Source organism: Streptomyces sp. x-19 (genome assembly GCF_046549115.1).
GTDB lineage: Bacteria > Actinomycetota > Actinomycetes > Streptomycetales > Streptomycetaceae > Streptomyces > Streptomyces albulus_C.
The window spans coordinates 281,594-335,633 of the sequence record NZ_JAJPWK010000001.1 but is presented as its reverse complement, the minus strand read 5'-3'; the positions used below and the strand labels follow the sequence as shown (position 1 = coordinate 335,633).

At 67.9% G+C, this 54,040-nt stretch carries 68 protein-coding genes, 5 other RNA genes and 1 pseudogene (2 of these 74 cut by a window edge); 24 read left to right on the top strand and 50 right to left on the bottom strand.

Translation table 11 applies throughout. The annotated features are described in order from the left end of the window. The 4 genes from ACLJT4_RS01655 to ACLJT4_RS01640 all read right to left on the bottom strand — a co-directional run. Positions 1 to 284, bottom strand: the start of a protein-coding gene (locus tag ACLJT4_RS01655; protein WP_411120644.1) for a malonic semialdehyde reductase. It extends 310 nt beyond the left edge of the window; 284 of the gene's 594 nt are visible here — the first part of the coding sequence; the start codon lies at positions 282 to 284; its stop codon lies off the left edge, out of view. A 189-nt stretch (positions 285 to 473) separates the two neighbouring features. Further along, a complete protein-coding gene (locus tag ACLJT4_RS01650; protein WP_411120643.1) occupies positions 474 to 743 on the bottom strand; it encodes an exodeoxyribonuclease VII small subunit in 270 nt (89 codons plus the stop codon). A gap of 10 nt (positions 744 to 753) precedes the next feature. Continuing rightward, on the bottom strand, positions 754 to 2,010 hold the full coding sequence (gene xseA / locus ACLJT4_RS01645; protein ID WP_045788104.1) for an exodeoxyribonuclease VII large subunit: 1,257 nt from the start codon (positions 2,008 to 2,010) through the stop codon (positions 754 to 756). Positions 2,011 to 2,127: 117 nt separating this feature from the next. Next, positions 2,128 to 3,513 (bottom strand): APC family permease, encoded by a 1,386-nt coding sequence (locus tag ACLJT4_RS01640; RefSeq protein WP_411120642.1) that lies wholly within the window; start codon positions 3,511 to 3,513, stop codon positions 2,128 to 2,130. A gap of 75 nt (positions 3,514 to 3,588) precedes the next feature. Between ACLJT4_RS01640 and ACLJT4_RS01635 the strand changes: the two genes are divergently transcribed. Then, positions 3,589 to 4,590 carry a 4-hydroxy-3-methylbut-2-enyl diphosphate reductase gene (locus ACLJT4_RS01635; protein ID WP_411120641.1) on the top strand — a complete coding sequence of 334 codons (1,002 nt, stop codon included), beginning with the start codon at positions 3,589 to 3,591 and terminating at the stop codon, positions 4,588 to 4,590. Between the two features lie 71 nt (positions 4,591 to 4,661). Beyond that, positions 4,662 to 5,582, top strand: a complete 921-nt coding sequence (gene ppgK, locus ACLJT4_RS01630; RefSeq protein ID WP_411120640.1) for a polyphosphate--glucose phosphotransferase — start codon at positions 4,662 to 4,664, stop codon at positions 5,580 to 5,582. A gap of 58 nt (positions 5,583 to 5,640) precedes the next feature. Here ppgK and ACLJT4_RS01625 read toward each other — a convergent pair. Continuing rightward, positions 5,641 to 5,934 (bottom strand): annotated as a pseudogene (locus ACLJT4_RS01625) (DUF6542 domain-containing protein); the annotation flags it as partial. A 658-nt stretch (positions 5,935 to 6,592) separates the two neighbouring features. On the opposite strand from ACLJT4_RS01625, the gene ychF reads away from it, so the two are divergent. Beyond that, positions 6,593 to 7,681, top strand: coding sequence for a redox-regulated ATPase YchF (ychF, locus tag ACLJT4_RS01620; RefSeq protein WP_020929592.1), 1,089 nt, complete (start codon positions 6,593 to 6,595; stop codon positions 7,679 to 7,681). 371 nt (positions 7,682 to 8,052) lie between these two features. Beyond that, a complete protein-coding gene (locus ACLJT4_RS01615; protein ID WP_411120639.1) occupies positions 8,053 to 9,306 on the top strand; it encodes a hypothetical protein in 1,254 nt (417 codons plus the stop codon). Between the two features lie 65 nt (positions 9,307 to 9,371). Here the strand turns inward: ACLJT4_RS01615 and ACLJT4_RS01610 are convergent, their stop codons facing one another. The 25 genes from ACLJT4_RS01610 to ACLJT4_RS01490 form a co-directional block, all read right to left on the bottom strand. Continuing rightward, positions 9,372 to 9,758 carry a glutamate ligase domain-containing protein gene (locus ACLJT4_RS01610; protein WP_411120638.1) on the bottom strand — a complete coding sequence of 129 codons (387 nt, stop codon included), beginning with the start codon at positions 9,756 to 9,758 and terminating at the stop codon, positions 9,372 to 9,374. Further along, a complete protein-coding gene (locus ACLJT4_RS01605) occupies positions 9,755 to 10,279 on the bottom strand; it encodes a C39 family peptidase (protein ID WP_411120637.1) in 525 nt (174 codons plus the stop codon). Before ACLJT4_RS01605 ends, ACLJT4_RS01610 begins: the two co-directional genes overlap by 4 nt. A 37-nt stretch (positions 10,280 to 10,316) precedes the next feature. Then, a complete protein-coding gene (locus ACLJT4_RS01600) occupies positions 10,317 to 11,408 on the bottom strand; it encodes an ATP-grasp domain-containing protein (protein WP_411120636.1) in 1,092 nt (363 codons plus the stop codon). Further along, entirely contained in the window at positions 11,405 to 12,202 is a 798-nt protein-coding gene (gene dapF / locus ACLJT4_RS01595) for a diaminopimelate epimerase (protein ID WP_411120635.1), read from the bottom strand. Before dapF ends, ACLJT4_RS01600 begins: the two co-directional genes overlap by 4 nt. 387 nt (positions 12,203 to 12,589) lie before the next feature. Beyond that, positions 12,590 to 13,132, bottom strand: a complete 543-nt coding sequence (locus tag ACLJT4_RS01590; RefSeq protein WP_411120634.1) for an NUDIX domain-containing protein — start codon at positions 13,130 to 13,132, stop codon at positions 12,590 to 12,592. Beyond that, entirely contained in the window at positions 13,129 to 13,512 is a 384-nt protein-coding gene (locus ACLJT4_RS01585) for a hypothetical protein (RefSeq protein ID WP_411120633.1), read from the bottom strand. Before ACLJT4_RS01585 ends, ACLJT4_RS01590 begins: the two co-directional genes overlap by 4 nt. A 92-nt stretch (positions 13,513 to 13,604) precedes the next feature. Continuing rightward, positions 13,605 to 14,447: a helix-turn-helix domain-containing protein gene (locus ACLJT4_RS01580; protein ID WP_411120632.1), complete on the bottom strand. Its 843-nt coding sequence runs from the start codon at positions 14,445 to 14,447 to the stop codon at positions 13,605 to 13,607. Between the two features lie 24 nt (positions 14,448 to 14,471). Continuing rightward, positions 14,472 to 14,981 (bottom strand): DUF6879 family protein, encoded by a 510-nt coding sequence (locus ACLJT4_RS01575; protein ID WP_411120631.1) that lies wholly within the window; start codon positions 14,979 to 14,981, stop codon positions 14,472 to 14,474. Next, positions 14,959 to 15,222 (bottom strand): hypothetical protein, encoded by a 264-nt coding sequence (locus ACLJT4_RS01570; protein ID WP_411120630.1) that lies wholly within the window; start codon positions 15,220 to 15,222, stop codon positions 14,959 to 14,961. Before ACLJT4_RS01570 ends, ACLJT4_RS01575 begins: the two co-directional genes overlap by 23 nt. A gap of 115 nt (positions 15,223 to 15,337) precedes the next feature. Beyond that, a complete protein-coding gene (locus ACLJT4_RS01565; RefSeq protein WP_411120629.1) occupies positions 15,338 to 15,700 on the bottom strand; it encodes a hypothetical protein in 363 nt (120 codons plus the stop codon). After that, positions 15,697 to 16,077 (bottom strand): hypothetical protein, encoded by a 381-nt coding sequence (locus ACLJT4_RS01560; protein ID WP_411120628.1) that lies wholly within the window; start codon positions 16,075 to 16,077, stop codon positions 15,697 to 15,699. Before ACLJT4_RS01560 ends, ACLJT4_RS01565 begins: the two co-directional genes overlap by 4 nt. Next, on the bottom strand, positions 16,074 to 16,421 hold the full coding sequence (locus ACLJT4_RS01555; RefSeq protein WP_411120627.1) for a hypothetical protein: 348 nt from the start codon (positions 16,419 to 16,421) through the stop codon (positions 16,074 to 16,076). Before ACLJT4_RS01555 ends, ACLJT4_RS01560 begins: the two co-directional genes overlap by 4 nt. Continuing rightward, entirely contained in the window at positions 16,418 to 17,614 is a 1,197-nt protein-coding gene (locus ACLJT4_RS01550; RefSeq protein WP_411120626.1) for a hypothetical protein, read from the bottom strand. Before ACLJT4_RS01550 ends, ACLJT4_RS01555 begins: the two co-directional genes overlap by 4 nt. Continuing rightward, positions 17,611 to 17,829: a hypothetical protein gene (locus ACLJT4_RS01545; protein ID WP_411120625.1), complete on the bottom strand. Its 219-nt coding sequence runs from the start codon at positions 17,827 to 17,829 to the stop codon at positions 17,611 to 17,613. Before ACLJT4_RS01545 ends, ACLJT4_RS01550 begins: the two co-directional genes overlap by 4 nt. Next, complete coding sequence (locus ACLJT4_RS01540) at positions 17,826 to 18,116, bottom strand: hypothetical protein (RefSeq protein ID WP_411120624.1); 291 nt, start codon at positions 18,114 to 18,116, stop codon at positions 17,826 to 17,828. The genes ACLJT4_RS01545 and ACLJT4_RS01540 overlap by 4 nt, the downstream gene beginning before the upstream one ends. A 71-nt stretch (positions 18,117 to 18,187) precedes the next feature. Next, positions 18,188 to 18,640, bottom strand: a complete 453-nt coding sequence (locus ACLJT4_RS01535) for a hypothetical protein (RefSeq protein WP_411120623.1) — start codon at positions 18,638 to 18,640, stop codon at positions 18,188 to 18,190. A 31-nt stretch (positions 18,641 to 18,671) separates the two neighbouring features. After that, on the bottom strand, positions 18,672 to 19,112 hold the full coding sequence (locus ACLJT4_RS01530; RefSeq protein WP_411120622.1) for a CHC2 zinc finger domain-containing protein: 441 nt from the start codon (positions 19,110 to 19,112) through the stop codon (positions 18,672 to 18,674). 130 nt (positions 19,113 to 19,242) lie between these two features. Beyond that, positions 19,243 to 19,389 (bottom strand): hypothetical protein, encoded by a 147-nt coding sequence (locus tag ACLJT4_RS01525; protein WP_411120621.1) that lies wholly within the window; start codon positions 19,387 to 19,389, stop codon positions 19,243 to 19,245. Then, positions 19,386 to 19,757 carry a hypothetical protein gene (locus ACLJT4_RS01520; RefSeq protein ID WP_411121057.1) on the bottom strand — a complete coding sequence of 124 codons (372 nt, stop codon included), beginning with the start codon at positions 19,755 to 19,757 and terminating at the stop codon, positions 19,386 to 19,388. Before ACLJT4_RS01520 ends, ACLJT4_RS01525 begins: the two co-directional genes overlap by 4 nt. 21 nt (positions 19,758 to 19,778) lie before the next feature. Beyond that, positions 19,779 to 20,648, bottom strand: coding sequence for an AAA family ATPase (locus ACLJT4_RS01515; RefSeq protein WP_411120620.1), 870 nt, complete (start codon positions 20,646 to 20,648; stop codon positions 19,779 to 19,781). A 70-nt stretch (positions 20,649 to 20,718) separates the two neighbouring features. Then, positions 20,719 to 21,141, bottom strand: coding sequence for a hypothetical protein (locus ACLJT4_RS01510; protein WP_411120619.1), 423 nt, complete (start codon positions 21,139 to 21,141; stop codon positions 20,719 to 20,721). A 133-nt stretch (positions 21,142 to 21,274) separates the two neighbouring features. Then, complete coding sequence (locus ACLJT4_RS01505) at positions 21,275 to 21,724, bottom strand: hypothetical protein (RefSeq protein WP_411120618.1); 450 nt, start codon at positions 21,722 to 21,724, stop codon at positions 21,275 to 21,277. A gap of 83 nt (positions 21,725 to 21,807) precedes the next feature. After that, entirely contained in the window at positions 21,808 to 22,722 is a 915-nt protein-coding gene (locus ACLJT4_RS01500) for a hypothetical protein (RefSeq protein ID WP_411120617.1), read from the bottom strand. Positions 22,723 to 22,739: 17 nt separating this feature from the next. After that, complete coding sequence (locus ACLJT4_RS01495) at positions 22,740 to 23,006, bottom strand: hypothetical protein (protein ID WP_411120616.1); 267 nt, start codon at positions 23,004 to 23,006, stop codon at positions 22,740 to 22,742. A 249-nt stretch (positions 23,007 to 23,255) separates the two neighbouring features. Next, entirely contained in the window at positions 23,256 to 23,726 is a 471-nt protein-coding gene (locus ACLJT4_RS01490; protein ID WP_411120615.1) for a hypothetical protein, read from the bottom strand. A 123-nt stretch (positions 23,727 to 23,849) separates the two neighbouring features. Between ACLJT4_RS01490 and ACLJT4_RS01485 the strand changes: the two genes are divergently transcribed. Beyond that, entirely contained in the window at positions 23,850 to 24,224 is a 375-nt protein-coding gene (locus tag ACLJT4_RS01485) for a hypothetical protein (RefSeq protein WP_411120614.1), read from the top strand. A gap of 46 nt (positions 24,225 to 24,270) precedes the next feature. Here the strand turns inward: ACLJT4_RS01485 and ACLJT4_RS01480 are convergent, their stop codons facing one another. The 20 genes from ACLJT4_RS01480 to ACLJT4_RS01385 form a co-directional block, all read right to left on the bottom strand. Then, a complete protein-coding gene (locus ACLJT4_RS01480; protein ID WP_411120613.1) occupies positions 24,271 to 24,489 on the bottom strand; it encodes a hypothetical protein in 219 nt (72 codons plus the stop codon). Continuing rightward, positions 24,486 to 25,292 (bottom strand): peptidoglycan-binding protein, encoded by an 807-nt coding sequence (locus tag ACLJT4_RS01475; protein ID WP_411120612.1) that lies wholly within the window; start codon positions 25,290 to 25,292, stop codon positions 24,486 to 24,488. Before ACLJT4_RS01475 ends, ACLJT4_RS01480 begins: the two co-directional genes overlap by 4 nt. A gap of 72 nt (positions 25,293 to 25,364) precedes the next feature. Continuing rightward, positions 25,365 to 25,700: a DUF2746 domain-containing protein gene (locus tag ACLJT4_RS01470; protein ID WP_411120611.1), complete on the bottom strand. Its 336-nt coding sequence runs from the start codon at positions 25,698 to 25,700 to the stop codon at positions 25,365 to 25,367. Next, complete coding sequence (locus ACLJT4_RS01465) at positions 25,697 to 26,959, bottom strand: tail fiber domain-containing protein (protein WP_411120610.1); 1,263 nt, start codon at positions 26,957 to 26,959, stop codon at positions 25,697 to 25,699. Before ACLJT4_RS01465 ends, ACLJT4_RS01470 begins: the two co-directional genes overlap by 4 nt. An 18-nt stretch (positions 26,960 to 26,977) precedes the next feature. Next, entirely contained in the window at positions 26,978 to 28,867 is a 1,890-nt protein-coding gene (locus ACLJT4_RS01460; RefSeq protein ID WP_411120609.1) for a siphovirus ReqiPepy6 Gp37-like family protein, read from the bottom strand. A 27-nt stretch (positions 28,868 to 28,894) separates the two neighbouring features. Beyond that, on the bottom strand, positions 28,895 to 29,740 hold the full coding sequence (locus tag ACLJT4_RS01455; RefSeq protein ID WP_411120608.1) for a phage distal tail protein: 846 nt from the start codon (positions 29,738 to 29,740) through the stop codon (positions 28,895 to 28,897). After that, on the bottom strand, positions 29,741 to 33,835 hold the full coding sequence (locus ACLJT4_RS01450; protein ID WP_411120607.1) for a hypothetical protein: 4,095 nt from the start codon (positions 33,833 to 33,835) through the stop codon (positions 29,741 to 29,743). 3 nt (positions 33,836 to 33,838) lie between these two features. Next, positions 33,839 to 34,021, bottom strand: a complete 183-nt coding sequence (locus ACLJT4_RS01445) for a hypothetical protein (protein WP_411120606.1) — start codon at positions 34,019 to 34,021, stop codon at positions 33,839 to 33,841. A gap of 194 nt (positions 34,022 to 34,215) precedes the next feature. Continuing rightward, positions 34,216 to 34,554 carry a phage tail assembly protein gene (locus ACLJT4_RS01440; RefSeq protein WP_411120605.1) on the bottom strand — a complete coding sequence of 113 codons (339 nt, stop codon included), beginning with the start codon at positions 34,552 to 34,554 and terminating at the stop codon, positions 34,216 to 34,218. A gap of 105 nt (positions 34,555 to 34,659) precedes the next feature. Then, positions 34,660 to 35,400 carry a hypothetical protein gene (locus ACLJT4_RS01435; RefSeq protein ID WP_411120604.1) on the bottom strand — a complete coding sequence of 247 codons (741 nt, stop codon included), beginning with the start codon at positions 35,398 to 35,400 and terminating at the stop codon, positions 34,660 to 34,662. 76 nt (positions 35,401 to 35,476) lie between these two features. After that, positions 35,477 to 35,974: a hypothetical protein gene (locus tag ACLJT4_RS01430; RefSeq protein WP_411120603.1), complete on the bottom strand. Its 498-nt coding sequence runs from the start codon at positions 35,972 to 35,974 to the stop codon at positions 35,477 to 35,479. After that, positions 35,975 to 36,358 (bottom strand): DUF5403 family protein, encoded by a 384-nt coding sequence (locus ACLJT4_RS01425; RefSeq protein WP_411120602.1) that lies wholly within the window; start codon positions 36,356 to 36,358, stop codon positions 35,975 to 35,977. Then, positions 36,358 to 36,696 (bottom strand): phage head-tail adapter protein, encoded by a 339-nt coding sequence (locus ACLJT4_RS01420; RefSeq protein WP_411120601.1) that lies wholly within the window; start codon positions 36,694 to 36,696, stop codon positions 36,358 to 36,360. Before ACLJT4_RS01420 ends, ACLJT4_RS01425 begins: the two co-directional genes overlap by 1 nt. Then, the gene (locus ACLJT4_RS01415; protein ID WP_411120600.1) at positions 36,690 to 37,142 is read right to left on the bottom strand and encodes a hypothetical protein; all 453 of its coding nucleotides are present in this window, start codon (positions 37,140 to 37,142) and stop codon (positions 36,690 to 36,692) included. The genes ACLJT4_RS01420 and ACLJT4_RS01415 overlap by 7 nt, the downstream gene beginning before the upstream one ends. Positions 37,143 to 37,210: 68 nt before the next feature. Then, a complete protein-coding gene (locus tag ACLJT4_RS01410; protein WP_411120599.1) occupies positions 37,211 to 38,230 on the bottom strand; it encodes a hypothetical protein in 1,020 nt (339 codons plus the stop codon). 119 nt (positions 38,231 to 38,349) lie between these two features. Continuing rightward, a complete protein-coding gene (locus ACLJT4_RS01405; protein ID WP_411120598.1) occupies positions 38,350 to 38,706 on the bottom strand; it encodes a hypothetical protein in 357 nt (118 codons plus the stop codon). A gap of 147 nt (positions 38,707 to 38,853) precedes the next feature. Then, on the bottom strand, positions 38,854 to 39,963 hold the full coding sequence (locus tag ACLJT4_RS01400) for a hypothetical protein (protein WP_411120597.1): 1,110 nt from the start codon (positions 39,961 to 39,963) through the stop codon (positions 38,854 to 38,856). Then, entirely contained in the window at positions 39,960 to 41,393 is a 1,434-nt protein-coding gene (locus ACLJT4_RS01395; RefSeq protein ID WP_411120596.1) for a phage portal protein, read from the bottom strand. The genes ACLJT4_RS01400 and ACLJT4_RS01395 overlap by 4 nt, the downstream gene beginning before the upstream one ends. Positions 41,394 to 41,428: 35 nt before the next feature. Next, positions 41,429 to 43,090 (bottom strand): terminase, encoded by a 1,662-nt coding sequence (locus tag ACLJT4_RS01390; RefSeq protein WP_411120595.1) that lies wholly within the window; start codon positions 43,088 to 43,090, stop codon positions 41,429 to 41,431. Between the two features lie 16 nt (positions 43,091 to 43,106). Continuing rightward, a complete protein-coding gene (locus tag ACLJT4_RS01385) occupies positions 43,107 to 43,535 on the bottom strand; it encodes a hypothetical protein (protein WP_411120594.1) in 429 nt (142 codons plus the stop codon). 737 nt (positions 43,536 to 44,272) lie between these two features. On the opposite strand from ACLJT4_RS01385, the gene ACLJT4_RS01380 reads away from it, so the two are divergent. The 19 genes from ACLJT4_RS01380 to ACLJT4_RS01290 form a co-directional block, all read left to right on the top strand. Continuing rightward, a complete protein-coding gene (locus ACLJT4_RS01380; RefSeq protein ID WP_411120593.1) occupies positions 44,273 to 45,253 on the top strand; it encodes a hypothetical protein in 981 nt (326 codons plus the stop codon). A gap of 35 nt (positions 45,254 to 45,288) precedes the next feature. Then, complete coding sequence (locus ACLJT4_RS01375) at positions 45,289 to 46,101, top strand: hypothetical protein (protein ID WP_411120592.1); 813 nt, start codon at positions 45,289 to 45,291, stop codon at positions 46,099 to 46,101. Positions 46,102 to 46,177: 76 nt separating this feature from the next. Next, positions 46,178 to 46,882, top strand: coding sequence for a hypothetical protein (locus ACLJT4_RS01370; protein WP_411120591.1), 705 nt, complete (start codon positions 46,178 to 46,180; stop codon positions 46,880 to 46,882). Positions 46,883 to 48,251: 1,369 nt separating this feature from the next. Beyond that, positions 48,252 to 48,518, top strand: coding sequence for a hypothetical protein (locus ACLJT4_RS01365; RefSeq protein ID WP_411120590.1), 267 nt, complete (start codon positions 48,252 to 48,254; stop codon positions 48,516 to 48,518). An 18-nt stretch (positions 48,519 to 48,536) separates the two neighbouring features. Then, an RNA gene (locus ACLJT4_RS01360) (hammerhead ribozyme type II) lies at positions 48,537 to 48,623 on the top strand. A gap of 20 nt (positions 48,624 to 48,643) precedes the next feature. Beyond that, complete coding sequence (locus ACLJT4_RS01355) at positions 48,644 to 49,342, top strand: hypothetical protein (protein WP_411120589.1); 699 nt, start codon at positions 48,644 to 48,646, stop codon at positions 49,340 to 49,342. Between the two features lie 53 nt (positions 49,343 to 49,395). After that, positions 49,396 to 49,462, top strand: an RNA gene (locus ACLJT4_RS01350) — hammerhead ribozyme type II. 19 nt (positions 49,463 to 49,481) lie between these two features. Next, positions 49,482 to 49,868, top strand: a complete 387-nt coding sequence (locus ACLJT4_RS01345; RefSeq protein ID WP_411120588.1) for a hypothetical protein — start codon at positions 49,482 to 49,484, stop codon at positions 49,866 to 49,868. A 187-nt stretch (positions 49,869 to 50,055) separates the two neighbouring features. Further along, a complete protein-coding gene (locus ACLJT4_RS01340) occupies positions 50,056 to 50,205 on the top strand; it encodes a hypothetical protein (protein ID WP_411120587.1) in 150 nt (49 codons plus the stop codon). A 5-nt stretch (positions 50,206 to 50,210) separates the two neighbouring features. After that, an RNA gene (locus tag ACLJT4_RS01335) (hammerhead ribozyme type II) lies at positions 50,211 to 50,278 on the top strand. 19 nt (positions 50,279 to 50,297) lie between these two features. After that, positions 50,298 to 51,050: a DUF2786 domain-containing protein gene (locus ACLJT4_RS01330; RefSeq protein WP_411120586.1), complete on the top strand. Its 753-nt coding sequence runs from the start codon at positions 50,298 to 50,300 to the stop codon at positions 51,048 to 51,050. Then, entirely contained in the window at positions 51,047 to 51,295 is a 249-nt protein-coding gene (locus ACLJT4_RS01325) for a hypothetical protein (RefSeq protein WP_411120585.1), read from the top strand. Before ACLJT4_RS01330 ends, ACLJT4_RS01325 begins: the two co-directional genes overlap by 4 nt. Further along, a complete protein-coding gene (locus tag ACLJT4_RS01320) occupies positions 51,292 to 51,699 on the top strand; it encodes a hypothetical protein (protein ID WP_411120584.1) in 408 nt (135 codons plus the stop codon). Before ACLJT4_RS01325 ends, ACLJT4_RS01320 begins: the two co-directional genes overlap by 4 nt. An 11-nt stretch (positions 51,700 to 51,710) precedes the next feature. Next, positions 51,711 to 51,775, top strand: an RNA gene (locus ACLJT4_RS01315) — hammerhead ribozyme type II. Positions 51,776 to 51,791: 16 nt separating this feature from the next. Beyond that, entirely contained in the window at positions 51,792 to 52,334 is a 543-nt protein-coding gene (locus ACLJT4_RS01310; RefSeq protein ID WP_411120583.1) for an antirestriction protein ArdA, read from the top strand. A 101-nt stretch (positions 52,335 to 52,435) separates the two neighbouring features. Further along, on the top strand, positions 52,436 to 52,654 hold the full coding sequence (locus tag ACLJT4_RS01305; protein ID WP_411120582.1) for a hypothetical protein: 219 nt from the start codon (positions 52,436 to 52,438) through the stop codon (positions 52,652 to 52,654). A gap of 58 nt (positions 52,655 to 52,712) precedes the next feature. Further along, an RNA gene (locus tag ACLJT4_RS01300) (hammerhead ribozyme type II) lies at positions 52,713 to 52,780 on the top strand. An 18-nt stretch (positions 52,781 to 52,798) separates the two neighbouring features. Further along, positions 52,799 to 53,032, top strand: coding sequence for a hypothetical protein (locus tag ACLJT4_RS01295; RefSeq protein ID WP_411120581.1), 234 nt, complete (start codon positions 52,799 to 52,801; stop codon positions 53,030 to 53,032). Next, positions 53,032 to 54,040, top strand: the 5' portion of a protein-coding gene (locus ACLJT4_RS01290) for a DNA cytosine methyltransferase (RefSeq protein ID WP_411120580.1). It continues 275 nt past the right edge of the window; the window shows 1,009 of its 1,284 coding nt (coding positions 1-1,009); the start codon lies at positions 53,032 to 53,034; the stop codon falls past the right edge of the window. Before ACLJT4_RS01295 ends, ACLJT4_RS01290 begins: the two co-directional genes overlap by 1 nt.

The window sequence follows — 54,040 nt, the reverse complement described above, 5'->3', positions numbered from 1 at the left end:
TCGTGGAAGTCCAGGTCGACGGAGAGGATCACGGTCAGCGGCGCGGCCAGGGTCTTCGGGCCGTTGGCGCCCATGGCGTGCGCGACCAGGCGCTTACGGGCGTCCTCGGAACGGACCAGGGTGATCCGCAGCGGAGACTGGTTGAACGCGGTCGGGGCGTACTTCACCAGGTCGTAGATGGCCTGGACCTGCTCGTCCGTGACCGGCTCGTCCGTGAACGTGTTGGCGGTCTGGGCCTCACGGAACAGGAGGTCCTGAGCGGCGGCGTCAAGGGCGAGAGACATCAGGGGCACCTCGGGGCTTCAGGTGGGTTACAGAGCTTGAGACTTCGCTGTCTACGGGAGCCACTCTAACCCGGATAGATTAAAGTTCAACTAACGGGTGGAAAGTGTGAGTGGCTTCACAAGACGGGAACGGCCTTCCGAGATTCGGAAGACCGTCCCTGCGGCCGGGAAACGTCGGGCCGCGCGCCGCTATTCCTGCTCCGCCGCTTCGTCGGCCCCCGAACCCTCGGCCAGCGCCGCGTCCAACCGCGCCCGGGCCCCGTCCAACCAGCGGCGGCAGACCTTCGCCAGCTCCTCGCCGCGCTCCCACAGGGCCAGCGACTCCTCCAGCGTCGTGCCGCCCACCTCCAGCCGGCGGACGACGTCGATCAGCTCGTCGCGCGCCTGCTCGTAACCGAGGGGGGACTCCACCGGCGCCGCCTCGGCCGCCCCGTCCACCACGTCATCCGTCTTCGCCATGTCTCCCACCCTATGAGTCCGCCCCGTGCGGCACCGGCCGGTCGGCAGCGGCATCCGGGGCCGCGGTCACCCGCACCCGGAACGCGCCCTCGGCCACCCTGGCCCGCAGCTCTTCGTCCACCGCCACCTCGGCCGGCGTGCGCACCGCCGTCCCGTCCGGCTTCTGCAGCACCGCGTAGCCGCGCTGCAACGTCGCCTTGGGAGAGAGCGCCACCACCCGCGCCAAGGTGTGCACCAACTCCGAATCCGCCCGGTCCAGCAGATGCCCGAGCGTCCGCCGGCCGCGCTCCAACAGGGCGGTGACCTGCTCCTCGCGCTCCTCGACCATCCGCTGCGGACGCTGCATCGACGGGCGGTGCAGCGCCGCCGTCAGGCCCCGCTCCTCGCGGTCCAGGAAACCGCCGAGCGCGCGCCGGGCCCGCTCGCGGAGCTGGTGGACCCGCATCAGCTCCTCGCCGACGTCCGGCACCACCTTCTTCGCCGCGTCCGTCGGTGTGGAGGCGCGCAGGTCGGCCACCAGGTCCAGCAGCGGGGCGTCCGGTTCGTGGCCGATCGCCGAGACCACCGGGGTGCGCGCCTCGGACACCGCCCGGACCAACTGCTCGTCGGAGAACGGCAGCAGGTCCTCCACACTGCCGCCGCCGCGCGCCACGATGATCACGTCCACCTCGGGCAGCGCGTCCAGCTCCTGCACCGCGGCGATGACCTGGGGCACCGCGTGCACCCCCTGCACCGGGACGTTGCGCACCTCGAAGCGGACCGCCGGCCAGCGGTGCCGGGCGTTCTCCAACACGTCGCGCTCGGCGGCGCTGGCCCGGCCGCAGACCAGCCCGATCAGCTGCGGCAGGAACGGCAGCGGCCGCTTGCGCTCCGCCGCGAACAGCCCCTCCGCGGTCAACGCCCGCTTCAGCTGCTCCAGCCTGGCCAGCAGCTCCCCGACGCCGACCGGCCGGATCTCGGCGGCCCGCAACGACAGCTGACCGCGCGGCGCGTACCACTCCGGCTTGGCGTGCACCACCACCCGGGCGCCCTCGCTCACCACCTCGGCGACCTTGTCGAAGACCTGGCGGTAGCACGTCACGCTCACCGAGATGTCGTGCGACGGATCGCGCAGCGTGAGGAACACCACGCCCGCCCCCGGCCGCCGCGAGAGCTGGGTGATCTGCCCCTCGACCCACACCGCGCCGAGCCGGTCGATCCACCCGCCGATGAGCCGGGACACCTCGCCGACCGGGATCGGCGCTTCCGGAGACGTAGAGACAGCCATACGAGCGAGAGTAGCGGCGGCCACTGACAGTGGCGGGCGTCTCGCCGTCGGTCGCGCCGGCCGGCGCGACGCGGTGCCGCCGGACGGGGTGCCGCCCGGACCGTCCGGCCCCCGCCCCTAGGCGTCGGACGGTGCGGACCGCGCCTTCAGGTACTGCACCGCCAGCACCACCAGACCCACCAGCAGCCAGACGCCGCCCACGGCCTGTGCGGTCCGCGACGCCTCGACGATCACGGCGACCACCACCGCCAGTCCCACCAGCGGCACCACCACATGGCGCAGCACGCTCGGCGCCGCCGCCCGCCGCCGCACCCGGAACCAGCCGATCACCGAGGCGTGCAGCAGTCCGAACGCGGTCAGCGCGCCGACGTTCACGATCGACGACAGCTGGTCCAGACCGTCGTCCCGGGTGGCCGCCCAGACCGCCGCCACCAGCGTGACCGAAGCCGCCCCCAGCAGCGCCCGACGGGGCACCCCGCTGCCGGCGTCCACTTTCGCGATCGCCCTCGGCAGCCGCCGGTCCCGGGCCATCGCGAACAGCAGCCGGCCGGCCGCGGCCTGCCCGGCCAGCGCCGCGAACGCCGCCCCGATCGCCTTGCTCACCGCCACCAGGTCGTGCAGCCAGCCCCCCACCGCGGCATCCACCGTCGTGTAGAAGGCGGCCCCCTGCTCGCCCGGCCGGGCGGCCAGCTCCGCGGCGCTCATCGGGGCCAGCAGCGCCGCCAGGTACGTCTGCACGGCGAACAGCACCCCGGCCGCCACCAGGCACGTCACCACGGCCCGCGCCACCAGGCGCGAACCGCCGGAAGCCTCCTCCGCGAACGACGCGATCGCATCGAAGCCCAGGTAGGACAGCACCGCCACCGACACCGCCGCCAGCACCGCGTCCAGGGAGAAACCGCTCTCGCCGGTCAGCGGCACCGCCCAGCCGCGCTGCGCCCCGTGCGCCACCAGCGTCCACACCGCCGCCACCACGAAGACCACCAGCACCACGACCTCCAGCGCCAGCACCGCGAACCCGACCACCGCCGCGGTCCGCACCCCCCACAGGTTCAGCAGCGTGGTGACCACCACCGCGAGCGCCGTCCACACCCACTGGTGGACCTGCGGCACCAGGGCGTGCAGCGCGATCCCGGAGAACAGGTACGCCACCGCAGGGATCAGCAGGTAGTCCAACATCGCCATCCACCCGGCGACGAACCCCGCCCCCTCGCCCAGCCCGACCCGCGCGTACGCGTAGACCGAACCGGCCTTCGGCACGACCTGCACCATCTGGGCGTACGAGTAGGCCGTGAAGGCCATCGCCACCGTGGCGACGACGTAGACGCTGGTGATCGCCCCGTGCGAGGTGGCCTGGAGGGTGCCGAAGATGCCCACCGGCGCCATCGGGGCGATGAACAACAGCCCGTAGACCACCAGGTCCCGGAACGACAGCGTCCGCCGCAGCGCTCCGGTGCCGCCGCGCGCCCCCTCGTCCACGGTCGCGCCGTCCGTACCCGGCATTCCGCCTCCTCACCCGTGCTCCCCCTCAGTCTGGGCCACCGGCGCGATCACGCCCCGCCGGGGCGCGGCCTTACGATGGGACCCATGTCTGCTACTCCCGGTCCGCAGCCCAGCCGCAAGGTCCTCCTCGCCGCCCCCCGTGGCTACTGCGCGGGCGTGGACCGCGCCGTGATCGCCGTCGAGAAGGCCCTTGAGCAGTACGGCGCCCCGGTCTACGTGCGCCACGAGATCGTCCACAACAAGTACGTGGTGAAGACCCTGGAGAAGAAGGGCGCCATCTTCGTCGAAGAGACCGAGGAGGTGCCCGAGGGCAACATCGTCATCTTCTCCGCGCACGGCGTCGCCCCGGTCGTCCACGACGAGGCCAAGCGCGGCAAGCTCGCCACCATCGACGCGACCTGCCCCCTGGTCACCAAGGTCCACAAGGAAGCCGTCCGCTTCGCGGACGAGGACTACGACATCCTCCTGATCGGCCACGAGGGCCACGAGGAGGTCGTCGGCACCAGCGGCGAGGCCCCCGAGCACATCCAGCTCGTCGACGGCCCCAAGGACGTCGCGAACGTCGAGGTCCGCGACCCGGACAAGGTCGTCTGGCTCTCCCAGACCACGCTCTCCGTGGACGAGACCATGGAGACCGTCGACGCCCTCAAGGGCCGCTTCCCCAACCTCCTCTCGCCGCCCAGCGACGACATCTGCTACGCCACCCAGAACCGCCAGATCGCGGTCAAGCAGATGGGCGCCCAGGCCGACCTCGTCATCGTCGTCGGCTCGCGGAACTCCTCGAACTCCAAGCGCCTGGTCGAGGTCGCCCTCGGCGCCGGCGCCAGCGCGTCCCACCTGGTCGACTACGCGGGCGAGATCGACGAGGCGTGGCTCGACGGCGTGCACACCGTCGGCGTCACCTCCGGCGCCTCGGTCCCCGAGATCCTGGTCGACGGCGTCCTGGAATGGCTCGCCGCCCGCGGTTTCGAGGACGTCGAGACGGTCACCGCCGCCAAGGAGTCCATCACCTTCTCGCTGCCCAAGGAGCTCCGCCGCGACCTGCGCTCCGAGGCCCGGTCCGCCGTCGAGGACTGACCGACCACCGCCCGCCCGCCGTCTTCGCCGTACCGGGGGCGGCGGGCGCGGTACGCGCCTAGCCTTTTCCCATGAGGGTCTTCGGTGTGGACATCGGCGGATCGGGCATCAAAGGCGCCCCGGTCGATCTCGAACGCGGCGAACTCGCCGACGAGCGCTACAAGGTACTGACCCCGCATCCGGCCACCCCCGAGGCGGTCGCCGACTGCGTCAAGGACGTCGTCGACCACTTCGGCTGGACCGGACCGGTCGGGGCGACCTTCCCCGGCGTGGTCACCGGCGGGATCACGCGCACCGCCGCCAACGTCGACAAGCACTGGATTGGCACGGACGCCGCCGCCCTGCTCACCGACCGGGTCGGCGGCGGCGCCGGCGGCTGCCCGGTCACCCTGCTCAACGACGCGGACGCCGCGGGCCTCGCCGAGATGCGGTTCGGCGCCGGCCGGGACCGCACCGGCACCGTCATCGTCCTCACCTTCGGCACCGGCATCGGCAGCGCCGTCTTCACCGACGGCCGGCTGATCCCCAACACCGAGCTCGGCCACCTGGAACTGCACGGCCACGACGCCGAGAAGCGCGCCTCCACCAAGGCCAAGGAGGACGAGGAGCTGAACTGGCAGCAGTGGGCGCACCGGGTCCAGAAGTACCTCGCCCACGTGGAGATGCTCCTCTCGCCCGCCCTGTTCGTGATCGGCGGCGGGGTGAGCCGCAAGGCGGAGAAGTTCCTGCCGCTGATCGAGGGGATCAGGGCCGAGATCGTCCCGGCGCGGCTCCAGAACAACGCGGGCATCGTGGGGGCCGCGATGGCCGCCCAGGCCGCACGGACCGGGGCGCCGCCTACTGCCGAGCCACCTGCCGCGGACGGCTCCCCGGCCGGGAACGGTGCGGGGCCCGCGGCACGGATCCGTCCGGCCGAGGGGCCGTCGCCCGCGGACCGGGCCCCGAGCGCCGCTGTCGACTCACCGGTCGGCTGGCCCGACGCCGGGCGATGAGCAGCGCCTTGCGGACCAGTACCACCAGCCCGCAGACGAGCGTGCCCCCGTAGAGCCAGCCGGCGTTCAGGGCGAGCACCGTGAACACCCCGATCAGCAGCCCGGGAAAGCCCGCCTGGCCGTGCTGCACCGGCACCGTGCCGACGGCGAACGCGATCGGCAGCGCGACCGGGGCGGCGACCAGGTCGTACGGCCGCACCCACGCCCCGGCCGCCACGCTGACCAGCAGGAAGAAGACGCCGTACGCGGACTGCGCCCCGCCCAGCAGCCAGCGGTCCACGAAGCCGAAGGCCAACAGGGCGAAGGTGGCCAGCAGCCCGCAGCCCAGACCGGTGAGCTTGGCGGCGGGCATCCGGCGGGCCAACGAAGCCACGGGGGCGGGCGCCGGGGGCCGCCGCGGGCCGGCCCGGTAGACGGCCGCGACCTCGTCGCCGTCGGCCGGCGGCCCCACGGCGGGCCGCGGCATCCGCTCGCCGCCCGCCGAGATCGGCGGCCGGACCGGCGTCGCCCGGAACTCGCCGGGCGCGGGGGCGTAGCCGCGGGCGGTGACCTCGGTGCCGGCCGGCACGGAGGCGTAGCCGGACGCCCGCATCGCGGACAGGAAGGCGTCGTCGGGATCGGGGGCCACGGCCTCCGCGGGGCGCGGGAGCCGGGCGTCCTGCCCCGCGTCCGGGCCACCGCCGTACGGCCGGCCGGGCTGGGGCGTGCGCGCTTCGGGTTCCTCCACGTGTTGCTCCACTCGGCAACGGTAGGCCGCTAAGTGGGATTAATCGGTCATGAGACACGCACTTTGACCTACCTTGGGGGCTCCGTTAAGCGGCCCGGCGCACGCCACCGGAGCGCGCGGGGCGACGGACGCGGTCCTCGGGGCCGACTCCGGGCCGCCCGGCACGGCGGGACCCGCCCAGTAGACTGGTGGATCGGCCCCACCCCGCCCGGCCCGGTCCCACCGACCGGCCCCGGGGAGCGGCCCGCCCTTCGCCCACCTCCAGCTCCGGGAAGTCGCCACCGTGTCGCTCACGATCGGAATCGTCGGTCTGCCCAATGTCGGCAAGTCGACCCTGTTCAACGCCCTGACCAAGAACGACGTGCTGGCGGCCAACTACCCGTTCGCCACCATCGAGCCGAACGTCGGCGTGGTCGGCGTCCCCGACCCCCGCCTCGCCAAGCTCGCCGAGATCTTCGGCTCCGCGCGGGTGCTGCCCGCCACCGTCGACTTCGTCGACATCGCCGGCATCGTCCGGGGCGCCTCCGAGGGCGAGGGCCTGGGCAACAAGTTCCTCGCCAACATCCGCGAGTCGGACGCGATCTGCCAGGTCATCCGCGCCTTCAAGGATGAGAACGTCGTCCACGTCGACGGCAAGGTCTCGCCCAAGAACGACATCGAGACCATCAACACCGAGCTGATCCTCGCCGACCTCCAGACCATCGAGAAGGTCCTGCCCCGCCTCCAGAAGGAGTCGCGGATCAAGAAGGACGTCGCCCCGAAGGTCAAGGCCGTCGAGGAGGTCAAGGCCATCCTGGAGGAGGGCCGCACCCTCTTCGCCGCCGGCTTCGTCCAGGGCACCGAGAAGACCGAGCTGCTCCACGACCTCCACCTCCTCACCACCAAGCCCTTCCTCTACGTCTTCAACGTCGACGAGGAAGAGCTCACCGACGAGGACTTCAAGAACGAGCAGCGCGCCCTGGTCGCCCCGGCCGAGGCGATCTTCCTCAACGCCAAGCTGGAGGCCGACCTCGCCGAGCTGGACGACGCCGAAGCCCTGGAGCTCCTGCAGTCCGTCGGCCAGGAGGAGCCCGGCCTTGCCACCCTCGCCCACGTCGGCTTCGACACCCTCGGCCTGCAGACCTACCTGACCGCCGGCCCCAAGGAAACCCGGGCCTGGACGATCAAGAAGGGCGCCACCGCCCCCGAAGCCGCCGGCGTCATCCACACCGACTTCCAAAAGGGCTTCATCAAGGCCGAGGTCATCTCCTTCGCCGACCTGGTCGAAACCGGCTCGGTGGCCGACGCCCGCTCCGCCGGCAAGGCCCGCATGGAGGGCAAGGAGTACGTGATGCAGGACGGGGATGTGGTGGAGTTCCGCTTCAACGTGTAGCGGGTGACATAGCACGGCAGTCCTGATCTGGCAAACATGCAGGTCAGATGGGGTCCACCCCTCCGGGGGTGGGCCCCTGGTTTTTTCCCGTGCTGACTTGGTGCTGACCTGAGAGCACCCCTCGGCACCCCTCCGCATCCCTCCTGTGCTGACTTGGTGCTGACTTCGGGGGCCCTCTCGGGAGCTGACATCCCATCGACAGCGGGTGCCGCAACCGCCGCCGGATGTATCTACCACCGGCCTCCGGAACGACAACCAAACCTGCCCGGTACGGCCCAGGTAGGAAGCGGGCATACCCATTGGATCGAACAGGCGTTCGCATGTTCTACTCGTGGAATCGACCGTTCCGTCTGAGGTGGGGGAGCCGCGCTGTGCCCAGGGTGATCAGTGATTCAGAGCAGGTATCGAGCAGTCCGTTCGGACGGTTGCTGGCTATCCCTGCCAAGGGCCAGCCGCAACGGAAGCAGGCCATTGGCGCGTATCTCGGGTTGGCTGTTGCCCTCGCAACGGCGTCCGGATTTGCGACTCTGGACGTGAATCACGGGTCCGACACGAGGCGGGCTACAGCAGCTTCGGCAGATGACGTGAAGCTCCACGGGGACGCCTATAGCGAGACCCCGAAGGAGGGGTACGACTCCACGTACTTCGATGGCGCTGGCGGAATTGCCGGCATTCCTCTCACCGAGGAACAGCGGGCGGCGCTGATCAAGGAAGCTAAGCGCCGGGGGATGAGCGAAGGCGACGCCTACGCACTGGCCTACGGAGACGGTTCAGTGGTTAGGCACACGCCGGACGGTAAGCCCCTTGTCGACACAAGCCATGTAGTCCTGGCCCAGGGTCCAATCTTCAAGCGGCTGACGCAGAGCGAACAGGAACAGCAGTCGCTTACGCCCGCCGACGAGCCCGCCGCGTCCTCGGACGTTGTGGCCCAGTTCGGCGGGCAGTCGACGGGCCCCACGTCGAAGCCGAAGCCGAAGGGGTCCGCCAAAGCCAAGCCAGCGCCGGGGCGGACGACGGTGGCAGAAGGCGCGAGTCGGCCGACGCCCTACTACACGGACGGTCGCGTCGACCTGAACGGCAACAGCCCCGAGCCGAACGCGCTCAGTGACGAGCTGCACGACTTCCTTCCCGACCCTCTCGACGAGATGCTGTCGACCTTGACGCCCTTCAGCGCCTGGATCGGGGACCTCTCAGCGCCCGGCACGAGCCCCGACATCTCCGTGCAGCCCCAGCCGGACGGCGGTCTGACGATGACTTGCGTGACCCAGGTGAGCGACGACATCACCGTGACGGCTCACGTGGTGGCTCCGCCGGCCGACGCCGATGTGCAGCCCACGGTGGCCGTCACGGTCACGGACTCCGATACGGGGCAGGTTCTCTCGGCGTCGCAGCCGCAGGCCGCAGACAGCCTCGACGACGTTCCGCGGGTTGCCATCGGCGAGGTGGTCGACGCGGTGATCTCGGCCTCCGACACGACGCACGAAGCGGATGACGCGCACCTGGCCGATGCTGTCCAGGAGAGCGGCGAGGACGCCCTCGACGCGCTTCCCCCTGTGGCGGAGGGCGGAACGCCCCCGCTGCCTGCCACGGGGGAAGCGGACAGCAGGGGCGAGACTGAGGGTTAGCGCCGGTCCGGCCCAGCAGGGGCTCAGGGCTTCGGACGCGGGGCCCTGAGCCGGTGGCTCGCTACTCAGAAGCCGGTGACCGGCTGGCCGGTGAGGCGCTGGGCGACTTGCCAGAGCATCCCGCTCCGCGATGCCTTCACGAGTACCTTGTCGCCAGGGCGAAGGATCTTTTCGAGGAAGGCCGCAGCGGTCTCGTTGTCGGCGACCATCGCGATCTCGGGTACTCCGGCCGCGCCCGCGTAGAGGACGAGTTGCTTCACCATGTCGCCGCCGACCCCGATCACGATGTCGATGCCGAACTCACCAGCCATGCGGCCGACCGATCGGTGCGCTTCCACGGCTTCCTCGCCCAACTCCAGCATCTCGCCTAGTACGGCGATCGTCCGGCCGCCCTCCAGCTTGACCGCCGTGTCGGTCACGTCGGTGGCGGCGGGGCCGTCTGCCTCGGTCATGAGGGGTCTCCGTGAATCAGGGGCGCGAAGGTGATCGCGCGGCCGGTGTAAGAGTGGGCCAGGCGGCTGAGCGGGACGTGTCCATGCGTCTGACCCCACCTCGACGGGTCTCGGAAGTGGATCGTCGGGTCTGGGCCGTCTTCATATCCGCGAAGGATGACGAGGTGACCACCTGAGCGCCCGTCTTCGGGGAACTGCTCGGTCACAGACGCGATGAGCGGCGCATCGTCCAGCCTTGCGGGCAGATCCTCGACGGGTAGGGGCTCTGCGGTCGACGGAACTCCTAGTTCGGCGGCCAGGCGGGCGATTCCTGCGTGGAGTGCTCCGCGCGGGGTCAGGATCTCGCCCTTGACCGCGAGTTTGAGGAGTTCCGTGACCGTGGGCGCCTCCTGCCCATAGGCGAGGAGGATCATCCGCAGCGATGCCAGGCCGCACGCCCGGTTGGACCATTCGGTCCTGTCCCCGAGGGCCCAGCCCCCGTGTAGATCCCACTCGGCGGGGTCGATGAGCTGTCGGCACATGGGGACATCGTGGACGCGCGGCACAGCGGGCTGGCTCCTACGGTGAGACGGCAGCCTCCCGAGTCGACATGGTGCTGGAGAACGCGGGAGTGGGCAGGGGGACATCGTACGGCCGCCGGGCGAGCGCCTCGTGAAGCATCGCCAGGACGACATCCGTGTGCGTGAAGCCGAGCGTGGCGGCGCCCACGGCGAAGTTCGAGTCTCGCGACATGCCGGGGGTGGGGTTGACCTCCAGCGCGTACGGCTGGCCCTCCGGGGTGAGCATGAAGTCGATGCGAGCCGAGCCGCGCAGTTCGAGTCCGTCCCACAGGGTCTTGACCTGCTGGGTGACCTCCCCCAGAACCTCGGGAGGCAGGTCCGCGACCCGCACGGCGACAGCGCCTCGGGAGTCAACGTCGAGCTTGGTGTCGGCGTCATAGAACTCGGCGTCGGTGGCCTCTGTCGCCAGCGGAGGGAAGATAGCGACGGAGCCGCCGGGCAGCTCCAGTAGCCCCACGGTCAGGGGAGTGCCCGTCACGTACTCCTCGACGAGCACGGCATCGCCCGTCTTGCCCGCTGCGTCGGTCAGTGCGCGCCCGAATTCGGCCTGCTCGCGTACGAGGCTCATTCCGACGCTGGAGCCCCCCAAGGGCGGCTTCACCATTACGGGACGCCCGCTCCAAGTGGCCGGGCCGCCGGACCATACCGACCAGCCGGGGGTGGGCACCCCCAGGCTGAGCATCACCCTCTTGCAGAGGATCTTGTCGGCGGCCACCGCCGACGCCGAGACCCCGCTCCCGCAGTACGGCACGCGGAGGTAGTCGAGGAGTCCCTGCAAGCGTCCGTCCTCCCCGTACGGGCCGTGCAGATTGGAGAGGGCCACGTCATACGAGGCCAGCTCCTCGATGAAGCTCGACTCGCAGGGGTTGAGCACGGTCCAGCGGGCGCCGATCTCGTCCAGGGCCTCGGACAGGGCGGTCACGGAGCGCTGGTCGACGGGGCACTGCGAGTGGTAGAGCTGGTCCTCGTCGGACACCGGGCCGTAGATGAGGGCGACGTTGAGTCCCTGCCGGTTGCGTCCCCAGGCGCGGAGGTCGTGGATGACCTTCTGCGTCGTCGGGTCCGTGACGGGATTGAGGAAGTTGGTCATGCGAGCACCCCTTCGAAGGTGTGGGTAACGGGGCCGCCGACCCATTGGGTTCGGCGCGGTCGGTCTTCGTGAGGCCGGACCGTGAGCGGCTCCCCGGCGCGGTTGTGAACGGTGACGGGGCGCGGGGAGACCAGGCCGCGCATGGTCGCGATGACGACGGCCGCCACGGCTCCGCTGCCGCACGACAGCGTTTCCGCCTCGACCCCGCGTTCGTAGGTGCGGATCTTGAGGGCCTGGTTGCCGGCCGACTGGACGAAGTTGACGTTCGTGCCGAGCGGCGCAAGGTCGGCGTGGTGGCGGACGAGGCGGCCGACGAGTTCGGCGTCGATCGCATCCACGTCGTCTACGACGGCGACGACGTGTTCCGTGCCGGTGTGCGCACTGTCGAACCACGTCGGCTTGTTGTTGATCATCGTGTTGAGGCGGCGTGGGTGGATGGCGCCGACCTCGGCCGTGACCCACACCCCGTCGTCGCTCACGACCGCCTGGTGCTCCACTCCGGCCATGTGGAGGGTCATCTCCGTGAAGCCATGGTCGCGGTGCGCAGCCCAAGCGGTGCACCGTAAGGCGTTGCCGCACATGGTGGCGACGGAGCCGTCTGCGTTGAAACAGGCGACTTCGAGGACGGCAGGATCGCTGGCGATCAACCTGTTGATGACCAGTCCGTCAGCGCCGACTCCGGTCCTTCTCGCGCAGAGCCGCTCAGCCTCCTTGGCCCAGTCCTTCTCGGGGCCGAGGTCGATGGCGGGGAAGACGAAGTCGTTCCCAGCGCCGTGGATCTTGCGAAAGCGCATGGCGAAGCTCCTCGTGTGAGGTGGGGTAGCTCAGATGGAAGGGTCGAGACGTGAGGCAGTCAGCGGTACTCGGCCTGGCGGTAGATGGTGAGCGCCCTGTCCATGACCAGCGGGAGATGGCCGGAGAAGATCAGGACCCGCCGCCCTGCTATGCCGGTGGAGCGCATGTCTTGCACCATCAGGTACGAGTCATCGAGGTAGACGAAGTCTCCAACTCGGACATCACTCGGCTGCCGGGTTGCGGGGACGGTCCCGATGGGCGGTGGAGGTATGGAGGGCGTAGTCGCCTGCTTGCGCTCGTACATCAGCCCCTCCAGATGCCGAGGGCGATGGCGCCGCCCAGCGCCAGGACGCAGGCCACGTAGAGGATTTGGTGTGTCAACTGGCTCACGAGGCGCCGACCGAGGGGTCACGAAGCCGGTTGCGGACAGGCCGAATGCCGATGTCGTTCGGAGGCACCCATGCGGCTGCGCCCGTTTCGATCGCCGAAGGGAACACGGCGCCCGAGTGGGCGCGGAACAGGTACCGGAAGCCGACCCGAAGCCGGGGCCCGTACCGATGCTGGCCCGGCCGGGTCACGTCGATCAGGAATGGGCCCTCGGCACCCGGAACGGTCCACACGTCCCGTATGCCGACCTCCTCGGTGAGGAGCCGGAGAGCCGCGCCGCTGAGGGTCTCGTCCTGTTCCTCGGGCTCCGCCTCGGCGAGGGCGAACCCGCCACGGTGCCGCAGGCTGAGGACGTGCCCACTCTCGTTCACTACGAGGGCGCCCGTGGTTATGACCGGGCAGCGTTCCGCATGCGTGCAGACGCGATGAGAGGTGTGATCGCGAGCCGCGTCGTACAGCGGCATCAGCGCCATCTCCTCGGCGGGGTGCTCGTTGAGGTAGCGCGACAACTCCCTGACGACATGGCCCACCTCGACGGTCACGGCGCACTCACCCCCTCCTGCTCGGCGTAGATCCAGAGCAGGCGTCGTGCGACCAGGGCGGTGTCGCGGAGGTAGATGAAGACGCCGAAGGCCGGCGTTTCGTTGGTGGGGCGCGTTCCGTGCTCGATCAGCGTGCGTCCCTGTCGGCACAGCCGCCGTACGTCCTGGTCTTCGGCCTGCCCGAGGTCCAGATTCAGGAGGCTGCTCAGGTGTCGCACGAGGAGCGGCAGGGACGCATCCATGTCCTCGCGGGTGGTGGTGCCCATCTTCATCGCGAGGACGAGTTCGGTCCGATCCGAAATTCCCTCTACGTCGATGGTGGGATCAACCGCCGTGCAGTCGGCCACCCGAGGAGACTTGCCGATACTTGCCAACGCCATCACGTCCCTCCCTGGCACGTTTTGGAACCGTGCGCATAACCGTAGGGAGGGGGGTGAGAATAACTCCAGGAGTGTGCCGGAACTTGCCAGACTCAGTCGAGTGAATTGATGGCCCTGGTGATGATGTCGCGCGCAGCGTGGCCATGAACGGCGAGGTTAGCCAGGTCGGTAAAGGTCTCCACGTACATGGCTACCTCGTGCCTTTGCACGACGCTTAGGTGAGCGGAGACAAGCTCGACCTTCACGGTGTGGTCGTCAAAGAGGAAGAACCCTTCGACGGGCATGAACGGCCGTTCGACGTCTCGGGGGATGATCCCAATGCTCACCGTGGGCAGAGCCATCACCGTGAGCAGGTAGCCGAGCTGTCCGGCCAGGACTGCCGGCCCGCCGACGCGGTGATATAGGGCGTCCTCTTCCAGGAGGATAGAGAACTGGTGATTGCCGTAGACGATCTTCTGCTTTTCGACACGGACTTCGACCGCCGAGTCAATGTCATCGGCGAGGCCGCGGCGGTCACGAATCGAAGTCAGCAGCGCCTTGATATACGAGGCGGTTTGCACAGGCCCAGGGATCAGCCAAGGCGAATAGAAGCGGAACCGCTGAGTGCGCTCCCAGAGCGGCAGGACGGACCGCTGAGCCCAGGTGAGACCGTCGCGCTCCATGTCGCCCCACTCGACGTACATGCCCTCGATGCCCTGGGCCGTCGAGACCAGATCCTCGGCCTGGTCGTCCGCTCCACACCCTCGGCACCAATCACGAAGATCGCGCTCCGAGGGCGCACGTGTGCCGCTCTCGAAGCGCGAAGCCTTCGACTCATGCCACCCGATGTTCTGCGCCAGGGCACGTTTTGTAAGCCCGGCCGCTTTCCGGATCTCACCCAAGCGGCGCCCGAGCGCTTTACGTGCTTCTTGGACGCTCGAAGACGCCGGTTCCATTTCTCGGTGACAGTCCTATGTGTTTCAGTGTGCGAACTCTGCGTGAGGTGTGGCCTTCTTCCAGACGGCTTCGAAGGCAGACTCGCAGAGCTTTGCGACTTCCGGGTCCTCGGTGAGTTCCGGTTCGGTGGGTTCGCCTTCTCCGTCGAAATGATTGACGTACACGAGGCTGGAGTCGAACAACCAGAAGTCGTTGCCCGGAAGAGCGATTCCGGTGGCGCTTCGCCGCGAGAGCCAGCGCACATCCTCGCCCGCTGCGATATTCAAACCGTCCGTCACGTCGTACTCGAAACGGATGTATTCGCTTACGGGAGTCGAAACGACGCGCGCCCGACGAATCTCGACGCCGCGTGCCACGGCTTCGCTGACGATTTCGTGCCAGGCACCCCACCGCTGAGCGGGGTCGATAGGCACGCCGGCCTTCCAGTCGATGAAAGCCGAGTCCGTCTTGGAGTAGGCGTCTCGCGTCTCCAGGTGGACAGCACTCCTCTGGCAGTCGCGGAACAGCTCCCTAAACGTCGGGGCCGCTGCCATCCTTCTCCACCTCCGGGTCGGTGTCCGCGCCCTTCCTGTCCTGCTCAAGGAAGAACTGAACCATGTAGCGCGGGATCTCGACGACCCCCTCGTGGGCGGGGATGCTCATCTGCTTGAGCCGCTTTTCGTCCTCGACGTTGAAGCCCTGGACCAGGTAACGGTCCGTCTCCTCGTCCAGGTACACGGTCGGGCTGTTGCCGTCCGGGCTGTTCGGGTCCTTGCCGAGCATACGCAGCGCCATGATGCCCTCCTCATGAGGTCGGTGTCGCCCTACGTGCCCGATCCTGCCCGAAGCGTTGGCGTCGCGTCGAGAAACTTGCCAGAACTTGCCCGAGGCCCTTGGCAGAGCCAGGTTCTTAACGAACTTCGGTGGCCAGGGACTCGAAGCGCCCCAGCAGGAAGCGGACCATGGCGGCGAGCACGACTGCTTGTCGGCTCGACTGCACTGTGAGTGCGTTGATCTGTGCCTTCAGCTCGTCGTCGCTGATCTCGGCCAGAGCGGAGAAGGCTGTGTTCGACGCGTTGTCGGCGGAGAGAAGCAGGGTGCTCTCCTTGAAATCCTCGATGAGGATGGCCCGGTTCACCCTGGCGTCGGCCTGAGCGTTCTCCGCCTCGTTGTACGGGCGGGACAGAACTGCCCCGTCCTCCTGGCGCTCGTAGTACGTCCTGGTCGTCTCGTCCCAATACTCGATCGCGTCTTCCGGCATTGCCTCGCTCAAGCCGCACCCTCCAACTCGTCGTAGCTGTCCACGTACTCGGTCCCGTTCAGGTGGGCGGCGATCTTGCCGATGCCGCGTTCACAGCGGTAGCGCACGGCCCGCCCGGTGACGCCCTGGAGCGTGGCCGACTCCTCGTCCGGAAGGTCCGCCCCGAAGCGCAGGACGAGGGACTGGCGTTCGCCGATCGACAGGGGCGCCGTCCCCCAGCCCCGCCGGATATCGGCGAGGTGGGCGAACAGCGTCCCCGCGGCCTTCTTGTCGACCGTGCCCTTCGGCATGTCGGCGTCCGGGGCGGTGGGATTGCGAATGCCATACGCCGCTTCCGCGTCCCACACCGCCGGTAGGAGGTGCTCAACGAGGCGTCGGTCGTAGGTCACAGGCCGCTTCTCTCGGCCGCGTGCCGGGCGGCCTCGTAGGAGATGTGGCCGGAGCGGTGCTTCGCGTCGGTCAGCCAGCGGTCCCGCAGCCGCTGAGACATCCATCGGTGAAGCAGGCCGGCACCACCCTCGGCGAGAGTGCGCCGCACATCGGAGGCACGCTCGGCGGCCACGATGACCGCTTCCTGGTAGGCGTCGTCGTACTCCAGCGTCAGGCCGTAGTCGCGGGCGAACGCACGGGCTACAGCCTGCGCGACGCTCTCGACCTGCGGCTCGGCGAGGACGGACCAGTCGACTGCCTTCACGGCTTCGGCTGATTCGAGATCGGCGAGTTGCAGGGTCATCGGACCACCTCCTTGACTGGTACCTGGCCGTCCTTCGTCACCGCGACGACCAGGCCGGGGGCCCCAGTGGTGCCCTTGGCGTGCCGCCACCAGGTCGACTCGCTCTCCATGGCCGGAGGCTGAATGAAGGTGCGGGGGCCGTCTGTGTCCACGAACTCGTGGTGAAGGTGGCCGGCAAGGAGAAGGTCGGCCTGGTGCATGGCGGACTCCTTATTGAAAGCCTGGCCGCGCCACCACTCCCAGTGCTTGCCCGGCCGCCACTGATGACCGTGAGCGTGGGTCACGACCGTGCCCGAGCAGTCGACGGTGACGGTCAGCTCGTCCGTGTCCGGGACGAAGCACTCGACGTGGCCGAACAGCTCCGGGTTCAGCTCCAGTGCGTCGCGGACGGAGATCAGGGCCTCGGTGTCGTGCGAGTCGTCGTACCTCGTCACGCCCTTACCGGCCACACGGACAGCCTCCCCATGGTTTCCGGGGACAGCGGCCATGGTGACCCGCTCCGCGAGGGGGGCCAGGGTCAGCGCTGCGTGCAGCATCACCCGCCGGGTAAGTCGGATCTGCTCGGTGAGGGTCAGGGGAGTTCGCCAGAGGTTCGCCCCGCCTTGCGACTGGAACCCTTCGATGTGGTCGCCGAGCCACGCGACGTGTACGTGCCCGATGTCGAACCGCTCGCGGTACATCTCCAGCAGATCGGCGGCCCCGTTCAGGCAGTCCACCGTGCGCTTCAGCGTGCCGGCCGGTCCGTCCCCGTCCGCCTTGCCGAACTGCATGTCGCCCAGGGCGATCACGAGGGTGTGGTCGCCGGTGACTCGTGTGGCCGCAGGCGGGCCGGGCTGGTGGGTCTCGATCGCTGCCAGCAGCTCGCCGATGTCGGGGCGCTCATCCGGCGAGACGGTCTTGGCGCGGGCGAACGTGAAGCGCGTGCTCAGTCCCGTCTCTCCGTTCGGCATCGTCCACTCAGAGCTGCGGAATCCCTTCACCTCCCACTCCCCGGCGTCGAGGCCGTGGGCGTGGAGAACGTCGGCTGCTGTGCCCTTCGGGTCCATTTCGGCGGGGCCGCGAACGGTGACTTCGGCGTCGTCTCCGGACACCTCGATCTGGCGGGTGAAGTCGCGCTCGGGGTCGGTCTGGCGGGGCGGTACGGAAGGCCCTACGGGCTTCGAGAGAAGCTCGTCGAGGAGGGTGTCACTCAAGCGTTGTCGCTCTCTTCCTGGCGCAGTCGGCGCCGGTACGTGCGGATGGTGGATGCGGACACGCGGTGTCCGTAGCGGTCGAGAATCCAGACGAGATCCTCGGCGGCCGTGCCCTCAAGGAGGTGTCGCTCGAACGCTTCGCGCTCGCGTGGCCCGAGGGCCTGCCAGATCCGCTGAAGGCGAGGTCCCGGATTGCCGGGAAGGGCTTCGGTCACGCGGCCTCCTGGTCGAGCGACTCCACGGCCGCGACCGCGAGCGCCGCCAGGCGGACCAGGCCGGAACGGATGTGCTGGGGCTCCGACTCGGTGAAGGCGCCGAACGCTGCGGCCAGGACGGCGGAGTCCCAGCCGGAAGTCTTCGCCAGGGTTCGGCTGTGCTCGATGGCCCGCCACCGGTTGGACTGGCGGAGGTGATAGGCCCTGCCCTTCGCTGGGCGCTCGCCTCCGGCCGCCGGAAGCCGCCGTGTGCCGAGTACCTTGCGTGCGGACTTCACCTCTGCCATGACCGTCGTTGTCGGATCGGTCCTGCGTGCCGGCCGTTTCGCGGGTGTCGTGTCAGTCAACTCGCTGTCTCCTAACTGGCGAGGTCGTACAGGGCCTGGGCGCCGCCCTGCATGTAGGTCTCGTTCACGTCGCCGTCGCGCAGGCGGATGCCCTTGGCGTTCCGCAGGGCCCGGCAGACCTTGTTGTTGAGTTCGGCGCCCGCGTCGTCGGGATCGCTCCACACCCAGACCTTCGAGAAACCGGCGAGCATCCGGCGATGGCGTGGCAGCCAGAGGGCGGCGCCGGGGATGGCAACGGCGTGGAAGCCGACCTTGCGGAGGATGATCCGGTCCAGCTCACCTTCGGTGACGTGGATTTCGTCTCCGGCCGCGTGGATGGAGTCGACGCCGTACATACGGGGGGCGTCGTCCTTGATCGTGTTGTACTTGCCGTGGCCCAGGGCTCGGTGGTCGTGTTCTTCCAGGCAGCGGAAGCGGATCGTCAGCGGCTGCCCGTTGCGGTCGAGGTAGGGGATGGCGAGCATGCCTCGGTAGCGGGCGTGGCCGGGAGCCGGGTCATTGACGACGCCAAGCCGGTACGTATCCGCTTCGGGCTGACCGATCCCGCGAGCGAGGAGGTACCGAGCGGCGTCCTCCGTAAGCGCTGCCTGATAGGCGGTTGTCGCCTCCTCCAGCGTCGCGCACTGGGAGGGCGAGAGAGGTCGCAAGGGACTTCGCTCCGACAAAGGTGATCTCTTTCCTGTTGACGATCGTTTCGTGCTTGATGATCAGCTCGTAGCTGTCCCCGCCCTCGTGGCAGGAGTGGCACTTCCACACCTGCCGGTCGAGGTTGTAGGAGAGCGAGGGGGTGTTGTCCTCGTGCAGCGGGCAGCGGGCCATGCCGTAGGACCGGTGGGGGTTGAAGTCCACCTCGTAGTGTTCGAGCACCGCCTCCAAGGTCGGCCTTGTACCGTCTTCGTCGTCGAAGTCCCGGCGCCCCAGGCGATCAAGCCTCACGGCAGCATCCAATCCAGATCACGCATGCTGATCTCGTAGAACTCCTCCATCTCGAACAGGAGTTGGGCGTCGAACTCGGCGTCGTTGAGGAGGTCGAGGAAGGCTTAGAACGCGAGGGCCTCGGGCTCGCTCACGCGATCCGCCGGCCTTTGAAGGAGCTGCTCTCGCCGTCCCAGCCCAACTCGAACAGGCCGTCCGGCTCGCTGGTCTCTTCGAGGAGATCCGCCAGCTCGCGGGCCAGTCGCCTGTGCTCCGCGACCTCCTCGAACAGCCTCACGCCTCCTCCGGCGGAAGGTCGAAATACTCCTCGACGGTGGTCAGGACGTACGCCTGCCGCCAGCTCGCCCCGCGCCGCCGGACGATCACGATCACGTCCACGTCCTTGGGGCTCAAGCCGCGGTGACGCGCGAAGTTGTCCCGCTCGCGCAGGGCCTCACGGACGAAGGTCCCCGGTTCGAACTTGGCGTTCTTCGCCTCGATGATCAGGTAGCGCCCACCGTCCCATCGCACGACGTGATCACCCTCGTCGTCCTTGCCGACGAGCCGCAGCCGCTCGATGTCGACCCCGGCTTCCCGGAGCCTGTCGCGCAGCTCTGTCTCCCAGTCCGCGCCCCGCCGCTTGTTCCTGCGGTTCCGCGCCGTCACGTCGTTCAACTCTTACAATCCTCACTGCTTCAGGGCGTCGAGCGGCGACCACTCGCGGGCCGCAGGCTGGTGGAGTGGCGAGATGCGGGGTTCGAGCTTGGAGAACGTCGTGATCTCCGGATGGCATCGCAGCGTCGCGTACCGGCGCGCGGTCGGGTCGCATGGGCCCATCCGCTGCTTGATCACGGCGATCTTGAATTCGAGCGAGGTCGGGTCCAGGGCTACGGACAGCGACAGCTCGGGCTTCTCCGACAGGCCGCCCTTTACCTGGTCGCGGGACGGGGGCGCCCACGGGTCGCTCTTGGCTTCCCACGACTTGTCGGACGCGTGATGCAGCACGATCACCGTCGAGCCGGTGGAACGGGCCAGCTCCGTCAGCCCGGACATCACCGCCATCTGCTCGGTGTAGTCGCTCTCCGCGTTCTCGAAATCCATCAGGTTGTCGAACACCAGGATCGACGGGTAGGCGTTCCACAGCTCGACGTACGCCTCCAGTTCCTCGTCCACCCCACGCCAGGTGATCGGCGAGCCGAAGGAGAAGGTGATCTGGCTTCCGCTGAGCGCGTTGAGGTACGTCTCTCGATACCGGCCGCCTTCGGCCATGCCCGCTTCGACCATCTCGGTCGTGTCGCCGGTCGCCAGGCTCGCGAGCCGGGAGGACGCGGTGAAGGCGCTCATGTCGGCACTGAAGTACAGCGTCGGCAGGTTCATGCTGGCGACCCAGAACAGGGCCAGCCCGGACTTCTGCGTGCCACTTCGGCCAGCGATCATCACGACTTCGCCGTGCCGGGGTCGGCAGCCGAGGTTGTAGAGCGCGTCGAACGCCTCGATGCGGGGGAGTTCCTTGCCCGACTCCGAGTGCAGAGTCAGGGACCTTCCAGGGGTGAGCACTCCGCGGTGCCTCCTTCCATAGGGGGTGCCGGGGGCGGCCAGGACGACCGCCCCCGTGCCGGCCACTGCCTCAGTCGAAGTCGGGGGCGTCGGCCACAGCCGCGTCCACGGCGGCGTCCCGCTGGGAGGCGTACGCGACGACCTGGTTGCGGACACCCGTGTCGGTGACCTGCTTCCAGACCCACGCCGGGTGTGCACCCGGCTTCTTCGCGGGCACCTGGGTCACGGTGACCAGGACGGCACCGCCGACGACGGACTCCAGGTCACGGGCGAGAACGGTCTGCTCGATGCGCTGCCCCTTCGAGACCTCGGGCGCAAGCTTGTCGAGCTGCTCCGGGGTCTTGAAGACGGTCACATCGCACAGAACCGAGTCCTTCGGCCCGTTGGGCGTCGGTCGCTGGCGGTCGAACTGCTTGACCTCCAGGAGGATCGCAACTGCCTCGGCAGCCTCTGCGGGCTTGAACCATCCGCCGTTGGCGGTCGGGATGTCCATGAGGTTCAGGGTCACTACTGGTCTCCACTCTGTCGGTGAACGGGGTACGGGTTGTGCTGGGCGGGGACGCGGATCGCGAGCGACCCCGCAGCGATGGCGGCGGCTACGGCCGCGCCGAGGAGGCGGCGGCCCATCACGAGCCCTTGAGTGCTCGGCCGCGCGCCTTCCAGGCGTCCATGACGGCCTGGTCGCCGAACGCGGTCTGGTTCGTCGCCCACAGACGCCGCAGCTCATCGGCGTTCTGGCATGCGGCGATCTGGTCGAGGACCGCGCTGGTCGTGGACTGCGCGGCGGCCGGGGACGTGCCTGCCGCCTTCCACGCCGCGCTGGGTTGCGGGGCGGACTGGGGCACGATCCGTGCGTCCAGCCCCTTCACGATGGTGGTTGTGCTCTGTGCGATCTGCCCTGCCTCGACGATGAGTTCATGCAGCGAGAGATCTGCCACACTCTTACCATCTAGGCTGAAGAACGCCGTGATGTCGTCGCGGATCTCGCCGGGGCCGCCACGGAACACGGCCCACGAGTCGTCGTGGTTGCGGCCGTACTTGATGGTGACGGTGATGGATCGGCCCTCGTCGGCCACTCGCTGTGCCCCTCTCTGTTCTCGCCGCGCGGTTCGTGCGGCGCTTCAGCCACACTATCTCAATCGGGGCGCAGAAGCTAGCGCTAGTTGAACTGGGCCAGGGCACCCTTGACCGAGCGCATCCGGCGGATGTCCAGTGCCAGGCGGGCGGCCTCCCAGCCGAGGCGGAGATCGGCCCAGTACAGCGTGCAGTGCGCCTCTCCGGCGGGCAGGTGGATGATGATGCCCCAGTCCTTGTTCACTGCGGGAATGGACGCGTACGCGGCGGACGCCAGGGCGGCCGGCACGTCGGCCTTCTTCCAGGCTGCGAGCGCCTTCTTGTCGCCGTCGTTCACGGGGCACAGGGTGTGGTCGTACAGCTCGCCGCGTGAGTAGACCGCGAGCTGAGCAGCCATCTTCAGGCCGCTGTACTGCACCGATCCGGTCTTCAGGTCGCCGATGAACAAGCCCTCGATGTGCCCGCCGTCCGGGCCTGGGCCCGAGTACCGGAGCATGCGGTCGAAGGTTCCTGCCGCGCCGAGTTCGTCGATCACGACGAACTGTTCGACGGCCACCACGTCGAAGTCCACGGTCGCCATCTTGTAGGCCGCCATGTCGGCGACATCGCTCAGCGCGGTTCCGGCCGGCAACTCGTCGCCCCGGTCGACGTACTCCGACAGCGTGTGGAGGTGCGTCCCCTTCTCTCGCTTCGCGTTGGCTCCGGCGAGGTCGACGGCCTGTTCGGCGAGGGTGTTCAGCCTGCGCTTGTCCTGGGCGTCCTCGGGGCTGAGCTGCCTCACCACGTCCAGGAGCGCGGGGCGCCTCGCGGCCCCCACCAGCGTCATGCGCTGACGCCAATCGGACAGGGCCGACTTGTCCTCGATGCAGTCGATGAACGTGGTCGTGCGGGTCAGCGACCTCGGTCGCCCGCCGCCCTTCGGGACGACGATGGGGCGCCCCCATCCGTCGCGGGGGACGCTCGGAGCGCGAGCGGGTAGCTGCTTCAGTTCTAGGGTCACTCGGTTCTCCAACAAGGTCAGGCGATGGACTTCAGGTAGAGACGAATCGAGTCGTCCGGCAGGACTTCCGGCTCGCATTCGTCCTGGTCAAGCAGGCTCAGGTTCAGGGCTTCGGCGGCCCGCAGAACGGCGGAGAGGTTCTCCGTTGTGTGGTCGGGGCTCGCGGTTATGTGGAAGTCGAACTGCTCTTCATCGACGTAGAGCGTGACGCCGGGGCGACAGACGAGCCGCGGAATCCTCGGCTTCTCGACTGTCTCGGAGTCCACCCCACGGCCGTGCGTCATGCACCGGCTCCTCTCCCCTTGCCAGTGCGTCCCCTGCTCCGGCGTTCGTTCGATTCGTGTTCGATGACTGATTCTCACCGTTTGTTGACGTCTAGGTCAACCCTTGCAAACCTACCCGGAGCGAGATCCTCCGCTCGGCCACGTTTGGGAGGGTTGACCGTACGCCTGGGGTACGACAAAGCCCCAGGGGTGTCATCCCTGGGGCTGATGTTTTGTGGAAATGAGAAAGGACCCCGCAGGGGGGTCCTTTCAGTCTTCCGTCTGAGTCTCGTGCTTCTCCGGCCCGGCCTTCTTGGGCTCCGGCTTGCGAATGAGGTCGGTGTCCGTGGCCTCGCGCGGAACGAGAAAGAAACCGGCGTCAGTCTCGGGGTCGTAGTACACGACCCGATCCTTCTCCCTCAGCGTCGCCTTCCAGTTGTCCAGGCGTTCTTGCTGGTCAGGCTTGAGTTCCTGCTTGCTGCGGAGCCGCGCCTCGTAGCGCAGCATCGTCAGCGGATACTTCCACCGGTGCTTCGCTTCGACCGTCCACGGGATTAGTTCCGTGTCTCTTGTGATCTGTAGATCAAGACCCTGGCGGTGGCGAAAGGTGGCCCACATTGAAGTCGTCGTCTCAATGTTGTACTTCTCAAGGTACTTCTCGACGATCCAGGAGTAGGACTTGCCCTCCTTGATCCAGCGGACGGCTTCGGCCACGTTCTGTACCTTGGACTTGGCCGGCATGTCGTCCTTCCCTTGGTAGCAACACTGAGCAGCGCGAAGGGGAGTTTCCGATCACGCAGGGCCTACTGTGCCATGTAAGAGTTGAACCCGTCAAGCAGAGACTAGTGAGCAGGTGTAAGGGTTGTGCTCGTCGAAGTGAAAGTTCGGGTGTGCGACACGTGCAAGCGTGTCGGGGTACCCGTCAAGACGTACACCGTCACGGACGACGAAGGCCGCCAGGGTGAAACGGACCGGTGCGCCGACGACGCCGAGGCGTTCGAAGGCGTCCTCGTCGTAGAGGCTGCCCCGGAGGCCAGCCCTGCCCCGGCCGCCCCAGCCGCAAAGAAGTCCCCGGCGAAGAAGACGGCAGCGAAGAAGACCGCAGCGAAAACGGCGACGGCGAAGAAGGCGGCGGGGAAGAGACCCGCCGCGAAGAAGGCGCCCACCCGTGGGCACAGCAAGACGCCCGAGATGACGGTCGAGGAGATCAACGCAGCGAAGGCCGCAGGCACGCTGTAACGACGAGAAGCCCCCGCCTGCCACGCGGGCAGACGGGGGCTTCGGGCTACTCGGCGTCCTCCGCGCTGTCGGAGTCATCCGGGACGACGACGCCGATCGCGGTCAGGAACTGGACGATCACGGCAACCTCGGCCCGGTCCGCGAAGACGACGGCCGCGATGCTGACGAGGACGCCCAGGCCCGCGATGGTGGCACCCACCCGCGTGCGGTAGCGCACGGGGAGGGCGTTGACGATGCCCGCTATCGGGCCGCGGATCTTGTTCACTTGCGTCCTGCTTCCTTCTGAAGCTCCTTGAAGCCGCTCGGCCCGATGGCCGGGTCGTACGACTTCCCCTTGCTTCGGTACTGGGGGTTCTTGTTGTGGAAGCGGCCCACGGCCTTCTGCGTCTCGGGCCCGTAGAGGTCGGTCACCGAGCCGGGGATAGGGCCGTAGCCAGCCTTGATGAGGAGCTGCTGAAGCTCCTTGACCTGCTTGTGGCGTGCGCCCGGCTTCACGCCCGAGGCGAGGGCCACGATCGTGCTCGGGGTCGGCTTGGCGGGCTTCGGCTTCTCCGCAGGCTTCGGGGCGCTGCCCTTCCACGCAGGGTCGGCCGACTGGATGCCCTCGGCGAATGCCGGGTAGCCGTAGCCGAAGACATAGGAGTCCGTCCGGCGCCGCTTCTTCAGGTACACGCCGTCGCCCTCGGCCGAGCCGTCTGCGTTCGTGTTTCCCTCGATGGTGAAGATCCACGTCGCGTCGTAGTCGTAGACGAGGCCGGTGTGAGCCCCGCCGCCGTTGCCGTAGAACACCTGCGCGCCGATTGCGGGGTACGCCGAGAACCGCTTCCGCTGCTTGAACCAGGACACGCCGGTCAGGCAGGACGCGGTACGGGGGTAGAGGGCGGCGAGGCCGGCCTTCATGGCGCACCAGGACACGAACGTCGCGCACCATGCCTGGAAGTCGGACCACTCCAGGCCCGGTACCTGGTCGCTGTACTTCTGGTCGTTGTTCCAGTGGCCGCCCGCGCGGCCCTCGTGGTACCCGGCCTCGGGCTTGGCTATGTTGATGATCTTCTGGGCGTCGCCCATGTGTGGTGCTCTCCTTCGGGCATGAGAAAGGGCCCCGCCTCGTCGTGAGGAAGGGCCCGTGGGGGGTGGGGGTCAGTTGATGGGGGGTGCCGCCGTGCGCGACAGGTGCTCGTCCAGCCGCTCGGCGACGGCCAGGCGCTCGACGCGCTCGTGGGCCATCTCCCGCCGCAGATAGGCGAGTTGCTCGGCGTGGTCGGCCTGGCCTTCGAGAACGCGGCTCATGCCGTCGACCACTTGGTCCAGGTCGTCTCGGAGGTTGGTGGAGTGGGTGTTCGCGACGTGCTCGCGGACCTCGCCCATAACGCGGCCCTGTCGGCGGACGAGTTCGACCAGGACGCCGACGAGGGCGGCGGTCACTGCACCGCCCGCCGAGACGAGTGCCACCTGAACGCTGGGGTCGATACTCACCCGGCAAGCTCCTCGATCCGGGCCTCCAGCGCCGCGATACGCCGCTCTTGGTCCTGCACGACGGGCAGGAGTGCCACGCCTAGCAGGTCGTAGCGCACCGTTTCGATTGCGCCTTCCTCGTTGAAGCAGACGATCTCGGGGAGGGTCTCGAAGACTTCCTCGGCGATGAGCCCGAACTCGTCCTTGCGGCCCGTGACCGGAGTGCCGTCAGGCTTCTCGAAGTCGCGCCGGTCGTAGACCCGAGGGCGCAGGGCGAGCACGTCACCGGAGACCACCTCCGCGTCGCGGACGTTGGTCTTGTAGCGGATCGAGCTGGTGTTGCGCCCGAAGTCCCCGCTCCCGTCGACCCACACGGCGTAGTACGTGCCGGACCCGCCGACCTGGGAGGCGTGGGCCCGCTTAGTGCCGTTCGCCCAGGAGATCGTGTCCCCTGATTCGAGGTACTGCGAGTGCGTGTGGCTCGATGGCGGGAACGTGGTGGGCTTCGAGGTGACGCTCGTCCACGTGTGGGAGTGGGTGGCCGGCGGGTACGTCGAGGGCGTTCCTGTGATGTCGCCCCACGGGTGCTTGTGGGCAGTCGGCGGCAAGGAGGAGGGCGGGTTGGAGATGTCCTCCCACTGGTGGGCATGCGCGCTGGGGGTGTACGTCGCGGGCTTGCCGGTCAGCGAGGACCACGACACGGTGGGCGCCAGGTCCGTCCAGACCGAACCGTCCCACCACTCCCACCGCGCAAGGGTGTTGTTGAAGCCGAGCAGCCCCTTGCGCGGGGAGGTCGGCCGCGTGCTGGTCGCCCAGACGCCGACGCGGTGTCCTACGACGGGGCGCGTCGCCGTGATGTCAGCGGAACCGATCGACGCGACGTTGGCACCGACCGCGATGTGGCCGAGGGCCAGCTCGTAGATCCCGGTGTCCGTCTGCGTCGTGGCCGGTGGAGTCGACGAGCCTGCCGTGCCCTGCTTGAGGACGAGGGTGATCGAGTTGGTCGCAGGGTCGAGCTTGAGCACCACGCGGTCGACGCGGGCGCTTGTGCTGGCTGCGGGCACCGTCAGCACCTCGGCCGCGGTGGACTGCACCATGTGCCCGCGCAGGATCGCGAGGCCGGGCTGAACCGTGACGGTCATCCCGGCGCCCGCGCCGAGCTGGAAGCCGGGGGCGTCGTACGCGGAGACGACACCGGAGTCCTGGAACTCGCGGAAGAGCGAGCTGTACTGGCTCTCGGTGACGGTCTGGGAGTCGAAGGGGAAGGAGGTGATCGCCAAGAAGCGGCGTCCTTTCGATCAGAGCGCCTGGCCGGCGTCCTCGATGATGAGTTGCGATAGGCCGCCCGGTAGGAAGCGGACCATGCCATAAGTCGCGGCAGCGCGACGGGTGTTGAGCGTGACGCCGACCGTGACAGTCCCGGCGGGAGGGTTGTTGATGTAGAAGTCGGCGCCAAGGCCGGTCGACGAGTTCGAGTCGTCGTTGTAGGTCGTGGTGAAGATGTCGCCCACGGCGGTGCTGCTGGTCGTGACCGTGTTCCCTGCGGCCCAGCGGACGGCGGTGGTCGCACTCTGCTTGGCGTAGCGTCCGCTCGTGCTGTCGCCCGTGCCGTCCGTGTCGACGCTCGCGATCCGGAGGACGACCTTGTAGCAGCGGTTCGCCTCGGCGGTGAACGACTGGGTGTAGACCACGGTCGCCGTGTCGCCGATGTACGCGGTGGTCGAGAGCTGTTGGATCGCCACGACGCCCTTGGCCCGGCTGTCCTCGAAGGCCAGGGGCCGCCACTTCGTCCAGCCTCCGGCGTCGCTCCCGCTGCGTACCCACTCTTCGGCGACGGTGGGGCTGAGCCGAACCCAGTGCTGGGTGGCGTACGTGTTCGACGGACGCCAGGTGGTCACGAACCCGAACCGGCTGCCACCGCCGAAGTCCCAACCCCCGGCCGTGCCTTGGTCGGCCGACAGCACCAGGCGCGATGTCCCCGACGGGTACGTACTGGGAAGCGAGGTCTGGGTGTAGTCGGCGGCCGAGACGTTCCGCGCACCAGGCGGTGTCGCCTCTGCGGTGCGTTCGAGCGAGGACACGCGGGCCTCGGTGGACTGGGCGCGGTCGGCGGCTGCGGCGTTCGGATCGAATCCGCCGGGATCGCCAAGCAGCGTGCCGAGCTGGAAGCCGTCGCTGCCCGCCTTAATGATCATGCCGGTGACCGGGGCGGTCAGCTCCTGGCCTCCCGCGATCACGCTCACGCGGTCGCCGAGGCCCCAGTCGACGCCGAACTCCATGGTCGAGTCCGCGACCGGCACGGCCTGTACCGCAGTACCGGTGAACCCCTCGTCGGCGAGCACCTCGTTCCCGGCCTGTGTCAGCTCGGCTGTGTCGTCGGTGTTGCGCTGGTCGACGAAGCGCTCGATTCTCCGTCCCCAATCGGCTTCGGCGCCTACCGAGGCGGCGTTGTCGACCGGAACGAAGGTACGGTCCTCCTGCTCGCCCTGGCCCGCGACGATGACGCGGGTGGCACCGGGCGTGGAGACCGATACGCGCTGCCCGGCCAGGGTGCCGGCCAACACGTCGAGCCGTACCTCGCGCGTGCGGTCGGTGATCGCGAACGTCTCGAAGGTGAGCTGGGTGCCGCGCTGCACGATGCGGAACCCGAGCCCGGCGACGGTCGCGATCTCCGTCAGGAGTTCGCCGAGGGTGGGGAAGCGGGCGGCCTTGGAGAGCGTCGGCCCTCGGCCCAGGTTGGCCCCCATGACGAGGGCGGAGCGCCGCCGAGCTGCTGGGGCCGAGGGGCCGCAGTTCGCCGCGACGTAGGCGTGCATGAGGGTCTCGGCCGGGCCGGTGCGTTCGTCGTGGCCGACCGTCTGGGTCGTCACGTCCGGGTTACTGGGCTGTGGCCAGGCCAGCATGTCGGACAGGATCACCGAGTCGCTGACCCCTTCGAACACCACGCTGCCGCGTCGGTCCTCGGGGGTGGCGGCGTACTCGGACGAGGTGACCGGCCCAGACATCAGAACGTCTTGTGGGCCGGTGAGGATCAGACCCGCGCCTGGCACCCGCAAGGTGTCGGTGAGGGGGTGCTCGGTAGCGAGGGTCAGTTTCCACGTGCCGACGTTGTTGAAGGTGTCCTGTACTTCGAGGGAGAGATCCTCGGGGCGGATCAGACCGACGCGGGTCAGTGTCTTGTTCCGCACCTCGACGGTGAGGTCCGCGAGTTTCAGTCAGATCACCATCCATCTGCGGGGCTGCCAGGTGCACACGACACGGGAAGCCGCAGTGGTGTCGAGGAGGCTCACGCCAGCCGTCGAGGTGCCCGGTGGCACTGTCCAAAAGCGCGGGGCGGCGGCGAGGTCGGCGTACCGGTTGGTGTTCGCGCCGTCGCGGACCGAGCCGTTGCGGGTGTCGATCGTGAGCTTCTGACCAGCGGCCAGGGCGCCCGTCCAGCGGAGTTTCTCGCCGGTCGCGGAGGTGACGGTCAGGTCGCGCCCAGGGCCGAACACGTCCCAGGTGGGGTAGGCCGCCACGTCACCGGAGTTGTCGAGCTGGACACTGCCGATGGCCTGCGACGCCGCGAGCGGCATGGCGACCAGGTTGGACAGGAACGGGCGGGTGCCCGTATCGCCGCCGACCGTCTGGGTTGAGACGGTCGACGCGGTGAAGTACGGGTCCGGGGCCCGGAAGGAGATCACGGTCTGGAGGTCCGCGCCCGCCGTGGCGTCCAGGTCTCCGCCTCCGGTGCGATAGACCTGCGTGGACCACCGCACCCCGTCATCGTCGACCAGGACGAGCGAGCACTCGCCGGCCACCGCCCGAGCCAGCCGGGAAACGAGGCCGCCCAGGTCGGCGCGGTCCCGGCCCACGATGTCGAGAGGGATATCCAGGTCACGGGACACGACGCGTTGTCCCCGCCATCGGGCTCCGTCTCCGGCGCCCTCAAGCCACTGGACCTCGACGGAGGGCAGCCCGAGGCCGGTCATCCCGGCCGTGGCCTGGAAGCCGAATCCGCGGGTTGCCACTCCGTCGAGGTCCAGTACGTCGCGCTCAGTCTCCAAGAGGAGCGCGGTCATTCACCACCCCACCATTCGTGCTCGGTTGGCCGCCGCGAACAGCTCCTCCTGGGAATCCAGCGAGGAGTTCGGAGCGGCGTAGTAGTTGAGGACCTTCGTTGCCGTGCCGCCCGACTGCGCGCCGAGGCCGCCAGAGACAGCGGCCGTGACGGAGCGGGCTGCGGCTGCGAAGTCCGCCGAGGTCGGACGAGCGGTCAGAGCGTCAACGGCCTTGGCCACACGTCCCGACTGGCTCTCGACGCCCTTTGCGAAGCCGAGGCCGACGAACCCGCCGAGCTTGGAAAAGACCCGCGAAGGCGAGTGGATGCCCAGGCTCTTCTTGATCGCGGCCACCATGGCGTCTGCGATCTTGAGCATCTGCTTCTCGATCGCCGCCTGCTGGCTTTCGAGCCCCTTGACGATGCCCTCGGCGACACGGATGCCGTTCTGGTACATCGCGTCGGATGCCGTCTTGCCCGCCGCGTTGGCGTACTTCTCCAGCTCGTCTTGGAGCTTGTTGATCTCGGAGACGCCGCCCTTGCCGGCCGCCGCGATCGACTCGGCCGCCGCGAGACCCGCCTCCGGGCCCGCGCTGGCGATCTGGTCCATCGTGGCCTGGTTCAGGCCGAGCGACTTCAGCTTGTCCAGCGCGGCAGCGAACCGTTTTGCCTGGTCGATCGCCGTTTGCAGGGCCTTGGTGATCCCGGTGAAGGACGAGTCCTCGACCTTCGTCACGTCGCCTGTGCTGATGATCCTGTCGGCGACCTGGCGGGCGTAGTCCGCAGCCTCCTCGCGGAGCTTGTCGAGCTTGTCGCGAGCCGCTTCGAGCTTCTTGCCCGCGCTGTCCCACTGGGCGGTCAGCTTGAGCAAGGCCGTCCGGTCGGAGTTGACTCGGTCCTTCAGGCCCTTGCTGGCGTTCTTGGGGATCTTCGCCGTCAGGTCGGTGAGCGACTTCTTTACGTTGTCGTACTGCGACTCCAGGCCCTTGATCAGGCCGCTGATGATCAGCTTTCCGGCGTCGTAGAGGAGTACGGCGTCCTTGGGCGCCGGGCCCTTCCAGTCAGTGAGCTTGCTGGTCAGCTCGCCGAGCTTGCTCTTCACCGCGCCGAACATCGACTTGATGCCGGAGATGAACCCGGTGATCAGCGCCTTACCGGCGCTGATCAGGGTGGAGCCGAGCGAACCGAGGGCGGACTTCGCCTTGCCGGGCAGCTCCTTGACGGTGGTGACCGCCTTGCCGATCCACTCGCCGATCGTCGACACCAGCTTGCCCAGGGCCGACGAGGCGGCGGACCGGATGGAGGCCCAGCCGCTCGCGAAGAACCGGCCGATGGCCGAGATGCCGTCCGAGACGATGCCGCGCATCCCGGTCATGAACAGTCCGGCGTAGCCACGGATCGCGGCGAAGGCGCCCGTGCACAGGTCGGCGACGAGCTTCCAGCCGGACTTGAACAAGGCGCCGATGGCCTTGAGGCCCTTGCCGATCCCGCCGATCAGGCCGACGTTCAGGAATACTTCGAGCGCGCCGAGGATCGTGTCCCAGATGCCCTTGACGAGGTTCCAGATGCCGGACCAGAACTGCGACCAACCGGCCTTCAACGTCGAGAAGTTGCCGGTGAACAAACCCGAGATCAAGCCCCAGGCGATCTTGATGGCGCCGACGATGATGTCCCAGACGCCGGTCACGATCTCGACCAGACCCTCGAAGACGAGGGCGACCCCGTTGACCGCCGCCACCAGGGCGCCGGCCAGCAGCTCGACGATGAACTTGATCACCGGGACGAGCACCGGCATCAGGAAGTTGACGACGGCGAGCAGCGCGTCTAGAACCGGCTGGATCGCTTCGAGCAGCCGCTGAATCGCGTCAGCCAGCGGCGGAAGAACGCCCTGGATGACCTCGCTCAGCATCGGGAGCAGCGGTTGGATTACCGCCGTGATGATCTGGAGCGCGGTGGCGATGATCGGCTGAAGCGCCGTGAGGACTTGCTGAAGCGCGGCCGACAGAACCGGCAGGATCGGGGCGAGCGCGGATGCCAGCGTGGCGACCAGCGGGGCGAGCGCCGCGAAGATCTGCCCGAAGAGCTGCGCGACGATCGGCAGGATCGGGGCGAGCGCGCCGACGAGCTGGGCGATGACCGGTGCCAGGGCGGTCACGATCTGGCCGAATGCCTGGCCGATGGTCGGCAGAATGCCGCTGAGCGACTGGAAGGCCGCGCTGAGCGCTTGCCCGACGATCGGAACGAGCTGCGTCAGGATCGGTGCGATCGTCTGGATCGCCTGGGTCAGCGCGCCACCCAGGAGCTGAATGATCGGGATGATCGACGGCGCCAGCGCCGTGAAGGCGTTCGCCAGCGGTATCAGCGCGGCGGCCACGAGCGGGCCGAGCATGGCCGCGAATGCGCCAACCACCTGCATCAGCGCGCCGAGCGCGGCGCCGAGCGGCGCCATGGCCGGGGCCAAGGCGGTCACCGCGGACTGGAGCCCGTCGAACAGCGCGTGAACGCCGTCCATGACGCCGGGCTGGTTCAGCCCGTCCGCGACGGCGGAAAGCGCTGTGCCGATGATCTGCCCGACCTGCGGGAGAATCGTTTCTGCAAGCTGCGCGAGCTGAGTGAATAGCCCCTTCACCGCCGGGCCCGACTGGGTGGCGATGGCGTCCATCGCGGCGTGCGCGCCCTTGAAGACGCCGATCAGGCCCTCTTGGAAGCCGGAGCTGTCCACGGTGTTGTGGATGCGCTCCAGCGTGTCGGCCATCATGCCGAGCGAGGAGCCGCCCGCAGCCTCGGCCGCCCGAGCGATGCCGGCCAGGATGCCGCCGACGTTCAGCAGGACCGAGCCGAGATCCTTGAGAGCCTGAATGCCCTCGTCGATCCAGCCCTTGAGCTTGCCGTTCCCCTCGGACTTCGTGAGGAAGTCCGAGAACTGGGTGCTGATGTCGACGAACCACTGAGCCAGCGACGGGAGGTAGCTGGTGCCGACCTTGCCGAGGACGGCGATGATGTTCGCGAAGGCGCCCGTACCCGTCGTCGCGATGTTGATCGACGACGAGAGGTCGGTGAACATCTGGGCAAGCGCCGGGTCGAGCGCGCCCTGAAGAGAAGTGGCGAGGCCGCCGAAGAACCCGCCGAGCTGGGTCGCGGTCTTGGCGACTCCGGCGGTGAACTCCGGAAGGAGTTCGTCGACCATCGTACGGATGGGCGCCTCTGCCTTGGCCCAGAAGTTCTCGCTGATCGTGTCCTGGAGAGATGACAGCGCGGTTTTGACCTCGGGCAGAACCTTGTTGAAGTCCTTGAAGGCCGCGATCGTGACGCCGAGCCCGACCGCGATACCTCCGAGGAGGCCGGGCAGGAGCAGCGCGCTGGCTCCGATGGACGCGAGCGAGGAGGACAGGGCGGCGAGGTTGGAGGCCGCAGAGAGGCCCCAACCGGCGAGGCCGGCAATCGCGAGCGAGAGCGAGCCGATGATCGGGACGCTCTTGTCCAAGTTCTTCAGCGTCCGGCCGAGCTTCTCGAAGATGTTGTTCAGCACCCGCGCCCCGGACAGAGCGGCGAGGGCCGTGGCGACCTTGGTGACGGCCGTGTTGTCCAGCTCCGGGATGATCGGCACCGTGCGCGGGCGCGTCAGCACCTGGAGCCGTGCGGACATCGCGGCCCCGGTGCCGTTGGCGATGTCGAGTTCGACCTTGACCTTCAGCGGCGAGAGGTCATCCGCCCAGTCCTTGAGCTTGTGCTTCACGCGGTCTGCGGACTGCTGGTCAAGCTCCAGCTCGACCTTGCCCGTGGCCTTGAGGTCGTCAACCTTGAAGTCGACCTTCTGGCCGTTGGCCCGGTGCTGAAGCTCGCGGGCCGCGTTGCGGACGGCGGTCGCCATGCCGTCCGTGGAGATCGTCGTGTAGAAGCGGATCTTGCGAGCGTCGCTCTGCTTGTTCCGCTTGTTGATCTTGCGTAGTTCCTCGACGAACTCGCGCGAGGCGCCGCTCATGTCGATCTTCGTCGCGACCGTGAGCTTGAGCTGCTGCTCGATGCGGTCGAGCTGGCGCTCAGCCTGCTTGCGGAAGTCGTCGGTGTTCGGGAGCACCTTGACCGCGACACGGCCGATGATCTGCCCTGTCGCCAAGGGCTACCTCCGAGAGAAGTGCTGGTAGATCGCCTTGACGGTGGTCGGCCGCTTCGGGGCCTTCGTCGTCGGCTTCGTCTTGGACTGCGGGCGGGGGAAGGGCGGGATCTTCGGGGCCTTGCCCTTGCCCCACTGGCCCGTGGCCCTGGTGTTCGCGTTGAGCGCGTCGTAGAGATCGGCTTGCATGTGCCGGTCCTGGCCCCAGCCGAAGAACTCCCTGCCGCCCGACGCGAGAGCGACGGTCAGGGAGGTGTCGGGCAGCCTCGCTACGCAGAGAAGGACGAGCGCGGGGGAAGGCCCCCGGCCTGCGATGACTTCCGCGAGATCAACGCCGAAGTGAAAGAGCAGATCCGGATACAGGCCCTCGCCGTGCTCGTCGATCAGTCCTGCGAGGCCGAGGCTTCCCCCACCTGAGTGCCCTTGCCGTACCGGTCGAAGATCTCGGCGAGGATCGCGAGGTCGCCGTTCACGGCGTCGAGCAGCGCGTCAGCCGCGGTGCCCGATTCGGCGACGAGGCGGATCGCCTCGGACATGAGGGCTTCCTGATCGGCGCCGTCCGCGCCGAGCCGGTCCTGAAGGGCGCTCAGGTCGTCGCGCTTCGGCTTGGTCAGGCGCAGCGGGTTGAGCAGACGAACGGTGCGCTCGCCCAGCTCGATGTCAGTGCTGCCGTAGCGGGCCTCGGCCGCGTTGCGGATGTCGTCGAGGGAGAAAGAAGCCATGGGGGTGCGGACCTCCGGGGGAGAGATGAACAGGGGGTGCGGACCAAGGGGGAGAGACCCCGGCGCGAACGGGTCCGCGAGGCTCGCGCCGGGGTGGTCGAGGGGTCAGGCGGCCTTGCCCGCCGTCCAGGCGGTTCCGCTCCAGAAGGCGTTCGAGCCATCGCCCAGCGCGACGTACTTGCCGGTGGTCCAGGCGCTGGTGGGGGTGGCGGTGACGGCCGCCAGGTCGTCGAGCGAGGCGGGGACAACCGCGCCGGTCGGGGTGAAAGAGCCGGGGGTGCCGGCCGTCGCGCCCGTGGCGACGATCCCGCCGAGCGGGGTCACGGCGTAGGTCCAGGAGTTGTTGCCGAGGGTCATGGGCTTTACGCCCAGTGGGAGCCCGGCAAGGGACTCCGTGTCGGCAATGGCCATGTCGTCGTTGCGGTAGATCTCCGCCTTGGGGGCGTAGATCGCGAAATGGTTCTCGCCGTCGATGAAGATGGCCAGGAATGCCGACTGGGTGGGAACCGGTTCTGCGGGGACGCCGACCGAACCATCAGGCAGCACGGGGGCATTGGCGCCGAAGTACAGCTTGAGTCCGGCAAGGTCGAACTGCTGCAAAGTCAGCGTCATCGTCTCGGTACGAGCCGAATACTTCGTCCGCAGTGACTTGTTCTGGAGAGTGCCGATCGTGGTCGCTTCGCCACCGTCAGAGGTGATGCCGAAGACATCCTCAAGCGAGGTGTGGCCGACCGTCTGCCACGGACTTGTGGGAACGAGAAGGTCGTCGGGCATCGGCGTACCAACCGGGGCGGTCAGATAGTTGCCGGAGCCGACGACGAGAGTTGCATTGTCGTTGAGCGCCAAAGAGAAACGTTTCTCCTAATTCGCGCACGCCAGAGACCCTGACCGCGCAAAGGGCGTCAGGGTGCGTGCGGGTGGATTACGGGAGGGGGTAAGGGCGCGTCCGCGATTTCCGGATCTGAACGTCGAAAATCGACTCGTAGCGCCACACGCCAGTGGGCAAATCCGCGTACTGCACGGGCCCGGTGGCGGTAGCCCAGTCCGAGGCACGGCGCGGCGATGAGTTCATGTCCACCCGCGTGATGTGGCCGCGACCGGGGATGACCTCGTGCTTCAGCCAGGAGTCCCGCAGCACGACACGTACGGCCTCCGACAGGATCGCCGCGTCCTCGTCCCCGTTGGGGTCGGGGGCGAACGCGTTGATGACCACGCGGGCCGAGTCGGTGAACCGCGTGTCCGCCGCCCACTCGCCGAAGGTCGGATCGCGCCGAACGAGTACAACGGGGAATTGCTCGTGCTGGTCGATGAGGCTCTTCACCCGGATGCCGGGGAGGCCCTTGCGGAGCACGGCCAGGAGCAAGTCCTCGACCGGTGAGAGTTCGGCGAGGGCCTTGATGTGATCAGGGATGCCGGCCACTTAGTCGAGCTTCACCTTGCCCTTCCTCTTCTTGGGAAGGTTCGCCGCCGTGGCGAGGACGTACAGACCGTCCATCTCCGGGATGGTGTCGAGGAACTTGTTTCCGTTCCGGTCCTCGCGGACGACGACCGACTCTTCACGGCCGTACTCGATAGAAAGGGCTGCCTTCTGGCCTCGGTCGTCGGAAAGGATGACGTACTTGTCGACCTTTCCTTCCTCGACGACGATTTCGGAGTGCCCCTCCGCCCGGTGCTGCTTGAGGATCTCCTCGGCACGGACAGCGATTTCGAAGGTGCGTACTTCGAGTTCGGCTTGCACACCCTCGTTCAGGGCCAGTACCTTCGTGAGCTTTCGACCGCCCACGCTCCGATACACCGTTGCCATTAGGGTCGCTCCCGAATGTCGATCGACCAGTGACGGGTGCGGCGGTCGCCGTGGTGGTAGGCGGGAGGGGAAACGATGTCCCATTCACGGCCGTTGTATTCCACGCGCGACCAGAGGGAGACGCCTTCGAGGTGGGCGTCCACGATCATCCGCGTCACGTTGATCTGCTGTTGGCCCGGCACTTCCGCGCGAGCGGAGCGCTGCGGGATGAAGGCCGCCTTGACGTCGATGGACCCTGCGGGGTCGGCCACGATCACGCGGTTTCCGCGGTTGTCGACGACCTCGACGGTGCGCCACACGCGCGCCCTCTGGCCGCGTCGGCGTTGCACGCTCACCACGGTCCCCGATCGTCGCGGAACAGCGGGAAGGAGTCGCCGCCGTAGTCGACGGGAACCCGGCCGCCGGAGGGTCGGATCTTCGAGCCCCACGCGGAGATCTCCGCACTGGCCAGCCCGCGCCGTCGTCCGCCGAGTTCCTCCAGGAGCCGGATCTCCTCGCGCGTGAGGTAGACGGTGCCCGCGTCCTGGCCGATGTCCGCCCAGGCGAGAGTCTCGTCACCGGCACGGCTCTGGGTGTATCCGTTCGGGTTGCGCATGTACCGGGATGCGGCCTTGAGAACGAGGGTGCGCACCAGGCGGGGGGCGGCGTCCTCCGGCCACTCGCGGCCGTACGTCGCAGCGAGGTCGGAGGCATCCTCCAACGCGCCCATGGCGATGCGGAGTTCGTCCTCGTCCAGCTCCCAGTCAAGGCGGCCCTTGAGTTCGTCGAGCGTCGCGTACGCCACGCTGCGACCTCCTTTCGGGCAGGCCGAGCGGGGCCGACGCGAAGGCGTCGGCCCCTACTGGGCGAGGGTCAGGCGTTGGCCGGGTCGCTCTCCGGCTTGGTGCCGGCCGGGGTCCAGACCCGCGCGTCCGAGATGCCGGTGATGGTGGCCAGCTCGTCGGCCGCAGCCGGGTAGTCGCTCTTGCCGTCGAGCGTGAGCTTGATGCCGCGAACGAAGTGCTCCTGCGAGGAGATGATTTCCTTCTCGTTCGCTTCGTCCCAGCCCACGAGAATATCGGTCACGCTGCGGAAGCCGTTGTACGTGTTCACGACCGAACGGTCCTGCAAGTACAGGGAGTCGTAGTCGCGAATCCATCGAAGGGCGATTCCCTCGAAGGAGGTCGTCGCCCCGTACGGAACGGACTGGGGCACCGAAGGGGCGCCGGACAGGAAGATGAAGCCCGAGCTGGCAAAGGCATACGCGGCGTCGCTCGGAATCGTCTGATCGACCACGATCCGGAATCCGAACCGTTCTGCCAGCGTCGCGGTGCGGAGCGCCGATTCGGCCTCCGAATCGCCAACGTTCTGGGCCAGGTTGAGCTTCTCGTCGTTCAGAAGGGCCGACTCGAAGTCGGAGCCGACGAGGAGATAGCGACCCTCCTTCGGCGCGTGGAAGGCGTTGAGTACCCGTCGCGCCTCGATCAGTGCGCCGCGAAGGTTCTGGCCGGCGTTGCCGATGGTGACGGCGTAGTCCTGGCCGGTCAGGGTCTTGACGGCCCGGCGCTGAAGGCCGCGGGAGACTGCCTTCACCTGGGGCCGGAGCAGCTTGCTCCACTGGTCGATGTCGAAGTCATTCTGCTCATCGGTCAGCTTGACCGCAGAGTACGAGTTCCCACCGAAGGTAACGGCGATCTTTCGCTCGCTGTACTCGTCGAACTGGATCGGCGTACTGCGGTCGTTGCGCCATGCGTAGTCGTGGAAGGGCAGGATTCCTTCCACCTTCATGCTGATGGTGTCGTTGTCCGCGCCCTTGAACTGGTCGATGCCCTGCTTCTGGAACAGATTCGGGATGATCAGCTCCTGTTCGAGCATCCCGACTGCGGTGTTCACGAGCTTCTGGGGCTTAACGACCTGGTGCTGTGTGGTTGCCAATTAAGTGCATCTCCGGGGGCATAAGAAAACCCCCGGCCGGTCGGCACGGGGGTCATGGGGAACGCGTCTTCAATTCGCTAGAAGCGCCGAGAGCGCCGCGCGAGAGCGCGCGGGTCCATCTCTCCGTCGTCCTCGTCGGACGGGGTGAGGCCACCGCCGAGGGACTCCGGCACGGCCGGTGCGAGGAGTGCCCGGAGGGCCTTCGCGTCGGTCTCCAGCTCCTCGACGGTCACGCCGCGAAGCCGTGCGGCCAGTTCGTCAGGCAGCTCGTACTTCCGGGCGACCGTGCCGACGACGAGGGAGTGCTCAAGCTCGGCGTTCTTCGTTTTCACCTCGGCGAGCGCGGCCTCGAACTCCTCCGGGCTCTTGGCCTCGGTGAGCCGGGTCTCGGCGTCGCGCAGCCGAGTGCGGTACGAGGCAGCCTCGCCGCGCACCTTGGTCAGCTCCTTGCGGGCCCACTCCGGGAGGTCGTCCTCGGGGGCGCCGGCCGGAGTCTCCGCCGACTGCGCGTCGCCTTGCGGCTGCTCGTCCTTGGTGGCCGTGGGGTCGTCGTTCGGGGTGGGGGTCTGCTCAGACAGGGGTCACGCCTCCTGGGCTGTGATCGTCGATCGCCGTGCCTCCTGGGCAGCGGCTCTTTGCTTCTGGCGGATGAAGCGCCGCCAGGCGCTCACTGCCGACTTGCCGCTCAGGCCCTTGGTGACCTGGGGCCACAGGGCCTCGTACTCGCGGGACAGCGCGGTCAGCTCCGAGCCCTGGTACTGCTGCATGGAGAAGACCGGCGCCGCGTAGCAGTGACAGTTGTCGTGGTAGCGGTCGCCGTCCGCGAACGTCGCGGACTCGCGCGACTTGTAGACCGGACCCCGGCTGATGAGCATTGCGCACCACCCGCACGGGGTGCCGGTACGCGAGAGCCGCACATATCCGAGCGCCCTGCGGTCGCGCCGCATGTGGTTCCAGGTGGTCGAGCGGCCTCCGTTCATGGCGACACGGGAAGCCGCGGCTGCCTGCTGGGCGCCCGCCTGGCGCTGGGCCTCGTCACGAGCCTTGTCGGCAGCCTTGGCCGGCTGCTCGTCGCTGATCTCGTCGAGGCGGCGATCCAGGTTGTTCGTGCCGAGCGCGTCGAGGACCGTACGAAGTTCGTCCTCGGCCTCGCGCTCGATCCGCTCCTCTTCCTCGCGCAGCCCTTCGAGTTCCTCGACGAGGATGCGCTCCCAGTCCTGGTCCTGGTCCTCGTCGGCCGGCGCCGCCTGGGCGTCTTCCTCGGCGGACACGGGTTCGTCGTCGGGGGCGGACGAGGCTTCCCCGGACTCGCCGGTCGCGGCCTCGCCCTCTTGGTCGGAAGCGGGCGGTTCGTAGGTGCCCGCCAGCTCGGCGAACTCGCGGCGAAGGTCGGCGAGGGAGACGTACTCCGGCTCCGGGTGATAGGGGTCGGCGACCGTCGTGCCCGTTTGCAGCGCCCGTGCGAGCCGGTAGTACGCGCGGGCCAGGTCGCGGGACTGCCGCCTGCGCCCCATCACGAGCGAGATGGCCCGTCGCAGCCAACCCGAGGCTGTAGCCGCGCGCTGCGCGGCCGGGACCTCGTGCCAGAGGGAGAGGGCCTCGGTCACGGTGGCGGCGCCGATCTGGGACAGGGCGACGTGGAAGGCGGCCGACGCCTGGTCGGTTTCCTTCTGTCGTGCGGCGCTCGTCACGCTGCCGCCCCCAGCTCGGTGCTGCGCTGGGTGTCGGGTGTGGCCCGTTGCAACGCGCTTGCGAGCTGGCCCACCGAGTCGTCATCCTCGGCGAGTTGCTCCCAGTCCTCGAACTCGTTCTGGGTGACCCCTGGTACGCGACGCCACAGTCCCTTGGCCGGGATTCCGAGCTGCTCGCGCAACTTCCCGAGGGCGTCGGCCGCCTGGGCGAGGCTGCGCTGTTCCATGTCGCGCCAGATGACCTCGCCACGGTAATCATCGGCCGAGGTGGTGTTGCCGGACAGCTCGGCCGCCAAGCGGAACACCCTCTCCCAGCACTCGCCGAAGGCGGTACGGAACTCCGCGATCTTGCGGCTCAACGCTGTCTCCGCAGCCAGGAGGGCTTCGGCGCTCAGGTTGGCGATCTGGCCCAACAGGTGGTGGGGCGGGGTCTGGCTGACTGCCGCGAGGTGCCTGATGGACATGTCCACGGATTGGATGAACCCGCCAAGCGGGGTTTCGTCCAGCGATCCGAACTTCACATCCGGGTCCTCGGCGAACAAAAACCTCTTGGCGTTGTGGTTGATCGGCAGGGGGATCGGATTGCCCTGGCTGTCGAGGATGGCCTCGCCGGTCTCGGGGTCGCGCTGGACCGGTGGGGCCATACCCGTGACAGTCCGGACCTTCACCGAGGCGTAGGTCTGGGCGACGAGGAGGTCAAAGATCGTTTGGTTGATCCTGTCCTGCAACGCGATCATCGGTTCGATGACGCCCAGCGTTCTGCCTTCGAGGTCAACGCTCGCAGCGAACCGCGTCACGGGGCACTCCGAGGCGCCGTGCCGGCCCCCGGCCGAGACGGTGATGCCCTTCTCGTCTTCCAACGTCTTGAAGGTGATCGCGTACTCGTGCCGCGCGTCCCACATCCGGGCCTTGCCGAGCGCATCGCCCGAAGGCCAGGCGGTGACGGTCAGCGCCGCGTACGGGGTGTCATCGTTGGCCGCGTCCTCGTAGAGAGCAGCCGTACGCAGGGCCGACAAGCCCTTCGTGCGCACAGTCCCGGCGCGCGTCTTCTCGGTGACGGTGAACGAGTGGCCGTACGTGAGGGCACCCCGGTATACCGCAGCCTGCCGGGCGTCGAGGCGAGAGCGCTGCCAGTGCGCCCACTCCACGGTGGTGGTCTCGGCCGGGGCCGGGAGGCCGCCACCCGCCTTGCCCGATCGGAATCCATCGACGTACAGGGCCTGGGCCGGAGTGCCCACCAGGAGCGGCAGCCAGTTCGACACCGAGCGTCGCGCGAGGAGTCGGTATTCGTCGTCGGCCTGGGGCGGCATGTACGGGTCGTCGTGATGACCGTGGAGATAGTCGTCGATCCGCTTCAGCCGATCGCCGTCCCGGTTCAGGATGGCGAGGAGCTGCCGCGCAAGCGCGGCAGGGGACAGGGGGGCGGTCAAACAATCACCGCCTTTGCCACACTCTTACAATCGGGTCACAGGAAATAGCCGCGACCGGTCCGCTTCCGGACCTTCTTGCCGCGTGCTCGTAGGTCGATCAGGGCCTCGTGCGCCAGGAGCAGGGCCGCGTAGAGGTCGACCTTCTTCGGGCTCTCGCGCGACTCCTTGCCGAAGCTCACGCCGTAGTTGTTCACCCGCCGCCGCGCGTTGAGCACGTGTCGCCGGAGCTTGAGGTCACCGTCGTGGACGAGCTTGCGGTCGAAGATGGACCGCATCAGGCGCTCGTGCGCCAGCGTCGATGTCTTGAGCGAGCCCCGCATGTCCCAGCCGATCGCGTCCTTGCCGAGCGAGGACTTCACTGCGAGATCCTCGCCGTAGGTCTCGGACCACTCGGAGATGTACGACTCCCACAGGGCAACATCGGCGTAGAAGCCTTGCACCTGAAAGAGCCGGAACGCGTCGTGCACAGCGGAGTCGACGGCCGCCTTGGAGACCTGCCAGTTCGTCCCGGCCGGACCGTCCGGCTTCTCCCACAGCCCGATGGTGAAGGCGGCCATGTCCCGGACGCGGAGGGCGACCAGCGCGGTGGCGTCGTCGGTCTTGCCGCCGTCGAAACCGAGCGTGATCTCGTCGCCCGGCGCGAGCACCAGGGCGTCGTCGCGGAGCATGTCCCACTCGGCCGGCCCGTACACCGCGTCTTCCTCGGCGACGATCTGGTTCAGGTACATGCGCCGGGAGCGTGCGGCCGAGATGGTCAGGCTCAGAACGGACTTGATGATCGACTCGACCTTGAGCCAGACCGCGTCACCCCTGATTTTGGGGATGACGATGCGCAGAGCCTCGGCGGTCAGCGGCGTGGCCGGGTGCGCCTCGATGCTGTCGTACAGCGCGCCCACGTCGGCTGCCAGGCCGGCACGCACCTTCTCGTACGCGTCGCGCTGCCGCTCGGCCACGCTGTCCTCACCCGGCATGAATGCGTTGGTGATGGCCAGGTAGCGGCTGTTCATCTTGGTGGCGTTGCCGTCGATGGTCTCGTACATCTTGTGGCCGCCGTTGCCCAAGATCCAGTGGTGGGTCTCGTTGAGCAGGGTGAAGGTGGTCCGCTTGCCTTCGATCGCCCGGTAGGAGCTGGTGACCGCCTGGAGCCTCTTGCGGCCCCGATCAGCGCGGATCAACTCGGCACCCATCTTGATGCCGTAGGCCGCGATGAGCCGGTCCGAGACCAGGATGGGCAGGTAGCCCATCGTGTTCGTCGTCTGCTCCTGGCTGACGGCCGTCACCTGCACCCACGCCTGCGGATGCGGCTTGGCCACTGGCTCGCCGTTCTCGTCCCAGTGGGAGAAGCGCGACGGTCCAACGAACTCCACGAGCGAGATGACCGCGAGGAGAGGGTCCTTGCCCCAGCCCTTGAGCCGCTGGAGAACGCCGGTCCGGTAGACGAACTCCCCGTCCTCGTCGATGGCGTACCACCACAGGAGGAAGCGGAGCTGCTCGCGGGTGAACTTCCAAGGGACTGGCTGGTCGTCCGTGGAGCCTTCGCCGTTCAGGTACTCGGCGCACCATCCAGCGACCTGCCAGCCCAGGGTGCGTTCGGGGAGCGCCCACCGACCGAAGGCATCCTTCTGCCACGTCGGCCCGTGGAACTCGGGCTCCAGGGCCTCGATCTCGTCAAGGGTGAGGGGTGCGGTCTTCGCCACGTCTCACCCCCCGAGATCAGGCTTCGAGGCCGAGATCCTTCTTGTAGTCGGCGATGGCGAGCACGGCCGCGGACTGCTCCTGCGGCTCGGGCTCGTGCAGCTCGACGCGCACGCGGCGCCGGTCGCCCTCGGCGACGAGGAGCCGCTCGAAGGCGCTGTAGATGGTCTGGAGCATTTGTCCCGAGCGTTTTCCGGACTTCTTGTAGTAGCTCAAATCCTCACACAGTGAATACGCGAAGGCCCAGTCCGAATTCTGATAGAAGTCGGCCTGGCCGGAGGACTTGAGAGAATCCCAGAGGCGCTTGGCGATGGGGTGCCAATTCCGGTCGCCGTTAGGGATTTTGACTTCCTTCATGACGCCCTTGGTGACGGACTGGGCGTTCCCGCCCTTGCGCTCTCGCGGGCGGGCGAGGTCAGCCTCCCGATTCGGTACGGGGCCGGGCATCGCCCACCTCCTTCGCTGAAGAACTGGGCCCCCGAAGGAAGTGCCTCCGGGGGCCGGCGCGGCTCTACGGGCCCGAGGCCCGGAACTCTGCGCAGTTAGAGCAGACCAGGGTGCTTCTCTGACCTGCGGAACTTGCGGTCCTGGCGCCGACGACCGGCGGCCTTGGCCGCTGCTCCTTCTTGGGAGCTTTTTGCCCGGTGATGCCACCCGCAGAGTGATCTTAGGTTGGTCTCTCGATGGTCGTCACCGGGCCGGATGTGGTCCACGTCGGTAGCAGGCTCCGCACACCGCACGCCGTACTGATCTCTGGCTGTGCACTGGTGGCGGTCACGCCTCAGAACGCGGATACGTAGTTGAGGCCAATTCGCCGGAAGGCGCTGCCTGCGGTCGGAACTCGACCATGACATAAAGCCTCCAGGCGTACAGATAGAGGCTTTAGGCACCGGCGAAGGAGCATCAGAAATAGGCCCCCTCCGGGGGCCCATAGTCGAAGTTCTCAAGCCGTAGAGGCTCAACCTTCTACTTATATATACGGAGCCTGGCGGCGATCCTGGAACGCAGGCACGTGTGAGCCCCGCCACACTCTTGCGTGCGTGGGTCCGGCGCGGGGCGTCGGATCAACTCTTGCAATGCAGCCACACTCTTGCGTATGGTGCACGGCACAGCAAGCAAACGACCCCGGCTCGACGGTGCGCGAACACCTGGCCGGGGTCGTCGACCGAGAGGGGTATCTCTCGATGCGAGTGCATCGTAACCGGCACGACCGCGCCTTCGTGGTCGTGCCCAACGCCGCCGCACGCCACAGCGGCCTGTCCCTGTCCGCCCGAGGATTGCTGGTCACCCTCCTGTCGCTCCCGGACGGCGCCCGCGCCACCGTCGACACCGTGACCGATCAGGTTGAAGAAGGCCGTCGCGCCGTGGCCAAGGCGTTCACCGCCCTGGAGAAGGCGGGCTACCTGCGCCGCGAGCGCGGCCAAGACCCGGACACCGGCCTGTGGGGAACGCAGACCCACGTCTCTGACCTGCCGATGGACCGCATTCCGGCGGTCGGTGAGCCGAAGTGCCGGAACGTCGGCGATCTCCCCAAGGGGGAAAAGAACCAGGCAAAGAACCTCCTCCCTGACGCCGAGCCGAGCGGCGACGAGGCGGCGACACCGCTGCGGGCCGAGGAGGAGGAAGAGGCCCCTGGCCACAACGACCAGACCGACGCCGCAACCGGCAGGGCCGCAGCGACCCTCGCGCAGCTCGGCGACGCGGACCGCCGACTGACGCTCAGCACCAGCGAAGTCCTCCGCCTGGCCCCTCTCGCTGCCGCCTGGCTCGCCGAGGGCCACACCGCCATGAAGATCGTGGCGGCCCTGACGACTCGGCTGCCGGAGCGCGTCGACTCTGCCGCCGCCCTGGTCTCGTACCGCCTGACGAACCAGATGCCGGCCAAGCCCCAGCCCAAGCCGAAGCCCGCCCCGGACACCCGCCACCACTGCCAGTCCTGCGACGCCGTGTTCCCCGCCGGAGTCACGCAAGACCTGTGCAAGCTGTGCCGCGAAGAAATGGACCGTGCCACCGGGCACATCCTCGGCACCCCAGCCCCGGCAACCCCCGAGCAGCCCGCCACTGGCAGCGACGAAGCCGCCGGACTGCTGGCCGCCATCCGCCAGCGCCGAGCCACCGGCGTTACCGCCCGCCGCCATGGCCGCCCGGCCTTCGCCGCCGCCTGACCCTGCCAGCGCTCGCACCTTCCAAGGGAACACTCATGTCTACGTCCATGCACATGCCCTGGTACGCCAAGGCCGTCTTCGTGGCTGGCAGGCCGCTCGTCCTGGTGGCGGCTCTCGCCATGTCGGTGCCCGGAGAAATCCAGATGGCACAAGCCGCGGGTTGGCACGGCTGGGTCGCCTGGCTCATGCCGGTCTGCATCTCCGCCTACGCCGCCGCAGCGGCCGTCATCGCCGAAGTCCGCCGCCGGATGGCACTGCCAGGCCGCCTCACTGCCACGATCGGAGCTGGCGCCGCTCTCGGCCTGGCACTGTCAGCACAGGTCGTGGCACACCTCATCGAGCAGAGCTACATGAACACCTCCGCCATCCTGGTGGCGCTCGTCTCCGCTGTGCCGCCGCTCGTCGTGGCACACATGCTGCACATGGCGGCGACCCCTGCCGCCGAGATGACCGCCTCGGTGCAGATCCGCCAACTGGAAGAGTTGGTCACCGCGATGGCGGGCGAACTGGCAGATGCCTTTGATCGCGAGGGTAGGGCGCTGGTGTCCAAGGCCCACGGGGTGAAGAACTCGTATGACGAACTGGCCGACGACATCGACGAGCTGGTGGCCAGCGCTGACGCCATGGCGGACGAGCTTGCCGGGGAGCTGGCAGCGGCCGAGCTGGCGGAGCCGAAGTCGCGACGGCAGGGCAGTGCCCGGAAGGCCATCCCGCTGACAGTGGTCAAGGAAGCCGTCGCCGCGATGCAGGCGGAGGGGGAGAAGGTCACCGGGCCGACGCTGGCCGGACGGCTCGGCTGCTCCGAGCGCTCGGGGTATCGGTACCTCGGCGAAGTGCAGGTCGCCTGACCTCTGACCTGGCAGTCAACGGCTTGACTGGTAAAGAGCTTGACTGGTCAAGCCGTTGACTGCCACAGTGGGCGCCATGGCGAATTCACCAGTTTTTGAGTACGAGATCTTGGCGCCCGACGTGGACGGGTGGGGCTCCCCGGCGCGGCGTGGCACCGTCGCCGACTGGACGGGCACTGCCCACGACCTCGGCCGTGACATCTTGAGGCGCTGGCAGGCAGCACCGCCCGAGGAGCGCTATGCCGACGCGCGGGTGGTCGTAGAGGTGACCAGCGATCACGGGGCCTGGGCCGCCATCGACGACACCACCCCGCCGGGGCCCGTAGAGCAGGCCCTCGAAACGGCAGTTGAGGCGAAGCTCGTCGCCGACTTCGCCTCCGACCGGACCGGCGATGAGCTGGCAGAGGCCATGCGGGACGCGTGCAGATGGGGCGGCCTGTCGAAGAACAAGATCGCCGATCGAGTGGGGCGCGTCATGTCCCGCCCGACCGCCCTCAAGCAGCTCAAGGGGGTCTGGCCCGCCGATGAGAGCTACGACCTCACGGTGCGGGGCGCGATCACGTACGACATGGGCGCGGGCAGCAAGGAGGCGGTCGCCTGTCCGACGTGCGGCGCAATGGAGAACCACACAGTCTTCGGCTCGCCAACGGGGGAAGTTCGGGTGGTCTGCGAAGCCCGGCACCACGTCGAGTTGCCGGCCGCGGTGGACGGTCGGCGCCTCTTGGAGCTGCTGATCGAGAACCCCGACGCGGGGATCAACCGCTTCGGCGCCGCCGAGTGACCTAGAGTCGAGCACCCCGTACGCCCCGCTCGCCCTGACGGCAGGCGGGGTGTGGCCGTCCCGTCGACCTTGGAACTGTGGCGGAATCCGCGCTGCTAAGACGTGGCGGTGCCGGCCTTCGCGTACCGGGGGTCATACCCCCACCCCGCCTGGCCTGGTCTAAGATCGCGCGCCACATGCGGACGCACTCACCCCCCGCACCCCCCAAGGCAGTACCCCGGCCGGATCGCGGGCCGTTTGCCTGCCTGCCTGCCTGCCTGCCTGCCTGCCTGCCTGCCTGCCTGCCTGCCTGCCTGCCAACCGGGCCGAATCAGGCTCGAATCAGGCCCGGAGAACGGCGCAGAGAGCCACTCAAGCAGTCCACTAAACAGCATCTGACCTGCTGATTTGTGGCTGCATTTGCAAGAGTGTGGCTGTTGCCGTAGTGTTCTCCTCGTCGCCACAACGGGACGCCAGCCGCAAGGCAGGCCAGCGAAGCGGGGACAAGCACTCGAAGCGATTGCAAGAGTTGCGCAGTACGGGACCGACCCGCTAGGGTTGGGACCAACGCCGAACGGGAACACCGGGCAGCGGTCAGGACACTGGGATTGCCTGGCCGACCGGCTCTCATGGCAGGTAGCAACGCAGCGATTGTAAGAGTTGCGCAGAACGGCCGAGACCCGCTAGGGTCGGAGCCAAGCCAGACCGGCTCAGGCCGGTACGGCGCACGAACTGAGCTTGACGCTCACCCGGCCCCGCCTCAAAGGCGGATGTCGCAACCGCATCGCGGTGTGGGTGGGTACGCAGGGCACAGGTGGGCTTGAAGGTACGTGATCCGGAGGCGGGGCATCCTGCCGGTGATGGGAGCGTGCCGGAGACGACGCCGAACCCCTGGGGTACAGCCAACGTAACAGGCAGAGGCGCGGATTCTCTTGTCCGCAGTCCCGCCCGTACGGTCCTGGTGAAGCCTGCGAACCGCCCCGTTTCTCGGGGTAGGCGCTGGGTGAGAAGCAACCCTCGGATGCCCGTGGGAAGCGATGTCAGGGCAGCCGTGTGGACTTCGGAGGTCAGGGCTCACCGTTCTTTCGAACGGGCCGGGAAACCGGCCGGAACGAACCGAACGGGCCGGAGGAATCCGGCCGGTTCGAGAGGTGGTGGAACGGTGAGCCCGATGGCTTGAGCAATCCGCCATCGTTACCCGAAATGATCACCTGACTGAACATCCGGCCCGATGGGTCGGGCCTCCCGGACGCCTTGGGCGTAGGTGCGAAGCCACTGGGGGGCGCTGATTGCGGCCCCATTGTAAGAGTGTGGCTGTGGTCCGATGTCGCCGAAGGGCGTCGAATCGAATGCCGGACGGCTGTCCGGCGAGTCCTAGAAGGGGACCGACATGATCGTCACCACCAAGCCCGTGAACCTCGTCAAGTCCGACTGCATCGGTACCGGCCCGAGCCTGATTGAGCAGGCCGACAACCTCGCCGAGCGAGCGTTCAGCCTGGCCCTGGAGCTGGATGCCGCGAAGGTCGAGCTGGCGGAGCTGGAGAACGTCGAGATCGGCTGGATCAAGATCGCCCTTGGTCTGATGGTCGAGCGGGACGCCTACGCGGTGGCCCTGTACCAGGCGACGCGGGAGCTTGAGGCTCTGGCTGCTTCGTAAGGGCCCATTGTAAGAGTGTGGCGAAACGCTTCCCTTCGGCTATGCCGGCCGAGGGTGAAGCGTCGTACCCGGAGTGGTGTCCGGGACCTGATGAGCCAGCCGCTCAACCTGAAAGACGAGGCCAGATGCGCCGCCAGTCCAAGATCCCCAACGAGACGTTCCGCGAGTACGCGGCGCTGCTCGAAAACGCCAACTACGCCTATCCGTCCTGGCGCACTTCGTACTACGGAGACGACGACGATGCCACGCACGTCGAGATGTTCTCGTACACCGAGTACCCCACCAGCCTTGGCGACAAGTCCAACTTCCGCGTCGCCAGAGACCTGATCCGGTGTGCGGCCGACGAGGGCTACGAGGGCACCAAGCGATCTCAGGCCCAGGTCATCGAGATCGACGGATCGCCCGTCCACTACGGCTCCGCGTACTCCCTGTACGTCCAGGTCTACGAGCACGGCAAGAAGCGCAAGGGCTACACCGCAGCATTCCGCGAAGCGGTCGCCTTGGCCGAGTACGCCAAGTACGAGTACCCGTTCCTCGACGAGAGCGATCACGGCGAACTCGAAGACGAGGTCTTCAACGAGAACCTCGAAGGTGCGCTCGATGAAGCCTGCCGCGAGTACCCCGACGACACGGACGAGGACCGCGCGGCCATCACCGAGCACGCTCTCGACGATCTGTACGAGCTGAAGTACCAGGAGTCCGAAGGCGAGGTCTCGTGGATTCGCTCGGCTGAGATCTACGCCGAGCACCGCGACGCCCACTTCTGCGCACTCGCCAACGAGCACATGAATGCCCCGATCGAGGGTCAGCTCGCGCTCGTTTGACCCCTCAGCCGCCGCCCCTTCCTGATGACTCCCCTCGGGGAGGGGCGGCAACAAGGCGAAACACCCTGTTCAGGGTGTCCGGTCGGGGTGGTGCCCGACTGCTGACGATGCCAGCCCGCATCCATTCCAAGGACGATCCATGAAGATTCTTCGCGCCCTGAACTTCCGCGCCAAGCGCCGTGCTGAGCGTGCTTTCTACGCCGAGTTGCTCGAACTGAGCGGCCAGGTCGCCATGGTCCATCAGGAACTCACCGCGGCCGTCGACCACTTCGCGGACACCTTCGACGACGGGATGTTGGCCTCCCATGTCGGCGAGAGCTTCACGTGCACGGAGACGGACGCGATAGCGAGCCTCCTCCTTGCGGCCGGCCGCCGTGATGCGGCCGTGACGTGGCTGGAGTGCCATGCCGATGGCGACGAGTATGGCGACGCGCACAACCAGGGCACCGAGGTCTGGCACGACGAGGAAGACCCCTTCCCGACCGCCGTCGACATCCGCGAGTACGCCCACGCCCTCGTGGCCTGAGTCGGGGGAATCTGCCGCAATGCAAGAGTGTGACTTCTGCTGTCTGCCCGGAGCCCGATGGCTCTACGTGCCCAGGGACAGGGCCCACGTCGCCCTGATGACCGATGACGGAGTGGTGGCACCCCTCCCGAACGATGGCCGCTGGCGAGCCTGCGACCTCTGCTCGGATCTCGTTGACACGGACGACATGGAGCGCCTGATCGCCCGCTCCCTGAACACGATGCGCGTACTCGGCGTGCCGTTGCCGGACGGCCCGGAACTTGAGGCGCTGGCCATGGTCGTGATGGCCAACTTCGCCACCGTGCTCGCCGGTAGGCCCACGAAGCAACCCCTGTAGGTGATTGGCGAAACCCCCCTGACAAGGGGGTCGGGGCGGGGTGGTGCCCGCTTCCTGACGATGCCAGCCGCATCAAGATCCACGAGGTACACATGAACGACGAGAAGCAGCCCCACCCCAAGCTGGCGCAGATCCGCGCCATGCTGGCCAAGGCGGAGGACCCGGCGGCCACGCCCGAGGAGAGGAAGGCGTACAACGCCAAGGCTCTCAAGCTGATGAGCAAGTTCGGTATCGAGCGCGCCATGCTCGCCGAGAAGGAGCCCAACTCCGACAAGGTGAGCGACCGTTCCATATCGGTTGAGGGTTCCTATGCGTTGGAGCGCCGTCTTCTCCTGAACGAGATCGGACGCAGCCTGGGCGCCAAGGTCGTCTACAACCCGATGCGCAAGGTGAACGGCAGAAAGATCTACCGGGTCCACCTCTTCGGCTACACGAGCGACCTCGACCGAATCGAGATGCTCTTCGCATCGCTCTCCCTCCAGGCCACCAATGGGCTTGTCTATGCCCGGCCGTGGGTGCCTGGCGAGAGCGTGGCCGCCTACCGGCGCTCGTGGCTGCGAGGCTTCACCACCGAAATCGGCAGCCGACTGCTCGGCGCGGAGAAGCAGGCCCAGGACGACGCCGAGGAAGAGCGGAGCGGCGAGGGGCGTTCGGTTGCCCTCGTGCTGGCCGACCGCAAGAGCATCGTCGAGGCCGCGCAGGCACGTGCATATCCGAAGCTCGGCAAGGCGAAGCTCCCGAAGCTGACCGGAACGGGGCAGCGCGATGGGCGCGCGGCTGGTCGCCGCGCCGACATCGGGGGACCGCGCGTCGAAGCCACTCGACGCCAGGCGGTCTCGGCATGAGCGATCACATCAAGGCGAAGGTCCGCGAGGTGCTGGCGGTCACCCGCGAGGTCGAGAAGTGGCGGGAGGACTACGACCCGGCCACCGATGAGTGGTACACGCTGTGCAACCTCGCCGACCTCGCCGAGCAGCTCGTGTTCCTGCTGCCGGGTGAGCTGCTGCCCGAGGAGGAACTGCGCCATCCGTCCGGTGACGAGCACGCCACCGTCGACGAGCTGTTGAAGGTGCTGGGGGTCGACTGGTGACCTGGCCCTACGACCTCTACATCTGCGACTGCGGATACGAGAACCCCGAAGACCACGACGGTTCGTGTGGTGCCTGGCGGCACGGCGGCACGTTCCACGACTACGGCTACCGCGAGGCGTTCCGGGCCGCCGCCCGTGAGAAGCACGCCTACGTCGAGTCAACCAGTCCGCACAACGGGGTGAAGGCCGTGGTCTTCCAGCACGTCGAAGGCGGAGGGCTCTGCGAGCTGTGCGGCCCGACGACCGGCCGGCGTGGGCCGTGGACCCGATCGCCGTCCAACCGCCAGTTCCTGTGCGAGGTGTGCGTCCGCGATCTTCAGGGCGCTCTCGATGACCTGCACAAGTCGATCGGCGCCTACCGGTCACTGGAGCTGTGGCCCGTCCTCGAAGACGCGGAACGCTGACCGACTCATCCAGGCGAAACCTCCGAAAGGAGGTCGCGGGGCAGTGGTGTGCCCCGCCTGACGAAGCCAGCCGACATCAACAGCGAGGACACATGAACACCCTTATCTCTCTCGACACCCCGCGCGTGTGGATCGGGTGCCTGGCCTGCTACAACGCCGGTCACCTGCAAGGGGATTGGTACGACGCCGACACGGCGGACCTCGTGACCCCCTCGGACCTCCACGGCCGCGAGACCCAGCACGAAGAGCTGTGGGTCATGGACCACGACAACTTCCACGGCACGATCACCGGGGAGTGCTCTCCGAGCCACGCCGCCGAGATCGCCGAGGCCCTGGCCGGCCTCCGTGACGACGAGGCCCCCGCGTTCGGCGCTTGGTTCTCCGAGTTCGGCTCCGACACGGAGCCCAATCAGTGGGTGGACCAGTTCCGTGACGAGTTCCGCGGATTCCACGACAGCGAAGCCGACTTCGCCCGCGAGTGGTTCGAGGCCACCTCCGACGAGGAGGAGAAGGCCCGCCTGACCCAGTGGCCGTTCAACGAAATCGACTGGGAGCGCGCATCGCACGACCTGTTCACCAGCGGATTCCACGCCGAGGACGCGCCCGGCGGCATCTACGTCTTCACGACCCGATGACCCCCGAACCCTGCGTCGAGTGCGGGGACGCGCCCGAGCTGCTCGACGAAGACCTGACCTGCGGCCCCTGCCGCATCCGAATCCACCTGGGAGCAACAGTCTTGGAGACGAAGACCGTAACCGTCCGATTCGAGGTCCAGGAGATCTCGATCGTGGACGTGGAGGCGGAGCTTGAGGTGCCCGTCGACATCATCGACGACGACGAGGCCCTTCAGCAGTGGCTCGACGAGCACGAGGACGACTGGGCCAGCGAAGTCGACCTGGACGACGCCCACGACATCGCCCGCGAAGTTGTCGACGTGTACGGCGCGAGCGCCTGACCGTCCAAGGTTCCAAGCTCCCGTTCCCTGCCATGCGAAGTGACAGGGAACGGGAGCCCGGCGAAACCCGCTGGTGAGGCGGGTCGCGAAGCGGTGGTGCGCTTCGCCTGATGATGCCAGCCAGCATCGCCCCCAAGGATACCGATGCCCAACACCCCTGCCCTCGTGCAGACCGAACCGCCTCTGAACGTCGTCCGCTGTGTGGAGTGCAGCGGCCCTATCCGATACATCGACCGGAAGCCGTATGAGTGCGCCGACTGCGGACGCAACGTCTACATGCGCGACGGCCTGATACGCCCCGGTTACCACTGGGAGATCGTCGGAGACTGGCTGACCAGCGTGGAGACCGTCGACATCGACTGGGACGGGGACGAGTGATGTCCTTCCGCTCCCTGGAGACGGCCGGTGCGCTCATCCCGACCTCCGAGCTGGACCTCGACGACCTCTCGCCCGAGGAGCTGGAGCAGCTCGCCGCGCCTTGGCCGGCGCGGTGGCTCTACCCGCCCGAGGAGGGCGACCCCGACCGTGTGGTCTACCTCTTCTGCGGGCCCGGTGGCCTCGACGTTGGAGTCCGGGACGTTCTCGGCCACCAGCTCGACACCGTGGGCGTCGAACTCAACAAGGACGCCTCCGCCACGGCCCGCGCGGCAGGATTCCAGCGCATCGTCATGGACGTGCGGCTGCTCGACCCCAAGCACCCCGCTCTCCGTTGGGTGCGCGGTCTGATCGTCACCGCGCCGTGCCAGTGCTGGACCCCTGCGGGCAAGCGGGCCGGGCAGGACCCCCGCAATCAGGAACTGCTCTTGGACGTGTTCACCGCGGCCTTCGAGGCGACCTTCGGGCACTGGCACGACTCTGGCCCCTGCGAATGGGAAGGCGAGTGCCTGATCTGTGACGACCCGGAGTGGGATGGGTTCGGTGGATTTACCGGTCCTCTCCTCACGCTGGACGAGGTTCGGGCGCCGATCGCGCAGATGACGGACGAGCGGATCGGCCTAATCGCCGAGGTTCTGATCTGGTCGCTCAGCCTGACCGCACAGTGGGACAACCTCCGGTGGCTGGCCATGGAGCAGAGTTCGGCCCTGCCGGAGCTGGTCCTCGACGGCCTCCGCGAGGAGTTGTGGTCGGCGGACTGGTGCAGCGCGGAGTACCGCGTCCTGGACGCTGTCGACTACGGACTCGCCTCCCGCAGGAAGCGCGTCTTCATGATGGCCGCGCGCCACTCCTACGTCGATCTCGACGCCCTGACCCCCAAGGCACCGATGCCGACCACGACCGCAGCCGAGGCCCTCGACTGGCCGACTGGCATCCGGGTCAACACGCGGGGCGTCCGTAAGACGGCCGGCGGGAACTGCTGGAGCGCGGACAAGCCCGCGACCGGCATCA

Coding starts and splice junctions, on each gene's coding strand:
- ACLJT4_RS01380 (WP_411120593.1), top strand. CDS start 44,273: ATGCGAGTGCATCGTAACCGGCACGACCGCGCCTTCGTGGTCGTGCCC.
- dapF (WP_411120635.1), bottom strand. CDS start 12,202: ATGCGCTTTCGCAAGATCCACGGCGCTGGGAACGACTTCGTCTTCCCC.
- ACLJT4_RS01575 (WP_411120631.1), bottom strand. CDS start 14,981: ATGGCAGCGGCCCCGACGTTTAGGGAGCTGTTCCGCGACTGCCAGAGG.
- ACLJT4_RS01310 (WP_411120583.1), top strand. CDS start 51,792: ATGAACACCCTTATCTCTCTCGACACCCCGCGCGTGTGGATCGGGTGC.
- ACLJT4_RS01540 (WP_411120624.1), bottom strand. CDS start 18,116: ATGGCAGAGGTGAAGTCCGCACGCAAGGTACTCGGCACACGGCGGCTT.
- ACLJT4_RS01345 (WP_411120588.1), top strand. CDS start 49,482: ATGAAGATTCTTCGCGCCCTGAACTTCCGCGCCAAGCGCCGTGCTGAG.
- ACLJT4_RS01425 (WP_411120602.1), bottom strand. CDS start 36,358: ATGGCAACGGTGTATCGGAGCGTGGGCGGTCGAAAGCTCACGAAGGTA.
- ACLJT4_RS01440 (WP_411120605.1), bottom strand. CDS start 34,554: ATGGCTTCTTTCTCCCTCGACGACATCCGCAACGCGGCCGAGGCCCGC.
- ACLJT4_RS01490 (WP_411120615.1), bottom strand. CDS start 23,726: ATGCCGGCCAAGTCCAAGGTACAGAACGTGGCCGAAGCCGTCCGCTGG.
- ACLJT4_RS01365 (WP_411120590.1), top strand. CDS start 48,252: ATGATCGTCACCACCAAGCCCGTGAACCTCGTCAAGTCCGACTGCATC.
- ACLJT4_RS01585 (WP_411120633.1), bottom strand. CDS start 13,512: ATGGCGTTGGCAAGTATCGGCAAGTCTCCTCGGGTGGCCGACTGCACG.
- ACLJT4_RS01355 (WP_411120589.1), top strand. CDS start 48,644: ATGCGCCGCCAGTCCAAGATCCCCAACGAGACGTTCCGCGAGTACGCG.
- ACLJT4_RS01340 (WP_411120587.1), top strand. CDS start 50,056: ATGGAGCGCCTGATCGCCCGCTCCCTGAACACGATGCGCGTACTCGGC.
- ACLJT4_RS01385 (WP_411120594.1), bottom strand. CDS start 43,535: ATGCCCGGCCCCGTACCGAATCGGGAGGCTGACCTCGCCCGCCCGCGA.
- xseA (WP_045788104.1), bottom strand. CDS start 2,010: ATGGCTGTCTCTACGTCTCCGGAAGCGCCGATCCCGGTCGGCGAGGTG.
- ACLJT4_RS01375 (WP_411120592.1), top strand. CDS start 45,289: ATGTCTACGTCCATGCACATGCCCTGGTACGCCAAGGCCGTCTTCGTG.
- ACLJT4_RS01325 (WP_411120585.1), top strand. CDS start 51,047: ATGAGCGATCACATCAAGGCGAAGGTCCGCGAGGTGCTGGCGGTCACC.
- ACLJT4_RS01650 (WP_411120643.1), bottom strand. CDS start 743: ATGGCGAAGACGGATGACGTGGTGGACGGGGCGGCCGAGGCGGCGCCG.
- ACLJT4_RS01535 (WP_411120623.1), bottom strand. CDS start 18,640: ATGCTCGCCATCCCCTACCTCGACCGCAACGGGCAGCCGCTGACGATC.
- ACLJT4_RS01555 (WP_411120627.1), bottom strand. CDS start 16,421: ATGACCCTGCAACTCGCCGATCTCGAATCAGCCGAAGCCGTGAAGGCA.
- ACLJT4_RS01445 (WP_411120606.1), bottom strand. CDS start 34,021: ATGCAAGCCGATCTCTACGACGCGCTCAACGCGAACACCAGGGCCACG.
- ACLJT4_RS01570 (WP_411120630.1), bottom strand. CDS start 15,222: ATGGCGCTGCGTATGCTCGGCAAGGACCCGAACAGCCCGGACGGCAAC.
- ACLJT4_RS01605 (WP_411120637.1), bottom strand. CDS start 10,279: ATGTGCCGACAGCTCATCGACCCCGCCGAGTGGGATCTACACGGGGGC.
- ACLJT4_RS01330 (WP_411120586.1), top strand. CDS start 50,298: ATGAACGACGAGAAGCAGCCCCACCCCAAGCTGGCGCAGATCCGCGCC.
- ACLJT4_RS01370 (WP_411120591.1), top strand. CDS start 46,178: ATGGCGAATTCACCAGTTTTTGAGTACGAGATCTTGGCGCCCGACGTG.
- ppgK (WP_411120640.1), top strand. CDS start 4,662: ATGAGGGTCTTCGGTGTGGACATCGGCGGATCGGGCATCAAAGGCGCC.
- ACLJT4_RS01475 (WP_411120612.1), bottom strand. CDS start 25,292: ATGGGCGACGCCCAGAAGATCATCAACATAGCCAAGCCCGAGGCCGGG.
- ACLJT4_RS01635 (WP_411120641.1), top strand. CDS start 3,589: ATGGGACCCATGTCTGCTACTCCCGGTCCGCAGCCCAGCCGCAAGGTC.
- ACLJT4_RS01580 (WP_411120632.1), bottom strand. CDS start 14,447: ATGGAACCGGCGTCTTCGAGCGTCCAAGAAGCACGTAAAGCGCTCGGG.
- ACLJT4_RS01455 (WP_411120608.1), bottom strand. CDS start 29,740: ATGACCGCGCTCCTCTTGGAGACTGAGCGCGACGTACTGGACCTCGAC.
- ACLJT4_RS01495 (WP_411120616.1), bottom strand. CDS start 23,006: ATGACGCACGGCCGTGGGGTGGACTCCGAGACAGTCGAGAAGCCGAGG.
- ACLJT4_RS01610 (WP_411120638.1), bottom strand. CDS start 9,758: ATGACCGAGGCAGACGGCCCCGCCGCCACCGACGTGACCGACACGGCG.
- ACLJT4_RS01640 (WP_411120642.1), bottom strand. CDS start 3,513: ATGCCGGGTACGGACGGCGCGACCGTGGACGAGGGGGCGCGCGGCGGC.
- ACLJT4_RS01295 (WP_411120581.1), top strand. CDS start 52,799: ATGCCCAACACCCCTGCCCTCGTGCAGACCGAACCGCCTCTGAACGTC.
- ACLJT4_RS01510 (WP_411120619.1), bottom strand. CDS start 21,141: ATGGACATCCCGACCGCCAACGGCGGATGGTTCAAGCCCGCAGAGGCT.
- ACLJT4_RS01600 (WP_411120636.1), bottom strand. CDS start 11,408: ATGACCAACTTCCTCAATCCCGTCACGGACCCGACGACGCAGAAGGTC.